Below are 54909 nucleotides of genomic sequence, written 5' to 3' on the forward strand. Positions count from 1 at the left end.
ATGGACTACGATTTGGGATATTTCGACGATGAGACATGCAGGCTCGAACCACTCCAAAACCCGTTCGGGCCAAAAGTGTTACCCATGTCTCCGGTATAAACCGTAACCCATGTGTCCGGAACGGACCATCTGACAATGGTGAGCGTGATGGGATTCGAACCCATGACCTACTGATTAAAAGTTCATTCCCGTCGCTTTTGCCAAGCCTTTGCTTTCGTTCAATATTGCCTGTGTCCGCGCACTAACCTGTTGATTCGTAAGTGTCATGTTTTGACAAATCATGACACTGTGCGACAATGTCTGCATATGAATGCTCGTCGATTGGACGGACACAGTGCGGACACGAACCCCCATGAAGCTCAACGATACCCTGGTCGATAAACTGCCCCTGCCGGCGACCGGCAACAAGATCACCTACGACGACGACGTAAAGGGCTTCGGCATCCGCGTCACCGCCGGTGGCGCGCGCTCGTTCATCCTGAATTACCGCACCCGGAGCGGCCTGGAGCGGCGGTACACGATCGGCGCCCGCCCGGACTGGAAGACTGGTGCTGCGCGGGAAGAAGCGAAGGATCTCAAAAAGCGGATCGACGTGGGCGCCGATCCTATGGGCGATCTCAAGTCATCGCGCGATGCCAAGACCGTTGCCGATCTCTGCGACCGATTTGAGAAAGAGCATTTGACCAAGAAGCGGGACGCAACCGCGCGCGACTACAAGGCCCTGATCAAAAACCGCATCCTCCCTGCTCTGAAGCACAAGAAGGTGGCCGACGTCGAGTTTACAGACATCGACAACCTGCATCGGAAGATTTCCAAGGACGCGCCTTATCTGGCAAACCGGACGGTGGCCGTGCTTTCCAAAATGTTCGGGCTCGCTATCAAATGGAGGTGGCGCACCGACAACCCGGCAAAGGGAATCGAGCGCAACGATGAGCAGAAGCGTCACCGTTACTTATCCCCGGCTGAACTGGCGAAGCTGACCGAGGCGCTGATCGCGCTGGGGGATCAGCAGGCCGCAAACATCTTCCGGCTTCTCCTTCTGACCGGCGCGCGCCGTGGCGAAGTGCAGGCCGCGAAATGGGAACAGTTCGACCTCGCCGCCGGGGTATGGACAAAGCCCGGCGCCACGACAAAGCAGAAGACCATGCACCGAGTCCCCCTCTCTGCCCCGGCCCGTTTGCTGCTCACCGAGCTTCGCGAGAAGGCCAAGGACGATGCCATCTATGTGTTCCCCGGTCGCGGCGCCGATCACCGCGTCGAGATCAAGAACGAGTGGCGTGACGTGTGTGTTGCCGCCGGCATCGTCACAGCCGAAACCGTGGGCGAAAAGGTTGTGGTGAGGCCATCGGCGCGCATCCACGATCTGCGTCACACATACGCCTCTGTGCTGGCCAGCGCTGGCCTTTCCCTGCCGATCATCGGGGCATTGCTTGGACACTCACAGCCGGCCACGACGGCCCGCTACAGCCATCTTATGGATGATCCGCTGCGGCAGGCCACCGAGCGTGCCGGATCGATCGTGATGGCCAAGGACAAGGGCGCCGATGTGGTCAGCATCCATGGTGGCGCAAATGGTTGAATGGATCTCCTTTATCGAAGCCGTGGCGCGCATCGAGATCACACTGAAGGTGTCGAAGCCTGCTCCCTTGCTGCGCAGCGCAATAGACGAAGGTTCCGTCGAGGCTCGCGGCGAGAGGACCGTTGAAGGACCGAAGTTCGCAAAGCCGGTAGCGTGGCACGATGCCGTTAACCGGTATGCCGGCGGGCTGACCTATGTGGATCTCGAAGCGGACCAGAAGATCGCGGCTGCAATGGATGACGTGCCAGAGGAGGTCAATCTGGAAAGCTTAATTGCGTGGATGCACGATCTAAAGGGCGTGACACCGCCGCTGGCCACAAAGGCAAAAGTCCCGCATAGGCCACCCGAGAAGCTTGAGGCTGTCAAAGCGGCTTTGCGAACGCTTCCGCAAAACTCTTTGACGGGTAAGAGAGAGGCACTGCTTTGGGAGGTCGGTCAAATGATCGCTCCCATGACAGTCAGCAAGAAGACCCTCAACCGCGCGCTGAGCGAGATAGGACAAAAGTAGGCCGCACCTTCTGTCTCTCTTATGCGCTGAAAAAATAGGTCAATTGGGTGTCGTTCCAACCAACGGAAGGACACCCGATGACAAAAATTCTAGACGACTACCTCACTCGCGATCAACTCGCAGCTGAGCTCAATATCACCCCTCGCACGGTATGCCGGTGGCAGGAAATGCCAGACGGTATTCCTCACGTCCAAGTCGGCGGACGCATCCTTTACCGGATCGCATCCATTAAAGCCTGGCTCGAATCGCGTGAGCGCACTCCCAACAAGCGGAGGGCGGCATGAGCTTCCATCCCTCCCCCGAAATGCTCGATGCCGTCAACGAATGGCGCCAGCGTCGCCCTGACGAACGGGTGCGGTTGGCTCTCGTACCTCTTTTGCGGCAGCGGTTCCATATTGGTCCGGCCGAAGCCGTTGAAGTGATCCGCCAGTCTCATGCTGGAGGCGCCAATGCAGACGCCTCTTGAAATGCGAAAGCCCGCCGGCCAGGGCGAGCTTCGCGAAGTCGATATCCAAAGCAGCAAGAACCCGACAATAGCCGAAGACCTCCGCCTTAGGCAAGCATCGCGCATCATAAAGCGCTTCCCGATGTCGGTGCCCGTGGCTCTGACTGTCGCGCGCCTCGCTTATGGAGGCCGAGCATGATCAACGAACCTGTTCCGCCTCCCGTTGTCGCCAGGGTGCGCGCTGCCCGTTCTCACCTCATGGACGCGCAGTTCCGCCTCGATGACTTCGGCTACTCCTGCCGCCTCTTAGACCGCCTCCAGGACGCCGCCACCAGCCTCCTTGCCGAGTGGGCAGGTAGGACCAGGCCCGACATTGAGCCGCGAGCTGCAATGCCGCCTCACGTAGCCGAAGCCGCGAAAGAGTACCGGCGCGTTGCAAGGAGGTCTTATTAATGGACATTCTCGACTACGGGCGAATGAGCAATCTGCCGGAGCCAGAATGGCTGGTGGGTGGTCTGATCCAGACGCGCTCCACCGCCCTGATGTTCGGCAAGAGCAACAGCTTCAAAAGCTTCTTGGCGATCGACATTGGCCTAAGCGTCGATATCGGGCAGGACTGGGCCGGCAACGAGGTCAAGCCGGGTGGAGTGCTGTTCGTCGCTACCGAAGGCGCCAACGGGGTCGGCAGGCTGCGTATCCCGGCATGGTACCAGCATCACGCCGTTGCCGAGGAAGATCGCCGGGCATTCCTTTACCCGCAGGAAATCTGCCTCGACACCACGGACGACGTGACGGCGCTTATTGCCGCCATGAACTTGCGCGGAAACTTTGCCCTGGTTGTCATCGACATCTTCGGCGGATCAATGAAGGGCTCCGAGATCGAAGACAAAACCGCAAGGGCGTGGGTTCACGGCATCCAGCGCATTCTCCGAGAAACTGGGGCATCCGTTCTCGTTGTGGCGCACACAGGATGGCAAGACGACACCAGGGCCAGGATGCACACGCATTTCTGGGGCTCGTTCGATACCCGCTTGCGCATGGAAGGAGACAAGGACGCATTGACTGCCACGCTAACCGTCGAGCGCCACAAGGATGCCGACAGCACCGGTTCCTGGGGCTTCAGGATGGTGCAGTCCAACGGGTCACTGATTGCCGAGTTGGACGCATCTGTCAGCACTGGCGGTGGCAAGAAGAGAACGCTGTCCGCCGGCAACAAGTCCGCACTCAATGCTCTCGATGACGCCCTACAGGAGCATGGCGTGAGGAAGTTCGGACAGGACTGGCCGCCCTGCAATGTCGTGCAGATCGATCAATGGCGGCGGCACTGCTACCTCCATTCACCGGAGGACAAACCTAACACCAAGCTGGTCGCCTTCAACCGTGCCAGGAAAGCCCTGCATGATGGCGGCCACATCCAGTTCTATGACGACCATGTGTGGAGATGCTTCGGGTAGCGGCGGAGCGTGACATCAGGACACCCTTATAAGGGGGTGTCATGTCATGTCACGTTCTCCTCCACCGTGACGCACCGTGACATTGTCAGGCTTTGTCACGCTTGTCAGGGGTGAACGGCATGGGTTTCGAATGATGAAAACATCGCCCGAAACGCACCTGCAACGCCTCCAACTTTTTCTGGCGGCATCCGGCTTTCCGGAAGGTGATCGCTCATCCCTGAAAAGATATGAAACTGATTTGTTATCAGTAGACATTTCAGGACATATGCATTGTTTCTGTTTGCTTTTCTGTCGTTCAGAGTTGATCGTGTCCGCACAGTGTCCCTGATTTGGAACCGAAAATGCCCTCAGATACCCAGACGAAAGAGGCACGAAAGCCGCAAGGTCGGAACCGTATCACCAATGGTTCCGCTACCGTCGCCGCTGATGGTCGAACGACTTGGGTCCGCCGCCTTCGTGATTTGATCGAGGCTCACGAGCAGGATCTTGGCGGGACGGACAGTCTGAGCCAGGCACAGCGGTCTCTGGTGCGTCGTGCTGCTACGTTGTCGGTGGAACTGGAGCGGATGGAAGCTACCTTCGCCACCGCCGGCCAGATCACCAGCGATGACCTGGACAGCTACCAGCGGGCAAGCAACACCCTTCGCCGCCATCTGGAGGTGCTGGGGCTGCGTCCACCTCAGGCAGCAAGGCACGATCCTGAATCCGGCGTGTTTGTGAATGGGCGCGTCATCCACGAGGTGCGCGACAACATCGACCTGTACGGCACCTGCGTAGGCAGGAAGGAATCCAAGTACGACGCAGCCCGCCGCATCGCCTACGCCGTCGCACAGGCCAAGGACACGGGCATCCCCATTCCTGAGGCCCTTGCTGATCTTGCCGTGCAGCTTCGCATCGCAGACTTCGCTGATGGGGAGCCGCTGGTTTCCAACGACAACAACACCTCTGACCCGGACAGGAGCGTCCTGTGAGAAACCCCATTGAACTGATCTGCGAGGGCGTTGCTGCCCTGGAATATACCCCGTCGATGGAACCCGGCCCGGCAGGCAAGCCGATGGTCTGGCTATGCCGTGCCAATGGTGAACGCCTCGAACTGATCAGAGGCCGGGAAGAGGCTGAGGCTCGTGCTGTGGCCTTGATTGCCAAGGGCTCGCTGAAATGAGGGACTTCGCCACACGCCGCGCCACCGCTGAGAGCCGCATCGCTGCACTGACACGGGCGCGTGGCGTTGCCATGCTCGATGCCAAGAGCTTCGACAGTCGGGAACTGGCGGCCCTGGAGACCGAGCTACAGGCCATCGACGCTGCCGAGGGTGAAGCCATGCGCCGCGAGCGTGAGGCCGCCACCGCCGCCGAGAAGGCCCGCCGCGACGGTTTGAGGCAGAAGCTTGAGCGTTTCAACGAAGATCGCCTGGAGGCCGCCGAACGGGCCGAGAAAGCCGCCCGGGATCTGTGCGAGGCGGGCAAGCTATGGATCGCCGCCAATGGTGATTGTGCCCGCATCGTCCGGGCCTTGAACGCCACTGGAGGCGGCGCCGGCCTGCTCGATGCCACCGAAACCGAGACTCGCCTGTCTCTGATGCTGACCAACGTGCTGAAGCCGCTTGTCGGCCTTCGCCGCAAGTTCGGAATGATCGCCTTCCCTGATGCCTTGGGCCGCTTTGCCGGCAACTGGCGGGAGATTGAGGCCGCAAGCACCCAGACTGAAATCCTGTCTGTCCTGAAAGGAGCCGATGCATGACCAAGACCTCCCTTGATGTTGCCGATCTGAAGACCGCCGCACGCACGGCACCGGAGATCGATCCGGCCCGCGTGATGTTGCAATCCTCCGGCCAGTGCTGGCGCGAATACATGGTGCGCGTGCCTGCCGATTTTGTCGCTGACGACCTGAAAGAGCCGGGTGTGTGGCGCAAGCTCCAGAACGGCAGCAGGAACGCGCTGCGCAAGTTCGATCGCCTGTTCATCGTCGCGTATGATGAGACTTGGGTGGCTGAGGCCATCGTGGCATCCGCCGACATGAAATCCGTGGTGCTGGCAAAGCCCCGCGTGACGACCATGCCGACCCGTTTCGACAAGCTCTTTGAGGACGACAAGTACCGCGTTGCCTGGAACGGCTTTGGCTACATCGTGGAGCGCAAGAGCGACGGCCACCCGATGACCCAGGCTACGGCCAATGCCGAACTGGCCACCCGCCTCCTGGCCAACCTCTATCCGGCGAGGGTTGCGTGATGTCCAACGATCTTATCACTTCCCAGAACTCCGGCGCGGTTGCAGAGCCTGCGACGAGTGACCTTCCGGGCGGCGTTGAACAGGGGGGATTTGCCTCTCTCCCTGCCAATTCCGCCCGGAAGGCCGAAATCGAGGCCATCATGCGCAGCGACTTCTCCCGGTACGAGGACGAGGGCTTGGACAAGGAATATCGGGCGCTCATCCAGGCCGAGATCGAGGCGGTAAACCCCGATGCCGGAACACCGACCGCTCCGACGCCAGCCGACACCGCCCGAAACTCGCTGTGCAGCTCTGCCGCCGGCCAAAAGCTGGTCTACGAGTGGGAGCGCATGGGCGGCTTTGGCACCCACCTTGCCAACGTCCAGAAGGATATCGGCGCCATTGTGCGTAGCGTGGGCGGCAACCGTGAGCAAAGGGTGTTCATAGAGACCTTCTCCCGCTCTGTACCGCACAGCGTCGAGATTGCCCTGATGGACGAGTTCGCGAGCGGCATTCCCTACGTGCAGCCCGCCGGGCAAGCCGAGATCGACATCTTCAGCAAGACCCCTGCCGGCAAGCTTCTGGTGCAGGAGTGGGGCTCCTACGCTCCTGAGAAGGTGGCGATCATGCGCACCCGCACGCTTCGCCTCGTGCAGGCCATGGATGAGGACGACGCGGCCGATTTCTGGGCTTGGTTCGACGGGCTCGAAACAGCAACGATTATGAAAATCTTTCGTCAACTGGCGGGCTGAACATGGACCCCATCAACAACGTGTTGCAGCAAAACGTCCCCAGCTTCGAGGCGCCCGGCCCTGCCGACGACGTTACCGAGGTGGCGCCTGGCGGGTTCCCGCTGGGCCTCTCGCGGGTGAAGCCTGGCGCCAATGCTTTCACCGGGTACCCGGCACAATATGAGGGCGCTACGCCGGCGATGTTGATCCAGTCCGCCCTCAACGAACCCCTGAGTTTGTTCTCCACACTTGAGCAAAGCGCCAAGACCGGGGTTCTGGAAAGTCTCTTCCTCGGCTCTGCCCTGCGCAAGGCGACAACCGATACCGGCGCGCCGATCGCGGCCAATCGAGGCGAAAGCCCGGAGAGCTTCTTCGCCCGGCGCGATGCGGCAAACCCGATCACCGAAGACCAATACAAAGCTTCCGCCTCCTATCGGCAGGGCATTCCGTGGGATGCGGGGATGACTGAGACGCGCGCTGCCGCGCTGGCCGATTCCTATGACGCGCAGAAGGTTCGGGAATACTTCACCCAGAAACGGCCCATCACGGCCTTTATCGGCGGCTTGGCGGGGCAGGCGTTGGACCCGATCAATTACGTTCCTGTCGTGGGGGAATCCGTCAAAGCAGCCCAGATCGCCCGATATGGCTATGTCGGTGGCCGGCTCCTGACGAGTGCCGCCGATGCGGCGTTGAACACTGGCATCGCCAGTCTGGCCACCTCCGGAGATCGTGCGAAGTTTGGCGATGACGTGTCCTGGCAAGCAACGATTTCCCAGATCGCCACGGCTGCGCTCATCGGCGGCGCCTTCGGAACGATTCATGGCGTTATCGAGGGCCGCACACCTCGCAGCATCGACCCGGCATTGCGCGCTGAGACAGAGGACCGGCTTGCCACCCTGAAGACCACACAGGAAGCCCGTATCGCCCTCAATGAGGGCATTGACGCGATTGTCCGTGGTGAGGATGTTTCCCTCTCCCCCAACGCTACCGAGCCGCTGGCGCGCGTCTCCCAAGAGGTGCAGCGCGTCGAAGCCATCCGCCGCGCGACCGTAGATGCTACCCCGATCGCCAAGCCAGCGACGATGGAAGACGTGGCGGCTTCCTATAGGGCGGTTGCCGCCGCTCACCCTGAAATGGACCCGACTGTCAGCCCCTCGACCTTTGATAGCCTGATGCTCTCGGATCTCCAGGCAAAGGGGTTCGACGGCATTGCCGGCGACGAGAATGCCCGACCCATGCCGCTTTCATTCGATCCCGCCGCGATCGACGTTCCAACGGTTCCTAAAAAACAGCCGGTGATAGATCCCAACCTGAAGGTGGGCAGTCCCGAATTTGCCGCCGCCGTGGCCAAAGAGTCCACCAAGTGGTCAGAATACCGTGCTGCCAAGCTCACCCGACAGCAGCAGATAGGCAACAGGATGCACAACCGGCTGGTGCGCTGGCTGGATGCTACGACCGGAATCGGCCTTGGCTTCGGCAGGTTCGAGAACCACGATCTTCTGCCCGAACTGATCAACTATCACCAGCGGGAGCTTGCGGCGTCAGTCTCCCCGAATACGGCCCGCGCAGCCGTCGAACCCCTGCCAGAGGGCAGGAAGGAAGCCGAGACGCGCATTTCGAAGCCGGAAGACGTTGCACAGCAATTTCATGTGGACGCCAAGACCGGCGCGTTCAAGGAAGAAGCCGACCTGACGCAACTCGCCACCGAAGGCCGCCTGTCCGAGGAAGACATCCAGCACATGGCGGAAGCTCACGTTCAATTCGACCAGGCATCCGCCTACGGCGAAGCCCTGAAATCCCTTGCCACCTGTTTAATCTAGGAACCCCGATGACCAGTGTACAAATCGACATCAAAGATGGGTTGAGCTCATCGACGGCTTTCAAAGGCCCGGTGAAGGCGGCGACAACCGCCAATATTACCCTGAGCGGTCAACAGACCATCGACGGGGTGGCCATCGTTACCGACGACAGGGTTTTGGTGAAGGACCAGACCACGGCTTCCGATAACGGCATCTACGTCGCTGACACTGGCTCTTGGCGCCGGGCAAAAGACTTCAACAACAACCGCGACGTGAAGACCGGGACAATGGTCAACGTGACCGGCGGAACGACAAACAGCGGAATTTGGCAAGTCACGACATCCAACCCGATCACGATAGGCTCAACGAATCTCGCCTTCGCCCGAAATGCGCAGCCATACGATGCCGACCTGGCAAGCTGGGCCGCCGTCAATCGGGCCACTGGCGTCGACGCCTTGGTCACTACACCCTCCAGCGCCAATCTCCGGGCGCTTCTTACTGATGAGACCGGCACCGGTTCCGCTGTCTTCGGCACCCAGCCGACGTTCACCGCCGGCGCGCAATGGAGTTCCGCCAACTATGGCGCCGCCCTCGTTGCGTCCGGCACTCGCAACAATGCCATTGCCATCCTGGATAGTGCAGGGGCCAATCCGTGGGCGATTGCCAACACTTCCGGGGTTCTCCGATTCTCGGCCATGCCGGCGCTGGGCAACACGGCAACAGCGCCAATCGACGGCTTTGTTCTGAGCACAGCCGGAGACGCCGGAACCGGCGACCCGCTCACCCCTCCATATCAGGTCGCCCCAATCAAGACGAAACTGGCGCTCTCCGGCGTTTACAATGACGGCGTGTCCGGCAACATATTCCAGGTTTCGTCCTGGGTCAGGAATTCCGGCACGGCACCGGCTGTTGCGGGTTTCTTTCTTGGCGAGGCGACGGGCGCGGGCTCGAAAGCCTGGGGACTTAACGTCACGGCTTTTGCCAACAACGCAACTGCGGTCGTTGACGCCGTCGAGATCGACTTCGCCTCATTGGTGGCTGGCGGCTTCGCAAACGGTGCGCTCATTGTGTATGGGAGCGCCTTGGCAGACACGGCTGGCGCCTATGTTTGGTGCCAGGCCAGCGATGTAAAATCCGCGCTCTACGGCATCAACTTCAACAAGTTTGGTTCTAACCCGCCCATTCAGGCGACCGGCACCCTCTTCAAGACCACAGGTGCCTATACCGTAGCCTCGGGCATCGACATCTCCAGCGTCACGACGACAACAGCCTTCAAGTCGAATGGCTTCTCTGTCGATGGGACAGGCAACGTCAACGCCGCTGCTGCGTTCACCCCAACCATCGTCGGCGGCACAGGCGTGGCATCAACGCTCTCGCTGCGGGCGACGACTGGGGCAGGCGCCGGATCTGAGGCGATCATTTTCCAGGTTGGAAACGCAGGCGGGACGGAGGCGATCCGCGTCCTTGGTGCCGGCAACATCCAATATACCGGCACTGCCAATTTTGCTGCCAACGGGACTGTTGCGACGGTCCTGGGCAGCCTTGGGCCAACTGGATCGCACACTACCGTTCAGGAATGGCACGCGTTCAAAAACAGCGCAGGCGTCACCCGGTGGGTACCCTGCTTCTAACGATTTTCATAGGAGAAAACCAGTAATGAAAACTTTTGCTCTCAATGATCGTGGCCAGTTGAAGGCGCGGGACTTGCTGAACGAGATCGTCAAGCAACCGATCGGCGGAACCGGTCGTGCCGCCACGACACTGGATCAGATGCGGCTCGATATCCGCCTGATGGACAAGCTCGAAGCGGTTGCCGGCCAATGCATAGAACTCGAAGACGCGGACTGGAATCACCTCTCTGCCAAGGTCAGAAGCTTTCCCTTCGCGTTTGCCGACCGAGACATCCTTGCGTTCTGTGATGACGTTCTAAACGCAGGAGAGCCAACTCCTAAAACCGGCTCATGACAGCAAGCAGCAAGCCGAAATAGGCAAAACCCACAATGACCTCGCCGCCTTCGCCAGCGTATGCATAGACGGTGCTGCCTAGAAAGTAACTGAGCAGCACGGCGCCTATGAGGTAGACGGCGAGGACGGCGACCATCTGCCGTTCTGTCATTGGCTCAGCCGATCAACGCTCTGAAGAATGACCGATAGACCGGCGGCAACAGCGGCAAAGCTGGCCCAGCGGCTTTGCCGGGCGATGTCGGCCATGAAATCATCCATGGAATCGCGGATCGTGATTGTTGCAGCTCTGACGCCAAGACAGGCGGCAAGGATGCTGGTGGCAATCGACAAGTACGGAATCAGCATTTCGCCCCCCCAAGCTTCGCCCCTCGCAGGGCGCGCTTGAATTCTTAACATACTGAGAGCATCATGTCCGTGGGCGTAGCAACCCGGACCAGTGACGACCAAAAATCGTTGGCGCGATTCTTTGTCGTTTCTCCCGCTTAGGGAGTGACGCGCAGCTTGGCGGCTGCCGCGAACGGCCTTTCTATAGGCCGGGGGCGGTGGTGCTGTCCAGACCTCGCGGTTAAAAGCCACCGGCTCGTCTCACTGGCGAGTTGCTAACCCCCGGCTTCGGCGCCGTCCGCCGTTGATGACGTCGCGGAAAACTTTTCCGCCACGTCGCCGGCCGTAGCAAGCCGGTTCGAACCAGTGAGACTTGGAACAATGACCAGACTTCAACGTATCGAAGCGCTGCTAGACACGCTTCCGACCGACGCAGCCGAACGCCTTCGCCGCAAGTTCGATCGAGTTCTTGCGGACGTTTGGCAGTTGCATTCGACCGGCACCGATCCGACCGCAATCAAGGCTTACATTCGCAGCCCGGAGGCGTGGGCATGAACGCGCCAGTCGGAACACTAAAGCCCTTCGGCATTCCTGAGGGCATGGACCCGCGCACATGGCGCAAGGCGATCGAAGCGCAGCTTAACGACCTATTCGACCGCGCCACGTCGCTCATCACGGCTTTGGACTGTATGGAAGCCGATTGCGACCTTGAGGAAACAAACGACGACGAGCCGTCACTGGGTTGGTCCGATCGCGGACCACAGGCCACCAGCAACATGTTCCTGGATGGCCGGGGGAGTGCCTACGACGACCGGGAGCAGGACAACAGCGATGATGAGGACGATGGGACTCTAGAGCCATCCCCGGGCGCGCCAGAGCGTTGTTCACAAGCCCATTGGGCGGACGGCAGTCGCGGCGATCATGAGCGGGAGGAAGACCATGATCGCGAATGGGAGGCCGCCTGCGCGGCATAATTAACCGGAAATCGGTTTACGATAAGGCCCGGTGGCTTCGGCTTCCGGGCCTTCATTTTTGGACATAGTGCGGACACGAAAAAACAGAGACACAGAAACCCGCCCTCACCTCTCGCAAAGTCCTGATTTTCTTGAGTTTTTGGTGAGCGCGATGGGATTCGAACCCATGACCTACTGATTAAAAGTCAGTTGCTCTACCGGCTGAGCTACGCGCTCCCGCGGGCTCGAAAAGGCCGCCCTCGAAATTGCGCGGAACATAGGGAGAGTGCCGCGACCGGTCAACCGGAAAAGATAGGTTCCAAACCCGCTCTTTGCCCTAAATCGCTGGCCCCTGCTTGTTCCCCGTGTTCTGGCGAGCAGCCAGGCAGTTTCGATCTCAGTCCGGCGGGGGCCGCCAGCATGGGGAACAAATCCGACGCGCTATCGTTTTTTGCCAATGGGACGCCCGACAAACGCTTGAGGAGAATACCAATGAATAGAATCACAACGGGCCTGCTTGCCGCCACCCTCTCGGCCACATTCGTCGCGGCGGAGGCGGTGCCGGTCAACGCCCAGCCGGCCTACGTGCCATTATCCCAGGCGGCAACGCCGGATGTGCAGACAGTGCAGTACCGGGAGTGGAGGAGAAACCGCTCCTTCGATCGCAATTTCTCGCGCAATCGCAGCTTTAGCCGCAACGGTGACATGTATTGGAATGGTCATCGCGGCTATCGTGAATATCGCCGCGGCTATCGCCGTCACGGCGACTACTGGTTCCCGCTCGCGGCCTTCGCGACTGGCGCCTTGATCACCGGCGCGATCGCCAACGAGAACAACCGCGTCTATGAAGGCAATGCCCATGTGCAGTGGTGCTACGACCACTATCGGAGCTATCGCGCCTCGGACAACACCTTCCAGCCGAACAATGGTCCTCGTCGGGAGTGCCGTTCGCCTTACTGATCCTGCGTGAGGATGAATACAATGCGTCGAAAGGCCCGCGCCAGCTATGGCGCGGGCCTTGTACCTTTAATTGCCGAACGGCATCAGCCTGCCCAGTTGACGCTCTTGAGGACATAAAAAAGCGCACCACCTTCACCTTGGGGTGAGCGGTACGCTCCTAGTGCATCGCAAATTCGAACCATTACGGCGGTCAATTCCCAACCCAGCACTTCAAGCTCATTCTCCGCATCTATCACGTAAGGCTGAGTCAGTTCGCGGATGTTGTTCTTCTCGCCGAAAGATCGGACCAGCCTTGCGTCTCTGAGAAGACTATCGGGCAAATTTAAATTCGCCCATGCCCACAGCCAGTTCTGTGCCTTTGCGTTTGTGGAACCGGCGAGCTGGATTCCGGTGATCACCTTGGTCGCCCCATCCTGGGAGAACAAGAGGCTTCCGTTCTTCAAGTCATAGCGCGACCAGTGGCCAATGCGGAATTCTTTCTCCAAACGGCTATTCTTGGATTCCAACTGCTCGATAGCCTCTTCGCGCCAAGCAGAATACCAGTTTGGCTCCATTTCCCCCTCGCCCAATCAGACGGCTCTTTATGACACACTGAGCGTTCTTCGCACCGCATCGCGCCAGCCTGCCAGCTTGGTGGATCGGATCGAGCTATTCATATCAGGCTCGAACCGTCGCTCAAGTGCCCAACTTTTCGCAAACTCCCTCGCCGCCGGCCACACGCCCGCCTTCGAGCCGGCGAGCCAGGCGGCCCCCAGCGCGGTCGTCTCGAGAATAGTCGGCCGATCGACCGGTGCATCGAGAATGTCGGCCAGGCGCTGCATGGTCCAGTCCGAAGCCACCATGCCGCCATCGACCCTGAGCACGGTCTTTGCCTTGGCGCCCTTCCAATCCTTGTGCATGGCATCGAGCAGGTCGCGGGTCTGGTAGGCAACGGATTCCAAAGCCGCTCGGGCGAACTCGGCCGGACCGGAATTCCGGGTCAGCCCGAAGATGGCGCCACGGGCCTCGGCATCCCAGTGCGGCGCGCCTAGGCCGACAAAGGCCGGCACCAGATAGACGTTCTGCGTCGGATCGGCCTCCGCCGCGAGCTTGCCGCTCTGCTCGGCCTTGCCGATGACCTTGATGCCGTCGCGCAGCCACTGCACGGCAGCTCCAGCGATGAAGATCGAGCCTTCCAGCGCATAAGTGGTCTTGCCGTTCAACCGGTAGGCGATGGTCGTCAAGAGGCGGTTCTTGGAGCGCACCAGATCGCTGCCGGTGTTGAGCAGCGCAAAACAGCCTGTGCCGTAGGTGGATTTCATCATGCCCGGTTCGAAACAGGCCTGACCGATGGTCGCGGCATGCTGGTCGCCGGCAACGCCGAGGATTCTTATCCCGGCGCCAAACAGGCTTTTTTCTGTGATTCCATAATCATCGGCGCAATCCTTGACCTCCGGCAGCATCACGGCCGGGATCCGCAGGATGGAAAGCAGTTCGTCGTCCCAGCCATTCTTCTCGATATTATAGACCAGCGTGCGCGAGGCGTTGGTGGCGTCGGTGGCGTGCACCTTGCCGCCGGTCAGCCGCCAGGTCAAAAAACTGTCGATGGTACCGGCCAGCAATTCGCCCTTCTCGGCACGTTTCCTCGCGCCCTTCACCTTGTCCAGCATCCAGGCGATCTTGGTGCCCGAGAAATAGGGGTCGAGCAGAAGCCCTGTCTTGAGCGTAAATTTCTTCTCCAGCCCCTGCTTCTTCAGTTTCTGGCACAGCGGTGCCGTGCGGCGGTCCTGCCAGACGATGGCATTGTGGATCGGTTTGCCGGTCGCCTTGTCCCAGATGACGACGGTCTCGCGCTGATTGGTGATGCCGATCGCCGCCACATCGGAAGCCTCGCGGCCAGCGGCCTTCAGTGCAGCCTTCACGGTGGTCATGACGCTTGCCCAGATATCTTCGGGATCGTGCTCGACCCAGCCGGAGGCCGGATAGCGCTGGGCGAATTCCTTCTGCCCGCTGCCCACGACCTTCATCTGGCCGTCGAACAGGATCGCCCGGGTCGACGTCGTTCCCTGGTCGACCGCCAGCACAAAACCGCTCATTCCGCATCCTCCGCCTTGACACAAAGAAGGGAGACGGCAACGCGCCGCCTCCCTCAATTTCACACGGGCGCGAACGCCCGCATAGACCGTCTTACTTCTGCCAGCTCTTGACCAACTCGTCGTAGTTGACGGTGACCGGCTTTTCCTTCTCGTTGTCCAGCTTCAGCTGCGGCGCGAGGTTGCCCTTCTTAACCGCGTCGGCATTCCAGTAAGCAAGGTCATGCTCTTCGGCCATCTTCGGACCGATATCGCCCTGAACACCCGACTTCTCTATACGCTCCAGAACCTTCTCCTGATCGGCGCAGAGGCCATTCATGGCTTCCTGCGGCGACTTGGAGCCCGACGAAGCGTCACCGACGTTCTGCCACCAGAGCTGTGCCAGCTTCGGATAATCGGGAACGTTGGTGCCGGTCGGCGTCCACTGTACGCGCGCCGGCGAACGGTAGAACTCGATCAGGCCGCCGAGCTTGGGAGCGCGTTCGGTGAAGCTCTTGTCGTGGATCGTAGAGTCGCGGATGAAAGTGAGACCGACATGGCTCTTCTTCACATCCACGGTCTTGGAGGTCACGAACTGCGCATAGAGCCAGGCGGCCTTGGCGCGGTCGGTCGGGGTCGACTTCATCAATGTCCACGACCCGACGTCCTGATAGCCGAGCTTCATGCCGTCCTTCCAATAGGAACCGTGCGGTGACGGCGCCATGCGCCATTTCGGGGTGCCGTCGTCGTTCATGACAGGCAGGCCGGGCTTGACCATGTCGGCGGTGAAGGCAGTGTACCAGAAGATCTGCTGGGCGACATTGCCCTGCGCCGGAACTGGACCCGATTCAGAGAAGGTCATGCCTTGCGCCTCAGGCGGCGCGTAGGCCTTCAACCAGTCGAGGTATTTCTGGATCGCATAGACCGACGCCGGGCCGTTGGTGTCGCCGCCGCGCGCCACGCATGAGCCGACCGGACGAGAGTTCTCGTCGACCTTGATGCCCCATTCGTCGACCGGCAGGCCGTTCGGCAGGCCCTTGTCGCCGTTGCCGGCCATCGACAGCCAGGCGTCCGTAAACCGCCAGCCGAGTGACGGATCCTTCTTGCCGTAGTCCATGTGGCCATAGACTTTCTTGCCGCCGACGTCGCGGCCGGTGAAGAACTCGGCAATGTCCTCGTAAGCCGACCAGTTGACGGGCACGCCGAGGTCATAGCCATACTTGGCCTTGAAGTCGGCCTTGTTCTTCTCGTCGTTGAACCAATCGTAACGGAACCAGTAGAGATTCGCGAACTGCTGGTCGGGAAGCTGGTAGAGCTTCTTGTCCGGCGCTGTGGTGAACTTGGTGCCGATGAAGTCGTTGACGTCGAGCATCGGATCGGTGACGTCCTTGCCTTCGCCCGCCATCCAATCAGTCAGGTCGCGCACCTGCTGGTAGCGCCAGTGGGTGCCGATCAGATCGCTGTCGTTGACCCAGCCGTCATAAAGGTTCTGGCCGGTCTGCATCTGGGTCTGGATCTTCTCGACGACGTCGCCTTCCTGGATAACGTCATGCGTGACCTTGATGCCGGTGATGGCGGTGAAGGCAGGCGCCAGCACCTGCGATTCATACTGGTGGGTGGTCAACGTTTCCGAGACGACCTTGATGTCCATGCCGGCAAACGGTTTGGCCGCATCGATGAACCACTGCATTTCCTTTTCCTGATCGGCGCGCGAGAGCGTCGAAAGAGGTCCTATCTCCTTGTCGAGAAAGGTTTTTGCCTCATCCATTCCGGCATAGGCGTGGCCCGCGCCGAGCAAAAGGACAAGGGCTGTCGTTGATGTTAAAAATTGCCGTCGCATTGTGTCTCCTCCGAGTTTTTAAAAGGTTTCAAGTGCGAACTGGAGCGACCACCTACGCGCGGCCGCTCCATCAGTATCCCCCTCTATACGTAGCGGAACACGCCAATTGCGTAGACCACGGAGAGAGCGAGAGCCCACCACAGGTTGGGCCCAATCAGACCCAGCCAAGCGAGATGGATAAAGGCGCTGCCAAGCAGCGAAACGAAGAGGCGATCGCCGCGCGTCGTCTCGAAGCGCAGCACGCCGATACGCGGATTGCCGCCGGGCGAGGCGTATTCCCAGACACCCATGCCAAGCAGAAGCAGCGCGATGACGCTGAAGAACGCGGCCGTCGGCCAGGTCCACGCCATCCAGGAAAAGTCGAGGTTCATGTCAGACCCTCCCCAGGGCAAAGCCCTTGGCGATATAGTTTCGCACGAACCAGATCACGAGCGCGCCGGGGATCAGCGTCAAAACGCCGGCGGCTGCCAGCAGACCCCAGTCCATGCCCGAGGCCGACACCGTACGCGTCATGGTCGCGGCGATCGGCTTGGCATCGGTCGTGGTAAGCGTGCGGGCGATCAGCAGTTCGACCCACGAAAACATGAAGCAGAAAAAGCAGGCGACGCCGATCCCGCTGGCGATCAGCGGCATGAATATCTTGATGAAGAACCGCGGAAAGGAATAACCGTCGATATAGGCTGTCTCGTCGATTTCCTTCGGCACGCCCGACATGAAACCTTCCAGGATCCACACCGCCAGCGGCACGTTGAACAGGCAGTGCGCCAGCGCCACCGCTATGTGCGTGTCGATGAGGCCGAAGGCCGAATAGAGCTGGAAGAAGGGCAGCGCGAACACGGCCGGCGGCGCCATGCGGTTGGTCAGCAGCCAGAAGAACAGATGCTTGTCGCCAAGGAAGCGATAGCGCGAGAAAGCGTAAGCCGCCGGCAGAGCCACCGACACCGAAATCACCATGTTCATGACGACATAGGTGATCGAGTTGATGTAGCCGGAATACCAGGCCTTCTGCGTGAAGATGGTGACGTAGTTGGCGATCGTCGGTGCATGCGGGTAAAGCGTCAGCGAGTTGACGATCTCGGCATTGGTCTTGAAGCTCATGTTGATGAGCCAGTAGATCGGCAGCAGCAGAACGATGATGTAGAGCGTTGGCACGATCCACCACCAACGCGATTCCTCGCCGCGCCGGCGCATCCGCCTGTCGAGTTCGCCCTGTGACAGCGAACTGGCGAGCCCCCCTTCCGCGGCGGCGGTCCGGCTCATTGCATTGCGCTCGGTGCGTTCGTTGGCGCCAGCCATATCAGCGCTCCGCGTCGTAGTTGGTCATCACGGTGTAGAACACCCATGACAACAACAGGATGATGAGGAAGTAGACCAGCGACATTGCCGCCGCCGGACCAAGGTCGAACTGGCCGAGTGCCGTCTTGACGAGGTCGATCGACAGGAACGTCGTCGAGTTGCCCGGACCGCCGCCGGTGACGACGAAGGGTTCGGTGTAGATCATGAAGCTGTCCATGAACCGCAGCAGCACGGCGATCAGAAGCACGCGCTGCATCTTCGGCAACTGAATGTAACGAAAGACCGCCCAGCGCGACGCACCGTCGATCTTGGCCGCCTGGTAGAATGCATCCGGGATCGAGACCAGGCCGGCATAGCAGAGCAGCACGACAAGGCTCGTCCAGTGCCAGACATCCATGATGATGATCGTCACCCAGGCGTCGAATGGATCCTGCACATAATTGTAGTCGATGCCGATCGCGTTGAGGTAATAGCCCATCAGACCGATATCGCTGCGCCCGAACACCTGCCAGATGGTGCCGACCACGTTCCACGGTATCAGCAGCGGCAGCGACATCAGCACCAGGCACACCGGCACGCCCCAGCCCTTTTTCGGCATGTTGAGCGCGATGAAGATACCGAGCGGCACTTCGATGGCTAGGATGATGAAGGAAAAGATCAGGTTGCGAACCATCGCTTCCCAGAAGCGGCTGGACGAGAGCAGGTCCTCGAACCATTCGGTGCCTGCCCAGGTGAAGACATTGTTGCCGAACGTGTCCTGCACCGAATAGTTGACGACCGTCATCAGCGGGATGACCGCGGTGAAGGCCACCAGCACCAGCACCGGCAGCACCAGGAACCAGGCCTTGTTGTTCCAGGTCTTTTCCATCTACGCCCCCATCTCGACGCGCCAGGAATCGGCATAGATGTTGATGCCGGCCGGGTCGAACCGCACCTTTGGTTCGGCGGGTACGGTTTCGTCCTCGCCGATGACCGCCGCGATGTCGCGGCCTTCCAGCTTGGCGCGCACCACCTTGTGGCGGCCGACATCCTCGACCTTGGTGATTGAAACGGCCATTCCATCGCGGCCCAGCCGTACATATTCGGGACGGATACCAAGCTCGATGGCGCCACCGCCGGCCTTGGGCGCACCCGGCAATTCGATCCGCTGCGACCCAAGCGTCGCCGTCCTGCCATCGATTGCCACCGGCATGACGTTCATGCCTGGCGAGCCAATGAAATAGCCGACAAAAGTGTGACGCGGCCGCTCGAACAGTTCCGCCGGCGTGCCGATCTGCACGATGCCGCCGTCATACATGACCACCACCTGGTCGGCGAAGGTCAGCGCCTCGGTCTGGTCGTGCGTGACATAGACCATCGTGTAACCGAAGCGGCGGTGGAGCTGTTTCAACTGCGAGCGCAGCACCCATTTCATGTGCGGATCGATGACGGTCAGCGGTTCGTCGAACAGGATGGCGTTGACGTCCGAGCGCACCAGCCCACGGCCGAGCGAGATCTTCTGCTTCTGATCGGCGGTCAGGCCCCTTGCCTTCTTTTTCGCCCACGAGGCCAGGTCGATCATGTCGAGCGTCTCGCGCACCTTGCGGTCGACATCTGATTCCGGCACGCCGCGATTGCGCAGCGGGAAGGCCAGGTTGTCGTAGACGGTCATGGTGTCGTAGATGACCGGGAACTGGAACACCTGCGCGATGTTGCGCTCCTGCGTCGACAGTGTGGTCACGTCCCTGCCATTGAACAGCAACTGGCCGTGCGAGGGGTGAAGCAGCCCCGATATGATGTTGAGCAGCGTGGTCTTGCCGCAGCCGGACGGCCCAAGCAGCGCATAGGCACCACCATCCTCGAAAATGTGGTGCACTTCGCGTAGCGCGAAATCGGCATCCGTGCGCGGGTTCGGCAGATAGGAATGCCTGACATGGTTGACGTCGATGCGTGCCATATCGCTCCTCCTAAGCCGCCAGCTTCGGCGCGGTCACGGCCTGGCCGTGCTCGTCGAAGACCATGATGTGACGCGGGTCGATGAACACCTCGATCACCGCGTCGGTCTCGAAATCCCTGATGCCGTGGGTCAACATCACCCAGCGGGCATCGGCAAAGTCGAGATGGATGAAGCTCTCGGACCCGGTGATTTCGGTGATGGTGACCTTTGCCCGCACCGGCACCGCGGAGACATTGGGCCGATCGAGCGAAAGATGGTGCGGCTGGAAGCCGATCGTATAGTTCGTATCGGCGATGCCGACGAGTTCCGCCGGCACCGGCAGCTTGACCCCGCCCTCGAGCAGAAAATCCGCCCCCTTTTTGGCCAGCACGATGGTGTTGAGCGGCGGATCGGCGAAGGTCCTGGCCGTCACCAGATCGACCGGTTTGCGGAACACGTCGATGGTCGGCCCAAACTGGGTGATGCGGCCTTCCGACAGCGTTGCCGTGTTGCCGCCGAGCAGCAGTGCCTCATGCGGCTCGGTGGTGGCATAAACGAAGATGGTGCCGGCGGCGGCAAAGATCCTTGGCAGTTCCGCCCGCAATTCCTCGCGCAGCTTGTAGTCGAGATTGGCAAGCGGTTCGTCGAGCAGCACCAGGCTGGCATTCTTGACGATGGCACGCGCCAGCGCTGTGCGCTGCTGCTGGCCGCCCGACAGGCTGAGCGGCGTGCGGTCGAGATAGGCGGTCAGCTTGAGGAGAGCCGCCGCTTCGCGCACCTGACTGTCGATCTTGCGCTGCTCGACGCCCGCCACCCTGAGCGGCGAGGCGATATTGTCATAGACGGTCATCGCCGGATAGTTGATGAACTGCTGGTAGACCATGGCGATTGTGCGCTTCTGCACCGGCGTGCCTGTGACATTCTGACCGTCGAACCAGACCGAGCCGGAAGTCGGCACATCGAGGCCGGCCATCAGCCGCATCAAGCTGGTCTTGCCGGAAAGCGTGGGCCCGAGCAAAACGTTGAGCGAGCCGTGCTGAAGCGTCAGCGACACATCGCGGATGTGCTCGACCGCACCCACCGTCTTGGTGACGTTCCTCAGTTCCAGCATGACGCCTCCTCCCAGGCTTTCCGCATCAGCTCAAAACCTTCTTCATTCAGCAGCCGCGACATGCCGTCGGCTTATGCCGCGCATGAATTCATCGAGCGATGCCACCTGCTCGCGGCCGAGATGCAGGCCGCGCTTGGTCCTGCGCCACAGTACATCTTCAGCCGTGATAGCCCATTCGTTTTCAACGAGGTAACGTATCTCGGCCTCGTAGAGATCGGCACCGAAATTGCGGCCCAGATCGGCATTCGATTTGGCCAGGCCCAGAAGAACCTGTGCTCGCGTGCCGTAAAGCCGGGTCAGCCGGCGGGCCAGGCGTGCGTCGAGGAACGGATAGGCCGATTTCAGCTTCGCCACCTGCGCATCGAAACCGGTGGCGGGAAAATCGCCGCCTGGCAGCGGCGCATCTGATGTCCACGGCTTACCCCGCTTGCCGAGAAACCCTTCGATCTTCTCCAGCATCGATTCCGACAGCCGGCGATAGGTGGTGATCTTGCCGCCAAACGCGTTGACCAGCGGCGCGGCGCCCTCGCCGCCATCGGTCTTCAGCACATAGTCGCGTGTCGCTTCCTGCGCCTTGGAGGCGCCGTCATCATAGAGCGGACGCACGGCCGAATAGGTCCAGACGATGTCCGAGCGTTTGACCGGAACCGCGAAATACTCGCTGGCAGCGGCACAAAGATAATCGGTCTCTGTGTCGCTGATCTTCACATCATGCGGATCGCCGGGATAATCCTGATCGGTGGTGCCGATCAGCGTGAACTCGTCCTCGTAGGGAATGGCGAAGATGATGCGGCCGTCCTTGTTCTGGAAGAAATAGGCGCGCGGATCGTCGAACTTCTTGGCGATGACGATGTGGCTGCCCTGCACGAGGCGAACATTGTGAACGTCATTCTGCCCGACGACGCCCGACAGCACGTGGTCGACCCAAGGACCCGCCGCATTGACCAGCAACCGGGCCTTGACCTCTTCCGTCTCGCCGGTCTGCAGGTTCTCGATCTTTATCGTCCAGATGCCGCCTTCCCGGCGGGCGCCAATCACTTTCGTGCGGGTCCGGATCGTTGCGCCCCGGTCAGCGGCGTCACGTGCGTTCAGCGCCACCAGCCGCGCATCGTTGACCCAGCCGTCGGAATATTCGAAAGCCTTTTTGAACAAGGGTTTCAAAGGCTTGCCGGCCGGGTCGCTCGTCATGTCGAGCGTCCTGGTGGCCGGCAGCAATTTGCGCCCGCCAATGTGGTCGTAAAGGAAAAGGCCAAGCCGGATCAGCCAGGCGGGGCGCAGGCCCTTGGCATAGGGCAGCACGAAGCGCATCGGCCAGATGATGTGCGGCGCGTTCTTCCACAGAACCTCGCGCTCCATGAGTGCCTCGCGCACCAGGCGGAATTCGTAGAATTCGAGATAGCGCAGCCCGCCATGGATCAGCTTGGTCGAGCCGGACGAGGTTCCGCTGGCGAGATCGTTCATCTCGGCGAGAAAGACCGAAAACCCGCGCCCAACGGCATCACGGGCGATGCCGCAACCGTTGATGCCGCCGCCTATGACGAAAATGTCCCGGACTGAAGATGTGTCCACTTAGCTCCTCCACGATTTCGCATTGCACCATTTTGGGTCTTTTGCGAAACCGTTGCGGAATTATTTCGAACTCATAACGAATGTCAAACGAAATATCACACACCTGCGAGAAGACCGGTGAATCATCTCAGCCAAGCGATGTCTCGATCAGCTGAACCTCGGCCTCCTGGCAGATCTTGCGTACCGAAGCGATATCGCAGCGATCGGTTATGAAGGTGTTGACCTGCGACAGGTGACCGATGCGCACCGGCGCCGTACGTTCGAATTTGGTCTGGTCGGATACAAGGATGACATGCCTGGCATTGGCGATAATCGCTTGCGCCACCTTGACCTCGCGAAAATCGAAATCGAGCAAGGCGCCATCATGATCGATGGCCGAGGCGCCGATGACAGCATAGTCGACCTTGAACTGCCTGATGAAATCGACCGCCGCCTCGCCGACGACACCCCCGTCCGAGCCGCGCACCACTCCGCCCGCAATCACCACCTCGATCGACGGGTAGATGCGCATCCTATTGGCAACATTGATGTTATTGGTGATGACCATCAGACCGTCATGATCGAGTAACGCCTTGCTAACCGCCTCCGTCGTGGTGCCGATGTTGATGAACAGCGAGGCGTTGTCGGGGATCAACCTGGCCGCCGCGCGGCCAATCGCTTCCTTCTCGTCGGCCGCGATCTTGCGCCTGGCTTCATACTCCATGTTCTCGATACCAGACGGGAACAAGGCGCCGCCATGGATGCGCGAAAGCAGCCGCTGGTCGCACAAATCGTTGAGGTCCTTGCGTATGGTCTGCGGCGTCACGTTGAAATGCGTGGCCAGATCATCGACCAGCACGCGACCATGATCCTTGGCCATCTGGATGATTTCGGCATGGCGTGGCGATAGATACATGGGCGACCTCCCGCTTTCGTTTTTCTTGCTTATAATGGAAAACGAAACCGATGAAAAGGCGCAAGCCGGCTAACGAAATCCGATGATTGTACGGGTGAACCTCGGCGCGACCTTGATCCAGCCTTTTCAGGGCGTGGCACGCGCGATTTCGGTAATGACGTTGAAAGCGGCGTCGACGTCCTCTGCCGTGGCATCGAACTGACCGACCTGGAAGCGGATCGCCACCCTCCCATCGACCCTCGTCTGCGTCAGGTAGATGCGGCCATCGTCGTTGATCGCATTGACGAGCCGCAGATTGTGCTCGTCGGCATCGGCGCCCGATGCAGCCTGGTGCCGGAACGAAAACAGCGACAGCATCGGCTCGCTGACGATTTCGAAATCCGCCTCCCTTGCCAGACGCAGCGCAAGGCCTTCGCTCCAGGCGACATGGTTGCGGATCATGGTTCGCAGGTTTTCCAGTCCATGGGCGCGCAGCAGAAACCAAAGCTTCAGCGCCCGGAAGCGCCGACCAAGCGGCACCGACCATTCGGAGTAGTTGATGATGCCGTCGCGGCCATGCGTCTTGAGGAATTCGGGCTTGATGGCCAGCGTGCGAACGAGGTCCTCGGGCTGGCTAATGAACTGCATCGAGCAGTCGAATTGCGCGCCCAACCATTTGTGCGGGTTGAAGACGATGGAATCCGCAAGCTCGGCGCCGGCCCAGAAATGTCGAAATTCCGGGCAGATCATCGCCGACCCGGCCCAGGCGGCATCGACATGCAGGTAGAGCCCGTGCCGCCTGGCAATCTCCGCAACCGCTGCAATATCGTCCGTGCCGCCGGTGCTGGTGCCGCCGACGCTGGCGATGATGCCGGCGGGCAGCATGCCGGCCTCGCGATCGGCGACGATTGCCGCTTCGAGTGCGGCCGCTTCCATGGCGCGAAAACGGCCGGCGACCGGAATGCGCACGAGATTGTCCTCGCCTATGCCTGACACCCAGATCGCCCGATCGATCGAAGTGTGCACCTGGTCGGAGGAATAGATGCGCAACCGCCCCTGCCCGGCCAATCCTTTTTTGTTGCCTTGCCAGTCCAGCGCCCGCTCGCGCATGGTCAACACCGCGTTGAGTGTCGCCGACGAGGCCGAATCCTGGATGACGCCGGAGAAACCCTCCGGCAGGCCGAGCGCCTGGCGCATCCAGTCGACGGTCCGCGTTTCAAGCTCGGTCGCCGCCGGCGACGTCTGCCAAAGCATGCATTGCGCGGCCATCGCCGACACCAGGTATTCAGCCACCACCGAGACGGGCGCCGCGTTGGCCGGAAAATAGGCGAAGAAGCGCGGGTGCTGCCAATGCGTCATCCCCGGCACGATCTTCTCTTCGAAGTCGGCGAAAATCCTGTCCATCGGCTCCGCGTCTTCGGGCGGCGACGCCTCGATGCTCCTGAAAATGTCGCCCGGCTCGACCAGCGGCCGCACCGGCCGCTCACGCAGATTGTTGCGATAGTCGGCGCCCCAATCAGCGGCACGTTGCGACCATTGCCGGAAATCATCATTGTTCATCTTGTCCTCCCGACATGATCTTTCGCCGCCGATGATGCGCCGGCTTTTGCGAACGGCGAGATATGCGGACTAGCCAGGAAAATCCGGCAGGCTGGCGAACGCCGTCTTCAGGGCATTCGACCATCCGTCGGAGATCGTGCGGTAATACTGGTCGTCCTGGGCGATCCGCTTTTTCAGACCAACCTGAAAGGCACCCTGTTCCAGGAAAAGCAGGTCGAGCGGCAGGCCGACCGACAGGTTCGACTTCAGCGTCGAATCGAACGACACCAGCAGCAGTTTCACCGTCTCGGCGAGGCTCATCGTCTTTTCGTAAGCGCGGATGATGATCGGCTTGCCGTATTTGGTTTCCCCGATCTGAAAGAACGGCGTGTCGTCAGTCGATTCGATGAAATTGCCTTCGGGATAGATCATGAACAGGCGCGGCGGGCTGCCCTTGATCTGCCCACCGAGGATGAAGGAGGCATTGAAATAGGAATCGGCTTTCTCGCCCGCTGGTGACGATTGCGCGATCACTTCCTTGACCGTGTCGCCGACCAGCCGCACCGTCTGGTACATCGATGGCGTTTCGAGCAGCTTCTCGTGGCGGTCGGTCACCGCCTTGGTGCGTTCGTCGAGCAGGCTGACCACGGCCTGCGTCGTCGCCAGATTGCCGGCCGACATCAAAACGATGACGCGCTCGCCCGGCTGCTCCCAGACGTGCATCTTCTTGAAGGTCGAGATAGAATCCATCCCGGCATTGGTGCGCGTGTCCGACATGAACACGAGCCCGCGATCGATCTTGAGGCCGACGCAATAGGTCATGGAATCTCTTGAGGCAGTAATCCCTGGGGGATTACTGCTCTACCGTGACGGCGACCGCAAGCAGTTCTTCCGCCTGTCCCAGTCGAATTCCCGACACCGGCGAAGCGTCACGGTAATCGCGGCCGGTGGCCACCTTCACATAGCGTTCGTCGGGAGAAATACCATTGGCGGGATCGAAGGCAACCCAGCCGAGGCCCGCGACATGGGCTTCGGCCCAGGCGTGGCTCGCCGCCTGCTTCACCGCCGCATCCATCATCAGATAGCCGCTGACATAGCGGGCCGGAAATCCCATGGCGCGTGCGGCGGCGGCAAAGATGTGGCTATGATCCTGGCAAACCCCGGTCTTCAGCATCAAGGCCTCTTCGGCCGGAGTCGTCGCATTGGTGGTTCCCGGCGTGTAGGCGACGCGCTCGCCGATGGCGGCCATCAGCCGGTGCAGCCTGTCAAGGTCGGTGCCCTTGCCGAGCGCCTCGGCAAGATCACGGATGCCGCCGCCTATGGTGGTCAAAGCGGTCTCCTGCGCGAACAACCAGAGTGGCGCGAAGCCTTGATGCGGCCCGCTGACACCTGATGTATCGCGCGTCACCACCTCGCCCAACGCTTCGACTGTGATGAAGTCGTGATCACCCTCGACGCTCAGCAGCCTGCTATCGTTGCCATAATGGTCGGTAAATCGCACTTCCTCGCGCGCGCCCTCGACCTTCAGCGCCCAGGACAGCACGGTCTGGGTCGGCCCGCTCATGGGAAGCAGCCGTAGCCTCTGGAGCAAATACTGCACCGGTGCGTCGTAGCGGTATTCTGTCCGGTGCGTGATTTTCAGCCGCATGGCCATCTTCCGTTCGAGTGCATGATCCCTGGCGAAAGCCGGTACCCACCTTTCGCTGACGCGGTCCTTCGGTTCGGGATCATGTTTCAATAAAACCTGTAGTCTTGCGCGATCTCGTCGCCGAGCCTGGTGTTGTCGCGGATGAACCCGGCCAGGAACTCATGCAGGCCGGCGTCGAATATATCCTTGATCGACCCTGCCCCCAGCATCGCCTGCGTTTTTTCCGCCGTTGCGTGACACGCATGGCGCTCGCCATAGTCGTCGGAGAGAAACTTCAGATGCTCTGCCAGGAAGCGATAGCAGAAGGTCAGCGATCGCGGCATGCGGACATTGAGGATCAGGTAGTCCGCGATATTGGTCGGCTTGTAGTCGGCGTCATAGACCCAGCGATAGGAGCGATGCGCCGACACCGAGCGCAAGATCGATTCCCACTGATAGTTGTCGAGCGTCGAGCCGACCCAGGAGATCGACGGCAAAAGGACGTAGTATTTCACGTCGAGGATGCGGGCGGTGTTGTCGGCGCGCTCGACATAGGTGCCGAGCTGCGAGAAGTCGAAGATCTCGTTGCGCAGCATGGTGCCGTAGAACGAGCCGCGGATCAGCGCGGTCTCGCGCTTGATCGCATCGAGCACGTTGGGCAGGTCGCGCTCGTCGATTGGCCTCGCCAGCATCCGTTTCAGCGCCATCCAGGCTTCGTTGATGCTCTCCCACGTCTCGCGCGTCAGCGCAGTGCGCACCATGCGGGCATTGTTGCGGGCAGTCTCGATCGACGACATCGTGCTCGATGGGTTCGACGTGTCGCGCAAAAGGAAGTCGGAGACATTGGCCGCCGTATAGTCCGGGTATTTCTGCTTGAAGGCGACGTCGGAGCCGGCGCTGAGCAGCACCGAATTCCACTCCTCCGACGCGCTCTGGGTGCGAGTGAGCGCCATACGCAGCCCGGCGTCGACCAGCCGCGCCATGTTTTCGGCCCGCTCGATATAGCGGTTCATCCAATAAAGTCCGTTCGCGGTGCGGCCGAGAAGCATGGGATGGCCCTTCGGGCTAGTGAGTAGGGAATAGCGAATAGCGAACAGCAAGCGATTGAATTTCAACGGAATATGGCATTTCCCTGTCCCCTCTGCTTCCACTACTCACTACTGACTACTCCCTACTCACCCATTTTAATCATCCAGCACCCAAGTGTCTTTTGTCCCGCCGCCCTGAGAGGAATTCACCACCAGCGAGCCTTCCTTCAGCGCAACGCGCGTCAGCCCGCCGGGCACGATCTGGATGCGATCGGACACCAGCACATAGGGCCTGAGATCGACGTGGCGCGGCGCCAGGCCCTTTTCAGTCAGGATCGGACAGGTCGAGAGCGCGAGCGTCGGCTGGGCGATGTAATTAGACGGTTTGGCTTGCAGCTTCTTGGCAAAATCCTGACATTCCTTCTTGGTCGCGGCCGGTCCGACCAGCATGCCGTAGCCACCCGAACCATGCACTTCCTTGATCACCAGCTCGTGGATATGCTCGAGCACATATTTCAGGCTGTCCGGCTCCGAACAGCGCCAGGTCGGGATGTTGCCGAGGATTGCCTTGCGGCCGGTGTAGAATTCGACGATCTCGGGCATATAGGAATAGATCGCCTTGTCGTCGGCGATGCCGGTTCCCGGTGCGTTGGCGATGGTGATGTTACCGGCGCGGTATACATCCATGATGCCGGGTATGCCGAGAGCTGAATCCGGCCTGAAGGTCAGCGGGTCCAGGAAAGAATCATCCACGCGGCGGTAAAGAACGTCGATCTGCTTGTAGCCTTCGGTCGTGCGCATCGCGACATGGCCATCGACGACGCGCAGATCCTGCCCCTCCACCAGCTGCACACCCATCTGGTCGGCAAGGAAGGCGTGTTCGAAATAGGCGGAATTGAAACTGCCGGGCGTCAGCACCGCGATGGTCGGCGCACCCTTGGTGTTCTGCGGCCGCACCGCCGCCAGCGACTGGCGCAACAACTGCGGATAATTCTCCACTGGCCGCACCTTGATCTTCTGGAACAGCTCGGGGAACAGCTGCATCATCGTTTCGCGGTTCTCCAGCATGTAGGAGACACCGGACGGTGTGCGCGCATTGTCCTCCAGCACATAGAACTCGTCCTCGCTGATACGCACGATGTCGACGCCGATGATGTGGGTATAGACCCCGGCCGGCGGCCGCACGCCGATCATTTCCGGCAGGAATGCCTCGTTCCTGGCGATCAGGTCCCTGGGAACGCGGCCGGCGCGAAGGATTTCCTGGCGATGGTAGATGTCGTCGAGGAAGGCGTTCAGCGCCTGTACGCGCTGCTCGATGCCTTGCGTCAGGCGACGCCACTCATTGCCTGAAATGATGCGGGGAACGATATCGAACGGGATCAGCCGCTCGGATGCTTCCTGCTCGCCATAAACGGCAAAGGTGATGCCGGTCTTGCGGAAGACGCGTTCGGCGTCCTGCATCTTTTCGGTAAGTCTGGCTGGATCCTGCTCCTTCAGCCAGCGATCGTAAGCCGAATACGGTCGTCTAAGTCCGGAAACCTCCGGAAGCATTTCATCGAACGCTGCCAATCGCATACTCCCCTGTGACGCCATTTCACTGGCGTCGTTGGAGAAAATCAAGCGCAATCGGTGATTTGGGAGATCCGGACGATCAGTATGTTGCGGCTGCCTAAAATTGAGGCAGCTGAAATATGAGCTTGATCAGGCTCTGCCTCATGCCCGGGCAAATGCCCCGCACGGCTAGAAGGCGCGGAAGGTGACGACGGTGAAGGTGTCCTTGATGCCGGGAAGAATCTGCACCTTCTCGTTGACGAAATGACCGACATCTTCCTCATCGTCGACATAGAATTTGGCGAGCAGATCGTAATTGCCGGCGGTGGAGTAGATTTCCGAGGCGATCTCGGCGTCGGCAAGCGCGCTGGCAACCTCATAGGATTTGCCCAGCTCGCATTTGATCTGCACGAAAAACGCCTTCATGGCTTCGTCCCGCTAAACTTCCAGGTCCAGCGGCCCTTCTGGCAGACTGGAGGCGGCCTTTCAAGCGTTGGAATGCGCACTTAGCCGGCGCGTGCCTTGGCCGCGGCCTCGCGCAGCATGCTCTCTCCCTCAGGGTCCACCATGAGCGCCCCGCCTTAGACGAAGCTTACGCGTAGGAATTCGCTGCGGCGGGACGAATATTGCCGCCCGCTGAAACCGTGAAGCGCCGCCACCCGTATGTTAGGATGCCTCCCGGAACAGCTTTGCTGGAGACGGCGTTTCGAGAACGGTGGAGGCAGGCCATGCGCCGCGCCATTTTTGCATTCGCGTTCGTTTCGCTCATGCTGGCTTCCCAGGCGTTCGCCGGCGACGCCGAGATCAAGGCTGGCCAGGCCGTCATCGACGGTCAATTGAAGGCCCTCATCGCCAATGACGGCGCCAAGGCCTATAGCTTCGCCGCCCCGAACGTGAAGCAGGTCTTCCCGACCGTCGATGCCTTCATGAATATGGTGACCAACGGCTACCCACCGGTGCGCCAGCCACAGTCCTATTCCTTCGGCAAGGTCGAGGAGACCGGCCCGGGTTCGATCATCCAGCACGTGCTGATCGTCGGCCCCGACGGCAAGGACTACGAGGCGGTCTACACGTTGCAGCAACAGCCCGACGGCACGTTCCAAATCACCGGCTGCAGCCTGCGCGCGTCGAATTCGCTGAGCACCTGAACGCTGCAGCGTCGGTGCGTTACAACGCCGGGATGTCGCCTCTCGCCCAGCCTTCGCTGATCTCGGCGCCGCGTGCCTCGAAGCTGCCCACCTCGATCGCGGCCCGGATATCCTGCATCAACTTCTGGTAGTAGGAAAGATTGTTCCAGGTCAGCAGCATCGCCCCGAGCGCCTCCTGCGAGCGCACCAGATGGTGCAGATAGGCGCGCGAATAGGCGTGCGCCGCGGGACAATCGCTCTCGTCGTCGAGCGGGCGCGGATCGTCGGCGTGGCGGGCGTTGCGCAGATTGACCTTTCCGCGCCTGGTATAGGCAAGACCATGCCGGCCGGCCCTCGTCGGCATCACGCAGTCGAACATGTCGATGCCGCGCGCCACCGATTTCAGGATATCGTCCGGCGTTCCCACGCCCATGAGATAGCGCGGCTTGTCGTCAGGCAGTTCCGGGCACGTGATGTCGAGCATATCGAGCATCACTGCTTGCGGCTCGCCGACAGCCAGGCCGCCGACAGCATAACCCTTCAGGTTCATAGCGCTCAGCGCCTGCGCCGAGCGCACCCTGAGCGCGGCGTTGTCGCCACCCTGCACGATGCCGAACATCGCCTTGCCCGGCTGGTCGCCGAACGCCGTCTTGCAGCGCTCCGCCCAGCGCAGCGACAATTCCATGGCGCGCTCAATCTCTTTCATCTCGGCGGGCAGCGCCGTGCATTCGTCGAGCTGCATCTGGATGTCGGAATCGAGCAATCCTTGAATTTCTATGGAGCGCTCCGGTGACATTTCATAAGCCGCGCCATCGATGTGCGAACGGAAGGTGACGCCTTTCTCGGTCAGCTTCCTCAGCTTCGACAGCGACATCACCTGGAATCCGCCGCTGTCGGTCAGGATCGGGTGCGGCCAGCGGGCGAATTCGTGCAGACCGCCGAGCCGCGCCACGCGCTCGGCCCCGGGCCGCAGCATCAGGTGATAGGTGTTGCCAAGGATGATGTCGGCACCGACGCCGCGCACCTGGTCCATGTACATGGCCTTGACCGTGCCACCGGTGCCGACCGGCATGAAGGCCGGTGTGCGGATTTCGCCGCGCGGCATGCCGATCAGGCCGCGCCGCGCCTTGCCATCGGTCGCCAGCACCTTGAAGGTGAACGTCTCAGCCATTGAATTCCTTGTCGTGGACCGGCGCATCCGGCGCCTGCCTGTCGAGCGATTGACGATATCGGATGCAGCCGCGCATGAATTTGGGCCAGGGGGGCACAGCGATCGACGGCTCGGTCTTCTCAGGCAGCAGGTCCCACAGATCGGGGTGATGCCAGCACAGATCGTGGCCTGTGGTGTCGCGGTGCGCGCGAATACCGGCGCGCAGCTTTTTCACTTCCGCGATCAGGCTTTCGCGATCGAGGGTTTGCAGATCATCGTCCATCGCTCATCTCCGCTCGGTAAAGCAGGCTTGCGTCGCCATAGGAGTAGAACCTGTAGCGATTCGTTATGGCATGCCCATAGGCGGCACGCATCGTGTCGAGGCCGCTGAAGGCCGAAACCAGCATGAACAGCGTCGAGCGCGGCAGATGAAAGTTGGTCATCAGCATGTCGGCGGTGCGAAAGCGGTAGCCGGGCGTGATGAAGATGTCGGTCGGGCCTGACCATGGCGCCAGCGTGCCGTCTTCACGCGCCGCGCTTTCGAGCAGGCGCAGCGAGGTCGTACCCACGGCAATGATGCGCCCGCCCCTTGCCTTCGCGGCATTGAGCGCATCGGCGGTCGCCGGGCTGACCGAGCCGATCTCGGCATGCATCTTGTGGTCGGCGGTGTCGTCCGCCTTCACAGGAAGGAACGTACCGGCGCCCACATGTAAGGTGACGAAGCGGCGCTCGATGCCTTTGGCGTCCAGCGCCGCAAAAAGCTCCGGCGTGAAATGCAAGCCAGCGGTAGGCGCGGCAACGGCACCTTCTTCCCGGGCATAGATGGTCTGGTAGTCGGCACGGTCGCGCTCGTCGTCATCGCGCTTCGAGGCGATGTAGGGCGGCAGCGGAATGTGGCCGACCGCGTGCAGCGCCTCGTCGAGGAAGGGACCGGATAGATCAAAGCCGAGCAGCGCTTCGCCGGCCTCGCCCTTCTCGATCACGGTGGCATCGAGCTGGCCGAGGAAACAGGAATTGCCGTCATGGCCAAAATGGATGCGGTCGCCGGCGGCGACGCGCTTTCCCGGCCGCATGAACGCCAGCCAACGGTCTGGAGCCGTGCGCATGTGCAGCGTGGCCTCGACCTGCGCCACCGCCTCGCCGCGCCGCCTGATCCCTTTCAGCTGCGCTGGAATGACCTTGGTGTCGTTGAAGACCAGCACGTCGCCGGTGCGGAGCAAGGACGGCAGATCGCCAACCGTGCGGTCCTCCAGCCCCTTGCCCGGCTCGATGACGAGCATTTTGGCGCTGTCGCGCGGCTCTGCCGGGCGAAGCGCGATGCGCTCCTCCGGCAGGTCGAAATCAAAGAGGTCGACGCGCATCAGTACAGCCGAACGAGCAGCGCTCCGGCCAGCAGAAGCACGGCGCCGGCGATCCGGCCGAGCGAGATTTCACGCACAGCGACACCAAGGAAGCCGACGCGGTCGATGAGCATGCCGGCGATCAACTGACCGGTCACCAGGAACGCCATCAGGGCGGCCGCACCAATGCGCGGCGTCAGGATAGTTGAAAGCGTGACGTAGAAGCCGCCGAGCATGCCGCCGGCGACGAACAACCAGGGTGCCGGCGCCTTCCAGTCGAGCGAAATCTCTTGCAGCTTCACCACCGTGACGGAGATGATGCCGAGTACGATCGCACCCGACAGGAACGAAAACGCGGCGGCCGCGACCGGGAGACCCAGGCCGCGCGCAAGCTGCGAGTTGATCGGCGCCTGAATGGCAATGAAGGCGCCGGACAGGATGCCGAGAAGCGACCAGACGACGCCCATCATTGTCGTTTCGCCTTACTTGACGTCGGCCGCGACCTTCAGCGACACGATCTTGTCGGGATCCTGCACCGGCTCGCCGCGCTTGATCTTGTCGACATTGTCCATGCCTTCGATGACCTGGCCCCAGACCGTGTACTGGCGGTTGAGGAACGCGGCATCGTCGAAGCAGATGAAGAACTGCGAGTTGGCCGAATTCGGGTTCTGCGAACGGGCCATCGAGCAGGTGCCGCGGCCGTGGTTCGCGTTGGAGAATTCAGCCTTCAGGTCAGGCTTTTCAGAGCCGCCCATGCCGGCGCGCGATGGCGCAAACGAAGGCTTGCTCGAATTGCCGAACTTGACGTCGCCGGTCTGCGCCATGAAGCCTTCGATGACGCGATGGAAGACGACGCCGTCATAGGCGCCTTCGCGGGCCAGTTCCTTGATGCGGGCGACATGGCCGGGGGCCAAATCAGGAAACAGTTCGATGACGACCTTGCCCTTGGTCGTTTCCATGATGAGCGCGTTCTCGCGGTCCTTGATCTCGGCCATGTCAGATATCCTTTTGAAAAATTGAATTATTTATCGGCGACGATGCGCACTTTGATCATGCGGTCGGGATCGGTGACCGTGCCATTGTCCGCCTCGTCGCCCTTCTTGATTTTGTCCACCAGCTCCATGCCGCTGACGACATTGCCGACGATTGTGTACTGGCCATCGAGCGGCGGTGCCGGTGCGAACATGATGAAGAACTGCGAATTGGCGGAATTCGGATCCTGCGAACGGGCCATGCCGACCACGCCACGCTTGTAATGCTCGGTCTGCGAGAATTCGGCCGGCAGGTCGGGCAGGTCCGAGCCGCCGGTGCCGACGGCCTGGGCATTGAAACCCTTGTTCATGTTGCCGAACTTGACGTCGCCGGTCTGCGCCATGAAGCCGTCGATGACACGATGAAAAGCAACATTGTCATAGGCATGATCGCGCACCAGCTTCTTGATCTGTGCGACATGCTTGGGCGCCAGGTCGGGGCGCAGGGCGACAGTCACGTCGCCATCTTTCAGGGTGATGATCATGGTGTTTTCCGGATCGGCGGCATAGGCGGAAACGGACGCGGTCAAGAGACCGGCGAGCACAACAAAGAATGAGGCGAGCCTTTTGAGCTGCATGACGATTTTCTCCGGGCTTATTTCGCGAATTTTGCGGTGAGCGCACCGGCCACGGCCGCCGGCACGAAGGGGCGGATGTCGCCACCCATCGAGGCTATCTGGCGCACAAGTGTGGCGGTAATGGTGCGCACCGATGGGCTGGCGGGCAGGAAAACCGTCTGCAACTCAGGCGCCATGGTTTCGTTCATGCCGGCCATCTGCATTTCGTAGTCGAGATCGGTGCCGTCGCGCAGACCGCGGATCATGATCGAGGCGCCTTCTCTTCTGGCGGCATCGATCACCAGCCCATCGAAAGCAACCACTTTGATGCGGACGCCGTCGCGGCCGAATTCGGCTTTCGTGGCGGCTTCGATCAACCGCACCCGCTCTTCGAAGGAAAACAGCGGCTTCTTGCCCGGATGAATGCCGATCGCGGCATAAACGATGTCGGCAACCGCCAGCGACGCTTTCAGCACATCGAGATGGCCGTTGGTCAGCGGGTCGAAGGAGCCGGCATAAAGGGCGATGCGTTCGGTCATGCGGGAGCTTCTAGCGAGCCTCTCTCACAAAGGCAAATCCGATTGGCAGGTGGCCCGTGAACCTTTTCCGGCACATGAACGACAGATGAATACGCTGATCACGCAGCCTTCACGCAGCGTTCACTAGGTTCCACCCTTAATAAGATGAAACCAAAGTCCCATATATCCGTTTGTAAGGCGCAGGAGAACACGCACATGCTGATCTACATGCTCGCCACCGCGATGACCGTCGCCATGCTGATCGCCACAGTATTCGGGCTGCACCAGGAGGCACAGCGCATCCGCGTCAAGGCAACTACCAAGCGCTTCGAAGGCTTTGGCTCGCGCAAGCCGTATCGTCACTACTAAATCAGCCTCGACTTGCTGCCACGCCGGCCATCAGCCGGCGTATGTCAAGCCTGCTTCAGGGACTATTCGGCGCTATCCGGACCGCTGTCAGTCGTTGAATCCGACTCCGCGCCACCCTCGACGGCCTCTTCCGTTTCCTCGTCCGATTGCGGCTCCGAAATCCGCTCGACCGAAACCACCTTTTCACCTTCAGCCGTGTTGAAGATGGTCACGCCCTTGGTGGCGCGGCTGGCGAAACGGATGCCGTTGACTGGCACCCGAATGACGGTGCCACCGTCCGACACCAGCATGATCTGATCGTCGTTGCCGACCGGGAAGGTTGCCACCAACTGGCCGATTTCGGCTGTTTTCGAGACGTCGGTGGCGCGGATGCCCTTGCCGCCACGACCGGTCAGCCGGAAATCGTAGGACGACGAACGCTTGCCGTAACCATATTCGGTCACCGTCAGCACGTACTGCTCGTGCGCCTTGAGGAATTCGTAGCGATCGTCTGGCAGCTCTGTCTCCTCGCCGATCTCCTCATTGGTGAGCGCGATCTCTTCTTCCTCTCCAGCCGTCTCGGCGGCAAGCCGCCGCTCCGACGCCGCCCGCTTGAGGTAAGCGGCGCGTTCCGCCGGTGAAGCATCGACATGCTCTATCACCGACATGGAGATGATGCGGTCGGTCCCGGCCATGGTTATGCCGCGCACGCCGACGGAGTTCCGGCTCTGGAAGACGCGCACGTCGCCGACCGAGAAGCGAATGCACTGACCCGAATTCGCCGTCAGAAGCACGTCGTCATTGTCGGTGCAGGTCTCGACGCCGAGGATTTCGTCGCCCTCCTCCTCCAGCTTCATGGCGATCTTGCCGTTGCGGTTGACCTGTACGAAGTCGGACAGTTTGTTGCGGCGCACGGTGCCGCGCGTGGTGGCGAACATCACGTCGAGTTCGCCCCAGCTCGTCTCGTCCTCGGGCAGCGGCAAGATCGTGGTGATGCGCTCGCCCTGCTCCAGCGGCAGCATATTGATCAGTGCCTTGCCGCGTGACTGCGGGTTGCCGATCGGCAGGCGCCAGACCTTTTCCTTGTAGACGATGCCGCGCGAGGAGAAGAACAGCACCGGCGTGTGGGTGTTGGCGACGAACAGCCGGGTGACGAAATCCTCTTCCTTGGTCGACATGCCGGAGCGGCCCTTGCCGCCGCGGCGCTGCGCCCGGTACAGCGAAAGCGGCACGCGCTTGATGTAGCCGGAATGGCTCACCGTCACGACCATGTCCTCGCGCTGGATCAGGTCCTCGTCTTCCATGTCCGCGCCGCCGTCGGTGAGTTCGGTGCGGCGCGGCGTGCCGAACTCGTCGCGCACGGCGGCGAGTTCGTCCTTGACGATCTGCTGGATACGCGCGCGAGACGACAGGATGTCGAGGTAGTCCTTGATCTCGTCGCCGATCGTGTTCAACTCATCGGCGATTTCGTCGCGGCCGAGCGCGGTCAGGCGCTGCAGGCGCAGTTCGAGGATGGCGCGCGCCTGTTCCTCGGACAGATTGTAGGTGCCGTCCTCGTTGATGCGGTGGCGCGGATCGTCGATCAGAAGGATCAGCGATTCAACGTCACCCGAAGGCCAGCGCCGCTCCATCAACTGCTCGCGCGCCGTCTGCGGATCCGGCGCGGTGCGGATAAGCTTGATCACTTCATCGATGTTGGCGACGGCGATGGCCAGACCAACCAGCACATGGGCGCGGTCGCGCGCCTTGCGGAGCAGGAACTTTGTCCGCCGGCTGATCACCTCCTCGCGGAAGGTGACGAAGGCCGTCAGCATGTCGGTCAGGTTCAGCAGCTCCGGCTTGCCGCCGTTTAGCGCCACCATGTTGGCGCCGAAGGACGTCTGCAGCGGCGTGAACCGGTAGAGCTGGTTGAGGACAACGTCGGCAACGGCGTCGCGCTTGAGCTCGATGACGACGCGATAACCCTGACGGTCGCTTTCGTCGCGGATGTCCGAAATGCCCTCGACGCGCTTGTCGCGCACCAGTTCGGCCATCTTCTCGATCATCGACGCCTTGTTCACCTGGTAGGGAACCTCGGTGATGATGATCGATTCGCGGTCGTTGCCGCGCTGTTCGATGTTGACCTTGCCGCGCATGACGATGGAGCCGCGGCCGGTGGAATAGGCGCTATAGATGCCGGAGCGGCCAAGCACGATGCCGCCGGTCGGGAAATCGGGGCCTGGAATGATCTCCATCAGCGCCGGCAGATCGATCGCCGGATTGTCGATGACGGCAATGGCGGCGTTGCAGACTTCACCGAGATTGTGCGGTGGGATGTTGGTGGCCATGCCGACGGCAATGCCGCCCGAGCCGTTGACCAGCAGATTGGGAAAGCGCGCCGGCAGAACCTTCGGCTCGGTGTCCGAAGCATCATAAGTGTCCTGGAAATCGACGGTGTCCTTGTCGATATCCTCCAGAAGTTCGTGCGCGACCTTGGTCAGGCGCGATTCGGTATAGCGCATGGCCGCCGGCGGATCGCCATCGATCGAGCCGAAATTGCCTTGCCCGTCGATCAGCGGCACGCGCAGCGACCAATCCTGCGCCATGCGCACCAAGGCGTCATAGATCGAGGCATCGCCATGCGGATGGTATTTACCCATCACGTCGGCTACCGGACGCGCCGATTTCACATATTTGCGATTCCAGTGGTAGCCGCTCTCATGCGCCGCATAGAGAATGCGGCGGTGCACCGGCTTCAGGCCATCGCGCACATCCGGCAACGCACGGCTGACGATCACGCTCATGGCGTAAGAGAGGTAAGAACTCTGCATCTCCTCGATGATGGAGATGGGTTCGATGCCGGTGGGCCCGCCGTCGGCGCCGCGCGGTGTCTTTTGGTCGGTCAAATCGTATCACAATCTAATCAGGAATCACTGCCCGCTTATATAGGAAGCACGGCCGAAACTCCAACGTTCACGGCACTTTTCCAGTGTCATTTTCGGTGGTAATTTCAAAAGGATACCGCTAATTGCGACGATATGGCCATTATGCTTTTCGCCGCCGCCAAGGCAAAAGCCGGCAATGGACCAACTCCCCAAGCAAAAAGCCGCGATCACCATGAATTGGAGCCTATGGCTGCCTTTCCGGCGCTGAGCGGCTGGCAGGCCCGGGATCTCAATGGTGATCTGATCGCGGGCGTGACACTGGCCGCGACCGCTATTCCCGAACAGATGGCGACAGCCAGGCTCGGCGGTTTTGCTCCCGAGCTCGGCTTTTTCGCCTTTGTCGCCGGTTCGGTGGCGTTTGCCCTGTTCGGCGCCAATCGCCACCTTTCGGCGGGCGCGGATTCGACGATCACGCCACTGTTTGCCGTGGGCCTCGCCATGCGGGCCGATCATGGACTGATGCCGCGGGTGTGACGCGATTTTTCAGCCGCGGCCCGCGCGCCTGGCGCGAGAGCGGCCCGGCGTCTCGCCCATGACACGCCGAAACCGGCGATTGAACGTCGACAGATCGTTGAAGCCGGCCTCGAAAGCAATTGCCGAGATGGCATCGTTGGACGTGCGCAATCGCACCGCCGCGCGATGCAACCGGGTCCTGAGCAGGTACTGATAGGGCGTCATGCCGGCGACCTGCCGGAAGGTGCGCAGGAAATGATAGGGACTGGTCGCGGTCTCATCCGCCAACGCCGGAAGCGAGATCGGCCCGTCGGCATCCAGTTCGATCCGCCGCACCGCCTCGGCAACCCTTTTCTGGTCGCGGCGGCTTGGATCGCACCCGGCATGCGTGTCGCCGGAGAGCGTTGCCACGGCGGCACCCGCGACGCGCAGGGCGAGTTCCTCGAATGCGTCCGTGTCGGCCATGTCGCGCGCGGCTTCCGCCTCGGCCAGCAGCGGCGCCAAGGCCTGTAACGGCGGCAGGCGTGGCGCCGCGAAGCTGAGCGTCCTGGCGCCCGGCACGTCGGCCACGATCCGGTCCATATAGGCCGACCCGAAATGGAAGGAGAGGCAACGGTCGCCATTGCCATGCTCGTGCCCGCATTCGTAGCATGTGCCGGAATTGCCGAGCAGGAGGCTGCCTGGCGCGAGCACTGCCGTGCCTTGCTGCGCGCGGTAGCGGAACGAGCCGCTGGTGACGGCCGCAACGCAGAAATCCCGATGCGCTTCCTCGAATGGCCGATCGCCGGCGCTGGCCGTGCAGATTACATCCGCCACGTGCCAACCGGGTCCGGATGCAAGGGTATCCGCGGTCGCCGTCATGGCCGAAATATAGCAATTTTTCCCAAGCCCAGAACCCTGCCAGCACTTATTCTTGGCGGTCTCCTGACAAGAAGAGGCCGCTGCCATGTTCGACCAATCCTCATTTGCCGAAGCCTTGCACAGTCCCGGACCGATGGAAGGGCTTGCCGAAAAACTGAACCTTTACGGCCGCTTCGTCGGTGCCTGGACGTTTGACGCCTCGCGCCATCTCGAGGACGGCACGGTGCTGACCGGACGTGGCGAGGTGCATTTCGGCTGGGTTCTGGAAGGCCGCGCCATCCAGGATGTCTGGATCCTGCCCGCACGTGACGCCGGCCCCTCGCCGTCGCTCGGCAAATGGACCTTTTACGGCACGACGCTGCGGGTCTATGACCCCGGCGTCGACGCCTGGCACATTTTCTGGAGCGACCCGCGCAACCAGTATTTCAGCCGCCAGTTCGGCCGCGCCGAAGGCGACACCATCGTGCAGGTCGGCGCCGATGACACCGGCTCCTCCGTGCGCTGGAGCTTTTCGCGGATCACGGAGAATTCCTTCCGATGGCTTGGCGAGCGCTCGCACGACAAGGGTGCGACATGGCGGTTGGAAGTCGAGTTCCTGGCACGGCGGATGGCGACAAGATGAGGCTGTAATACATTGTAAGAATGGAGGAAAACATGTGCGATCATGTCTCGATAGGTGTCCGCGACGCCCAATGTACCAGATGCGAAAGGGCCTCGTGACCATGGCGATTTCTTCGTTTCTCACTGCTCTCGTATCCGAAGCTCCCACAGCCGACCGAGCGAAAGACATGGACCTCTATGGATGGCTGATCGGAAGCTGGGAAATGGACACGGTCCGCCACCTTGACGACGGCATGATCCAGAAATGGACCGGTGAATGCCATTTCGGCTGGGTGCTCGGAGGCCGTGCGATTCAGGACATCTGGATCAGGCCCAGGCGCCCTGCGCGGCCCACTATGTATGGCACGACTTTGCGCATCTTCGATCCTGGGATCGGTGGCTGGCACATCATCTGGAATGATCCGCTCAACCAAGATTACTCGCGCCAGATCGGGCGGGCCGAGGGTAAGGACATTGTCCAGATCGGCGAGGACTCGCGCGGTCTGCAAACTCGATGGCGTTTCACCGAGATCACAGCCAACAGCTTCCATTGGATCGGCGAGGAAAGACCTTCCGAGAGCGACCCTTGGCAAATCACCTATGAACATTTAGCCCACCGGACGAAGCGCGTCGCCTGAATCCGTTTCGACGTGCGCCATACCGCATCGAAGTCTCCGGCCCTCCGACAGTTCCCACCGACCGGGCTTTGCTCTACCAATGCGGGTACGGGCCTGGCCCGGTGGGAGGGTCAGCGATGCCGAGTTTCGACAGCCTGTTCAATGCCTTCGTCACCATTCTCGTGACCATCGATCCGCCCGGCCTGGCGCCTCTGTTCCTGGCCGTCACACGCGGCATGAATCGCGAGGAGCGCAGCCAAGTTTCCGTCCGCGCCTCGATCATCGGTTTTCTGGTGATGGCGCTGTTTGCGCTGGCCGGCGCCTCTATCCTGTCGGTGTTCGGCATCACCCTGCCGGCGTTCCGCGTCGCCGGCGGGTTCCTGCTGTTCTTCATCGCCTTCGAAATGGTCTTCGAGCGCCGGCAGGACCGTAAGGAGAAGATCGGCGACGTCGCCATCACCAAGGACATGATCCACAACATCGCCGCCTTCCCGCTGGCGATCCCACTGATCGCCGGGCCTGGCGCGATTTCAGCGACGGTGCTGCTCTCCGGCTCGTTTCAGGGCTTTGCCGCGCAGGCGGCCCTGGTCGGCATCATTTTCGTCTGCCTCGTCATAACCTATCTGGTGTTCGTGCTGTCGGAACGCATCGACCGCATCCTCGGCCAGACCGGCCGCTCGATCCTGACCCGCCTGCTCGGCGTCATCCTGGCGGCGCTGGCGGTACAGTTCGTGGCCGATGGCATCAAGGCGTTGATGGCCGGCTGAGCGGTATAACGCTCATCCTACTTCGCCGCCGTATCGACGATCTCGAAATCATGGGTAAGCGTGGCCGTCTTGGCCATCATGGCGGAAGCCGAGCAATATTTGTCGATCGAAAGATCGATCGCGCGCTTGACCTTGTCGCGCGACAGCGCACGGCCCTTGACGATGAAATGCATGTGGATGCGGGTAAACACTTTCGGGTCGGTCTCGGCCCGGTCGGCGTCGAGTTCGACCACGCAGTCCTCGACCGCCTCGCGCCCCTTCTCGAGGATGTGCACGACGTCATAGGCCGAGCAGCCGCCGGTGCCGATCAGCACCAGCTCCATCGGGCTCGGTCCCGGCGTTTTGCCTTCCGGGCTGGACGCCGTGCCCAGCACGACCTTGTGGCCGCTGCCGGATTCGCCGACAAAGGTGCGCTCCTCGACCCATTTGACACGTGCCTTCATCGCTCCGTCCTTTCAGTCGTCGATCGCGCCGACTGTCGGCTCAAAATCAACAATGCAAAACCCCGAAAGTCCGTGCAGGACCCTCGGGGCATCTCAAGCAACAAGCATTCGCCGTTTGGTATGGCTTCCGATCAGAACGGGATCTCGTCGTCCAGCTCGCGCGACGAGCCACCGCCACCGCCCCCTTTGGAACCGCCACCGCCGCCACGGCTAAAACCTTCGTTCGGGCCCGACTGGCCGAAATCCGAGCCACGGCTGCTGCCGCCACCGCTGTAGCCGCCGACCTGACCGCCCTCACCCTGGCCGCGCGCGTCGAGCATCTGCAGTTCGCCACGGAATTTCTGCAGCACGACTTCGGTCGTGTATTTGTCGGCACCGGTCTGGTCCTGCCATTTGCGCGTCTGCAACTGGCCCTCGACATAAACCTTCATGCCCTTCTTCAGATATTGCTCGGCCACCTTGGCAATGCCCTCATTGAAGATGACGACGTTATGCCACTCGGTCTTTTCCTTGCGCTCGCCGGAATTCTTGTCGCGCCAGCTTTCCGATGTGGCGATGCGGATGTTGACGACCGGCTCGCCCGAATTCAGGCGGCGGATTTCAGGGTCCGCGCCGAGATTGCCGACCAGAATGACCTTATTGACGCTACCCGCCATGATATTTCTCCGCGCTCATCCGAAACAAATTTTTGTCGCAGCACCTTACAGGCTACCGACGTCGGCCGCCTGCCAAGGCTGGCTTTTCCCACAAGGTTTTTGTTCCCTTTTCGTTCCTATATGCACCGCCGCTGATTGTCAAGGAATGGCAGCAATGCCCGAACGAAACATATGGGTCTCAAAACAGCGCTTGCCAAATCGATAAGTATCGACTTATGTTTTTGTCATGATCGAAGCAGAGATTTTCCGCGCCCTGGCCGACCCGACGCGCCGCGCCGTCTTCGAGCGTCTCGCGGCGAGCGAGATGAGCGTGTCGGAACTGCGCAGCGGCCTGACGGTATCGCAGCCGGCCGTCTCCCAGCATCTGGCGGTGTTGCGCGGCGCTGGCCTGGTGGTCGAGCGGCGGGCCGGCCGCAACGCCTATTATCGCGCCGATCCGCAGGGACTTGCTCCGCTGCTCTCCTGGATTGAACGCTATCGGACGTTCTGGCCGGAACGCATCGAAAAGCTGAAGGCCGTTTTGAAGGACATGGACCAATGAAAAACGGTGGATCAATGAAAGACGCAAACCAAACCAAGGTCGCTCCAGATGCGCTCGAATTCGAATACGACCTTGCCGAGCCGCCGGAAAAGGTTTGGCGGGCGCTGACGGTGCCGGAATTGCTCGCCGCCTGGATGATGCCCAACGACATCAGGCCGCGGACCGGCAGCCGCTTCGCCTTCGCCGGGCCTGACGCGCCGATCGAATGCGAGATCCTCGACGCCGAGCCCGAGCGCCTGCTGCGCTATTCCTGGCGCGAGCAGTCCGACGATGCGGCGCACCCACTCGACAGCACCGTCACCTTCACACTCGCCCGTACGGTTTCCGGCGGCACGCATCTGCGCATCGTCCATGACGGCTTTGCTCGCAAGGCGATGCCTGCCGTGGCCATGGCGGGCGTCGGCTGCCGGCTTTCGCTGTGCGGGGCCGGAAAGCCTATCGCCGCGAACACACCACGCCTTCTGCTGTCGCGCGCGGCCTGAACACGGAAATTCGGAGAAGAGAAATGAGTGGTGTTGCCAGCCTTGTGCCCGATGGTGATCGAGCAATCGAGCCGCGGCGAACGTGCCTTCGACATTTTTTCGCGACTGCTGCGCGAGCGCATCGTCTTCGTCAACGGCGAGATCAACGACGACGTCTCGGCGCTGGTCTGCGCGCAGCTTTTGTCGCTGGAATCGGACAATCCCGAGAAGGAGATCTCGCTCTACATCAACTCACCTGGTGGCATGGTGACCAGCGGCTTCGCCATCTACGACACGATGCAATATATCAGCTGCCCGGTCTCGACCGTGTGCATGGGCTTTGCCGCATCGATGGGATCGTTCCTGCTGATGGCAGGCACGGCCGGGCGCCGCATCGCGCTGCCGAACGCCACCATCCTGCTGCATCAGCCGCTGGGCGGCTTCCAGGGCCAGGCTTCCGACATCCAGCGGCACGCCGAACGCATCGGCCAGACCAAACGCCATATGACCGAACTCTACGCCCAGCATTGCGGCCGCAGCTATGAAGAGGTCGAGCGCACGCTCGACCGCGACCATTTCATGACGGCCCGCGAGGCCCAGGCATGGGGCATTGTCGACCATGTTTTCGACACCCGCAAAAAGGCGGCGTAGGACCAGGGTCAGATTAGATCCTGCTGCTTGTCGAAGATTTGACGATACCGGTCTGGTTCCGGTGGCGGTAGGTCCCTATAAAAGGGGGATGACCGGCACTCATCGATCCACATCGCACCGCGCCACAGCCGCCATGGCGCTCGCCATCGTCGGCCTTGCGTCCAGTTCGGCACTTGCCGACGACGCTTCGTCGTCAGCGCAAAGCGCCCTGCCCGGCGTAACCGGCGACTATCGCATCGCCAAGCCGGCCCCGGTGCCCGAACCCGACGACGCGCTCCCCAGCAGCGGCAATGGGCAGTTCAAGATCGGCAATACCGATGTCAGGATTTCCGGCAGCATCACCGTCGATGTCGGAGTTGGCGGGATCAAGCCGCCCAGATAGGCAGAGATCGGGGCCCGCGAACTCAAGCCCTCGCCCAAAAAGAACAGCCCCGCCGTGCCTTGGGCAAACGGACGGGGCTTTTTTGGATTTTTAATCCATACTTGCCGGGAGTGTACTGCCGGCGTTTGAGTTCGGATGCTTCGCGGCATTCAGCCGACGATCCGACCAATAGTCTCTGATTTTGAGGGATACGGCAGGTCACGGTTTGTCGGGTGGCGCAAACGCCTGCCTCTGGCACTTATGCCTGCCGCGGCTCCAGTGACAACTGAAGCCCTGGGGGACTATCCGGTGGCGTCATGCTCCGCTCCTGTGTCCGTTGCGACATCGTCGTGGCGAAGCGCAAATCGCAAATGCCTGCGGCGTCTCGCAGGCCACCTTGGGGCGGCGAGGCCATCGAAAGACGGCCGGCTTCGCTGACTTCCGAAGACTGCTCCCGTGAGTTGGCCGCGTCAACCATCAATAGCCGGTTACGGAAAAATGTGATCACCGGGAGGTTACGTCCAGGTCAGTTTCCGCACAGCTTTGTCAGGAGCGTGTTCGGCCTTTGTTCTTTCCGCTTGCCCCTTTGCGCGAAAGACGGTTAAACGACTTCTGTCGGGAGTTGCGGCGTCTCTCGACGTGGCGGCAAAAAGACCTACATAGGGGATGGCTGGGAAAACCCGCCAATCCCACGAATTCCAGATCTGAGGCGGCGACCGGCGATGGCCGACCATAAATTCCTTTCCATTCGCGGGGCGCGCGAACACAATCTGAAGAACGTCGATCTCGACCTGCCGCGTGACAGCCTGATCGTCATGACCGGCCTGTCGGGCTCCGGCAAATCGTCGCTGGCCTTCGACACCATCTATGCCGAAGGCCAGCGTCGCTATGTCGAGAGCCTCTCGGCTTATGCCCGGCAATTCCTCGAAATGATGCAGAAGCCCGACGTCGACCAGATCGACGGCCTGTCGCCGGCTATCTCCATCGAGCAGAAGACCACGTCGAAGAACCCGCGTTCGACGGTCGGCACCGTCACTGAAATCTACGACTATATGCGGCTTCTGTTTGCCCGTGTCGGTGTGCCCTATTCGCCGGCCACCGGCCTGCCGATCGAGAGCCAGACGGTCAGCCAGATGGTCGACCGGGTACTGGCGGTCGAGGAAGGCACGCGCCTGTTCTTGCTGGCGCCCATCGTGCGCGGCCGCAAGGGCGAATACCGCAAGGAACTGCTGGAGTTGCAGAAGAAAGGGTTCCAGCGCGTCAAGGTCGACGGCGTCTTTTACGAAATCGCCGACGTGCCGGCGCTGGACAAGAAATACAAGCACGACATCGACGTCGTCGTCGACCGCATCGTCGTGCGCGGCGACCTTGCCACGCGTCTCGCCGACTCCATCGAGACGGCGCTGAAGCTGGCCGAAGGGCTGGCGGTGGCCGAGTTCGCCGACAAGCCGCTCGACGCTAGCCAGACCGGCGAGGATTCGGTCAACAAGTCGAAGAACGAGACGCATGAGCGCATCCTGTTCTCGGAAAAGTTCGCTTGCCCGGTCTCCGGCTTCACCATTCCGGAAATCGAGCCCAGGCTGTTCTCCTTCAACAACCCGTTCGGCGCCTGCCCGACCTGTGACGGTCTCGGCAGCCAGCGCGCGATCGACCCCAACCTCGTGGTGCCCGACGAGAACGTCTCGCTGCGCGACGGCGCCGTCAGCCCGTGGGCGAAATCGACCTCGCCCTATTACTCGCAGACGCTCGAGGCGTTGGGCAAGGCGTACGACTTCAAGCTCGGCGACAAGTTCAAGGATCTTTCCGCGCAAGCCCAGGAGGCGATCCTGCGCGGCACCGGCGAACGCGAGATCACCTTCCAGTATGATGACGGCCTGCGCTCCTACAAGACCACCAAGACCTTCGAAGGCGTCATCCCCAATCTCGAACGGCGTTGGAAAGAGACCGAATCCGCCTGGATGCGCGAAGAAATCGAGCGCTTCATGTCGGCGACGCCCTGCCCGGTCTGCAAGGGCTACCGGCTGAAGCCCGAAGCGTTGGCGGTGAAGATCGCCGGCAAGCACATTGGCGAGGTGACGGAACAGTCGATCCGCAACGCCGACAAGTGGTTCACCGACCTGCCGGCGCAGCTCAACGACAAGCAGAACGAGATCGCTGTCCGCGTCTTGAAGGAAATCCGCGAACGCCTGCGCTTCCTCAACGATGTCGGGCTCGACTATCTCACTTTGTCGCGCAATTCCGGCACGCTGTCGGGCGGCGAAAGCCAACGCATCCGGCTGGCCTCGCAGATCGGCTCTGGGCTGACCGGCGTGCTCTATGTGCTGGACGAGCCGTCGATCGGCCTGCACCAGCGCGACAACACGCGCCTGCTCGACACGCTCAAGCATCTGCGCGACATCGGCAACACGGTGATCGTCGTCGAGCATGACGAGGACGCCATCCTGCATGCCGACTATGTCGTCGATATGGGCCCGGCCGCCGGCATCCATGGCGGCGAGATCATCGCCCAGGGCACGCCGCAGCAGGTGATGGCCAACCCCAATTCGATCACCGGCAAATATCTGTCGGGCGCGCTCGAAGTGGCAACGCCTGGCGTGCGCCGCGAAGCCAAGAAGAACCGGCGGCTGAAGATCGTCGGCGCGCGCGGCAACAATCTGAAGAATGTCACCGCCGAGATCCCGCTCGGCACCTTCACCGCCGTCACCGGCGTGTCGGGTGGCGGCAAGTCGACCTTCCTGATCGAGACGCTGTTCAAGGCGGCCTCGCGCCGCATCATGGGCTCGCGCGAGCATCCGGCCGAGCATGACCGCATCGAGGGGCTGGAATTCCTCGACAAGGTCATCGACATAGACCAGTCGCCGATTGGGCGGACCCCGCGTTCGAACCCCGCCACCTACACTGGCGCCTTCACGCCGATCCGTGACTGGTTCGCGGGTCTTCCCGAAGCGAAGGCGCGCGGCTATCAGCCGGGCCGTTTCTCCTTCAACGTCAAGGGCGGCCGCTGCGAGGCCTGCCAGGGCGACGGCGTCATCAAAATCGAGATGCATTTTTTGCCCGACGTCTACGTCACCTGCGACGTCTGCCACGGCAAGCGCTACAACAGAGAGACGCTCGACGTCCTGTTCAAGGGCAAGTCGATCGCCGACGTGCTCGACATGACGGTCGAGGAAGGCGTCGACTTCTTCGCCGCCGTGCCTGGCGTGCGCGACAAGCTGGAGACGCTGAAGCAGGTCGGCCTCGGTTACATCCATATCGGCCAGCAGGCGACGACGCTGTCCGGCGGCGAGGCGCAGCGCATCAAGCTGGCAAAGGAACTGTCGCGCAAGGCAACCGGCAAGACGCTCTACATCCTCGATGAGCCGACCACCGGCCTGCACTTCCACGACGTCGCCAAATTGTTGGAAGTGCTGCACGAACTTGTCGACCAGGGCAACACGGTGGTCGTCATCGAGCACAATCTCGAAGTGATAAAAACCGCCGACTGGGTGCTCGACCTCGGGCCCGAAGGCGGTGATGGCGGCGGCGAACTGGTCGCCTCCGGCACTCCGGAAGCCATCGTGCGCGAGAAGCGCAGCTACACCGGCCAGTTCCTCAAGGAGCTTCTGGAGCGGCGCCCTGGAGGCAAGCGCGAAGCGGCGGAGTGATGACAGAGGATGGTCTCATCACGGTCCAGAGCCGCTTTGGCGTGACCGAAACCATCGACCGCCTGGCTGAGGTGGTCAAGCGCGCGGGACTGCTTGTGTTCGCGCGCATCGATCACCAGGCCGGCGCGCGCGATGTCGGCACCACGCTGCGGCCGACGGAGCTTCTGATTTTCGGCAACCCGAAGGGCGGCACACCGCTGATGCAGGACCAACAGCTTGCCGGCATCGACCTGCCGGTGAAGGCGCTGGCCTGGGAGGATGAGCATGGCAAGGTCTGGCTTTGCTACAATGACGCCCATTGGATCGCCGAACGCCACGATCTCCGTGACGCCAGTCGTGATGCCGTCGCCGCAATTGCCGCTGGCATGGAAAAGGTGATAGCGGCCGCTGCTGGAATGGATCAATCATGAGGCTCGCTGGCCCAGAAGATCTCGCCGCGATCGTGGCGCTGACGCAAGCGGCCTATGCTCCCTACAACGCCATGCTCGATGCGCCACCGATCCCCGTTACCGAGGATTATGCGCCGCGTATCGAGCGCGGCGAGGTCTGGCTACTTGAGAGCAGCAATGATCCCGCCGGGCTTATTGTCCTTGAACGACATGAAGGCCACGCCATGATCTTCAGCGTCGCCGTCTCCCCTGCTTTTCAGGGCAAAAAACTCGGCATAGCACTGCTCAATCACGCGGATGAACAGGCGCGTCTGTGGGGTTTGCCGGAGGTGCGGCTCTACACCAACGCCAAGATGGAACGGAACGTCGCGCTCTACGCCGCCTATGGCTACCGTGAAACGGGTCGCCGGCCCAATCCCCATCGGCCAGGGTGGATACTGGTCGACATGGCCAAACCCGTCGACAGGCCCACCGTAGCCTGATCGCTTTTAGAAATCTGGGAGGACGACAATGAGCACATCGGGAACAATCCGCGCCGGCATGGGCGGCTGGACCTTCGAGCCCTGGGACACGTCCTTCTATCCCGAGAAACTGTCGAAGGCGAAGCAACTGCAATATGCCACCCGGCAGGTGCCGAGCATCGAGGTCAACGGCACCTATTATTCGAGCTTCAAGGAGCCGACCTTCGTCAAATGGGCCAACGAGGCGCCGGACGGTTTCGTCTATTCGCTGAAAGGCAACCGCTTCGTCACCAACAGGCGCGTGCTCGGCGAAGCCGGTGAATCGATGATGCGTTTCCTGGGTTCCGGCGTTGCCGCGCTCGGCGACAAGCTCGGGCCGATCCTGTGGCAGTTCGCGCCGACGAAGAAGTTCGATCCGGACGATTTTGAAGCGTTTCTGAAGCTGCTGCCGGAAAAGCAGGACGGCGTCGCGCTGCGCCACGCGCTCGAAGTCCGCAACGACAGCTTCATCGTGCCGGAATTCGCCGCGCTCGCGCGCAAATACAAGGCAGCGATCGTCTATGCCGACCATGCCAAATATCCTGACATCGCCGATATCACGGGCGATTTCGCCTATGCGCGGCTGCAGACCGGCAGCGACGACAATCCCGATTGCTACACGCCAAAGGGTCTCGACGAATGGGCAGCGCGGGCAAAGATTTGGGCGGAAGGCAAGCAGCCGGCCGATCTGCGGCGCGCCGACCCTGCCACCGACGCCCCGGTCCAGCCGCGCGACGTGTTCGTCTACTTTATCACCGAGGGCAAGGTGCGTGCGCCGTTCGGGGCGATGGCGCTGATGAGGCGTGTGGCCGACTAAAATAGCAAGCTTGCACCGCGGCCATGTCTTTTGTCGAGGCTTCGAGGTCGAGTGTTGCTGCGTATTCGGAACCCGCGGGGCATCTTGACCGTTTTGCCTATCTAGCCGAGAGCCTGTTTCCATGGCGCCTGGGGCGTTGGGCAAAAGCGAGGAGAGATGGCTATCATCCTCATCGGAGCGTTGCTGACCATAGCCGGCCTTGTGTACATGGCGGGCGCAGCCATCAGGCGCGGCCAGTTGAGCGGCGGCTCGGCGCCTGCGGGCTCGACAGGTCCGACGCTTGAGCCACCCCGGCGTGGCCTTCGTTTCCTAGGCCTCTCGCAAGATTGGCCGGGCTTGCTGATGATGGGGGTCGGCATCCTCATGCTGTTAGCGGTGGCAATTCTCTGACACGGAGAAATCCTGGCATTCTAGGCCCGTCGTAACCTTATTGACACTTCCTTGCCGCATGAATGCGCCGACGCCAAGCTGCGGAGCTGGAACCGCCACCGGCAGGGAAAGAGGGCATGTCGCTCGACTACACTTCACTCCTGCTGGCCGTCGGGTTCTCCGCCGCTTGCCTCAGCCTGACATTGTTCGGCATGTGGCTGACCGCCCGCTCGGAAAAATTCCTGCTGACATGGGCGATCAGCCTGGTGTTCGTGGTCGGCGATATTTTCATCTATGACGCCTATATCGACATGCCCGGGCGTCTGCTCGGCATCGCCACTTCCGCGTTCCTGCTGATCGGCTTTTCGGCCATGCTGGGTGCCGCCTATCAGTTCCGAACCGGCGGCTCGCCGTTGCCGCGGGCGCTGTGGGGTTGCGTTTCGTTGGCGATTGCGTTGCCTCCCATGGCTTTGGGCTATGATGGCCTCGGCTTCATGTTCGAGAACATGTTCGCCGCCTTGCTGCTGTTCGCCACGGCATTCGAATATTGGCGAGGCCGCGATGAGGCACCCGCCCTGACGATCGGCATCACCGGGCTCTATTCGGCCACGGCCACGTCCTTCGCGCTCTGCGCCATGGTTCTTGCCTGGGAAGGAAAACTGGTTCTGGGACACGCACCAAGCAACTGGGCCGAGGAGCTCAGCCTCATCGTGGTTATCGCCAGCATGACAGGTATCGGCGCGCTTTCGCTTGCCCTTAACCAGGGGCGCTTGGCGAGGTACCACCACCGCAACGCCCTGACGGATCCCTTGACCGGCCTGCTCAACCGGCGCGCTCTGTTCGACATGCACGGCGACGTCCCGGTCGGTGCCTTTACCGCGGTGGTCGTCTTCGACCTCGACAACTTCAAGGCCATCAACGACGAATTCGGCCACGCGGCGGGCGATGAGGTGCTGAGGGTGTTCGCCAGGGAACTCGCCGGTAATCTTCGCCAGACCGACGTCGCCGCGCGCATGGGGGGCGAAGAATTCGCACTGGTGCTGAAGCGCACTCTGCCGGAAACGGTCGAGCAATCGGCAGAGCGAATCCGGGCCGTATTCGCGACGCGGCTGATAGAAACCGAAACCGGCTCGCTGAGCTGCACGGTCAGCGCCGGGTTTGCCTTTGGCAGCAAGGAAGGGCTCAGCTTCGACAAGGTGCTCAACGCCGCCGACAAGGCGCTCTACGATGCCAAGCGCGGAGGCCGCAATCGCGTGACCGCCTCTCCCTTCCGACGCGTGAGCTGATCACGCGTATCATGGCGAGGCTGTGATTGTTGGATAGCGAAGGCTGCCCTTAGGCCGCCATGACGATTTCATTGAAGGCATCGAGGTCGACATAGAAGACCTTGGTGATCTCCTCGATCAGATCGTCGTAATCGCAGCCCTGTGACCTCAGGATGTTGATGGCGGCGATGATGTCGACGCGTTCGGTAAGCCGCCGCTTCTGGTAGTCCTCGACGTAACGTTCCATGGCTGTCCCTTAGCCTGTGTGCCCAAACGCGTTTGAACGACAATCAGATCGGGAAGCTAGGAAGCCTTGCTTGCGTGGAACTTGCAGAACCTTCGCCGCGCCTCGATCTGCGATAACCAGACTGATACGGAAGCGGCCGACTCACAAAGCCTAGAAAAGATTAGCATGCGATATTGCGTGTGCCAGAGACGCAGATGATGGACGGAAGAAATATTGGACTTGCCAAGGACTTCAAATCTTCAAACGAAGTTCAGCGCCGATTCTAGACCGTAAGGAATTTGCGAACATCAGCCCGGTCCAAATCTTCCGCTGGGCCGGTGTGGACGATCTGGCCGCGGTCCATGATGTTGACCTCGTCGGCGAGTTCTCGGCAGAAGTCCAGATACTGTTCGACCAGAAGCACCGCGATGCCGGCCTGGTCGCGCAGGTAGCGTAGGGCGCGGCCGATATCCTTGATAACAGAGGGCTGGATGCCTTCGGTCGGCTCGTCGAGCACTAGCAGCTTCGGCCGCATCACCAGCGCCCTGCCGATGGCCAACTGCTGCTGTTGACCGCCGGAAAGATCGCCGCCACGGCGGCCAAGCATCTGCTTCAGCACCGGAAACAGCTCGAAGACGTGCGCCGGCACGTTGCGGTCGGCGCGCCTCAAGGGCGCGAAACCGGATTCGAGATTTTCCCGCACGCTGAGCAGCGGAAAGATCTCCCTGCCCTGCGGCACGAATGCGATGCCCGACCGGGCGCGGTCATACGCCGCGCTCCGGTCGAGCGCCTTCCCCTCGAAGGCAACGCTTCCGCTCGTCAGCCGGTGATGGCCGACGATCGATCTCATCAAACTTGTCTTGCCGACGCCGTTGCGGCCGAGCACGCAGGTGATCTTGCCCGCACCCGCCTTCAGCGACACGCCGCGCAGCGCCTGGGCGGCGCCGTAGTGGAGCGTGGCATGGGAAACCTCGAGCATGTCAGCGCCTTCTCCAGAACCGAAGAAACGACATGTCGAAGTGATGGAATTGCACCCGCCAGACCATGCTCATCTCCCCAGATAGACTTCGACGACGCGCTCGTCGGCCGAGACGAAATCAAGCGTCCCTTCCGAGAGCACCGAGCCCTCATGCAGGCAGGTGACCTTCACGCCGAGCTCGCGCACGAAATGCATGTCGTGCTCGACGACAATGACCGAGTGGTCGCGGGCGATATCCTTGAGCAGCCGTGCGGTTTCCTCGGTTTCGGCATCGGTCATGCCGGCGACCGGCTCGTCGACCAGAAGCAGTTTCGGGTCTTGCGCCAGCAGCATGCCGATCTCGAGCCACTGCTTCTGGCCGTGGCTGAGATTGGCTGCGAGCTCGCGGCGCTTGTCGCCCAACCGAATAATGCCAAGGATGTCATCGATCTGCCGCGCCTCGGCCGCCGATTGGCGGTGGAACAGCGCCGGGAAGATCGAACGCGGCCCCTTCAGCGCCAGCATCAGGTTTTCTTCGATCGTGTGGCTTTCGAAAACGGTCGGCTTCTGGAATTTGCGGCCGATGCCCATCATGGCGATCTCGGCTTCGTCATGCCTGGTGAGGTCCACCTGGCCGTCGAAGAACACTTCGCCTTCATCCGGCCTCGTCTTGCCGGTGATGATGTCCATCATCGTCGTCTTTCCGGCGCCGTTGGGGCCGATGATGGCGCGCATCTCGCCCTTGTCGAGCACCAGCGACAGATTGTTGATCGCGCGAAAGCCGTCGAAGGAGACCGAGACGCCGTCGAGATAGAGGATGGTGTTGGATTTGCTCATGGTCGCTTACTCCGCCGCCTGCGGTTCGGGGTCGGACCAGGACCATTCGCCCGGATTTCGCGCCGGCGAGCGAGCGGGCTTCGACGTCGCGGACGCGATCCCAACCTCGGTGCCGGCCTCTTCAGCGAGGGAAGCCGCGCGCAACGCCCTAGCATTGCCGCGCCAACTGTCCCACATGCCGATGATGCCCTTGGGCAAGAGCAAGGTGACGGCGACGAACAGGCCGCCGAGCGCGAACAACCAGAATTCCGGCAGCACGCCGGTGAACCAGGATTTCCCGGCATTGACCAGCAGCGCGCCGATGATCGGCCCGACGATTGTGCCGCGCCCGCCGACGGCCGCCCAGATTACGACCTCGATCGAATTGGACGGCTCGAACTCGCCGGGATTGATGATGCCTACCTGCGGCACATAGAGCGCGCCGGCAATGCCGGCCATGACGGCCGAGACGGTGAAGGCAAACAGTTTTACGTTCTCCGCCCGCCAGCCGAGGAAGCGCGTGCGGCTTTCAGCGTCGCGCACGGCCATCAGGAGCTTGCCATATTTGGAGCCGACGATCGCCCAGGTGATGAAGACGGCGAGTGCGAGCATGATGGCGCTGGCCGCGAACAGTGCCGAACGGGTCGCATCGGCTTGCACGTTGAAGCCGAGAATATCCTTGAAATCGGTCAGGCCGTTGTTGCCGCCGAAACCCATATCATTGCGGAAGAAGGCGAGCAGCAGCGCATAGGTCATCGCCTGAGTGATGATCGAGAGGTAGACGCCGGTGACACGGCTTCGGAAGGCGAACCAGCCGAAGATGAAGGCAAGCAGACCGGGCACTGCCAGGACCATGAGGCCGGCGAACCAGAAATGGTCGAAGCCGGTCCAGAACCAGGGCAGCTCCTTGTAGTTCAGGAACACCATGAAATCGGGCAGGATCGGATTGCCGTAGACGCCGCGCGAGCCGATCTGACGCATCAGATACATCCCCATCGCATAGCCGCCGAGCGCGAAGAAGGCGCCGTGGCCGAGCGAAAGGATGCCGCAATAACCCCAGACCAGGTCGAGCGAGAGCGCCAGCAGCGCGTAGCAGAGATATTTGCCGGTCAGCGCTACGATGTACGACGGCATGTAGAAGGCGCTGGTCGGCGAGACAGCCAGATTGAGCAGCGGCACGATGACGGCCATCG

64 protein-coding genes, 1 tRNA gene and 1 pseudogene (1 of these 66 only partly in view) are annotated in these 54909 nt (G+C 61.3%); 32 read left to right on the forward strand and 34 right to left on the reverse strand.

Features of this window, described 5'->3' with window-relative positions:
* Positions 1–352 precede the first annotated feature (352 nt).
* The 13 genes from O7A61_RS07370 (at position 353) to O7A61_RS07425 (ending at position 10688) form a co-directional block, all read left to right on the forward strand.
* Positions 353–1579, forward strand: coding sequence for a tyrosine-type recombinase/integrase (locus O7A61_RS07370; RefSeq protein WP_337129171.1), 1227 nt, complete (start codon positions 353–355; stop codon positions 1577–1579).
* The gene (locus tag O7A61_RS07375) at positions 1572–2087 is read left to right on the forward strand and encodes a hypothetical protein (protein ID WP_337129172.1); all 516 of its coding nucleotides are present in this window, start codon (positions 1572–1574) and stop codon (positions 2085–2087) included. The genes O7A61_RS07370 and O7A61_RS07375 overlap by 8 nt, the downstream gene beginning before the upstream one ends.
* 77 nt (positions 2088–2164) lie before the next feature.
* Positions 2165–2371 carry a helix-turn-helix domain-containing protein gene (locus O7A61_RS32565; RefSeq protein WP_442921055.1) on the forward strand — a complete coding sequence of 69 codons (207 nt, stop codon included), beginning with the start codon at positions 2165–2167 and terminating at the stop codon, positions 2369–2371.
* Complete coding sequence (locus tag O7A61_RS07380) at positions 2368–2553, forward strand: hypothetical protein (RefSeq protein ID WP_337129173.1); 186 nt, start codon at positions 2368–2370, stop codon at positions 2551–2553. The genes O7A61_RS32565 and O7A61_RS07380 overlap by 4 nt, the downstream gene beginning before the upstream one ends.
* 431 nt (positions 2554–2984) lie before the next feature.
* Entirely contained in the window at positions 2985–3986 is a 1002-nt protein-coding gene (locus O7A61_RS07385) for an AAA family ATPase (protein ID WP_337129174.1), read from the forward strand.
* A 341-nt stretch (positions 3987–4327) separates the two neighbouring features.
* Positions 4328–4957, forward strand: a complete 630-nt coding sequence (locus O7A61_RS07390) for a hypothetical protein (protein WP_337129175.1) — start codon at positions 4328–4330, stop codon at positions 4955–4957.
* The gene (locus O7A61_RS07395; protein WP_337129176.1) at positions 4954–5148 is read left to right on the forward strand and encodes a hypothetical protein; all 195 of its coding nucleotides are present in this window, start codon (positions 4954–4956) and stop codon (positions 5146–5148) included. Before O7A61_RS07390 ends, O7A61_RS07395 begins: the two co-directional genes overlap by 4 nt.
* A 71-nt stretch (positions 5149–5219) precedes the next feature.
* A complete protein-coding gene (locus O7A61_RS07400; RefSeq protein ID WP_337129177.1) occupies positions 5220–5726 on the forward strand; it encodes a hypothetical protein in 507 nt (168 codons plus the stop codon).
* A complete protein-coding gene (locus tag O7A61_RS07405; protein ID WP_337129178.1) occupies positions 5723–6214 on the forward strand; it encodes a hypothetical protein in 492 nt (163 codons plus the stop codon). Before O7A61_RS07400 ends, O7A61_RS07405 begins: the two co-directional genes overlap by 4 nt.
* On the forward strand, positions 6214–6945 hold the full coding sequence (locus O7A61_RS07410; protein WP_337129179.1) for a hypothetical protein: 732 nt from the start codon (positions 6214–6216) through the stop codon (positions 6943–6945). Before O7A61_RS07405 ends, O7A61_RS07410 begins: the two co-directional genes overlap by 1 nt.
* A gap of 2 nt (positions 6946–6947) precedes the next feature.
* Positions 6948–8744, forward strand: a complete 1797-nt coding sequence (locus O7A61_RS07415) for a hypothetical protein (RefSeq protein WP_337129180.1) — start codon at positions 6948–6950, stop codon at positions 8742–8744.
* Between the two features lie 8 nt (positions 8745–8752).
* Complete coding sequence (locus O7A61_RS07420) at positions 8753–10354, forward strand: hypothetical protein (protein ID WP_337129181.1); 1602 nt, start codon at positions 8753–8755, stop codon at positions 10352–10354.
* A 25-nt stretch (positions 10355–10379) separates the two neighbouring features.
* Positions 10380–10688 (forward strand): hypothetical protein, encoded by a 309-nt coding sequence (locus tag O7A61_RS07425; RefSeq protein WP_337129182.1) that lies wholly within the window; start codon positions 10380–10382, stop codon positions 10686–10688.
* Here O7A61_RS07425 and O7A61_RS07430 read toward each other — a convergent pair.
* Both O7A61_RS07430 and O7A61_RS07435 read right to left on the reverse strand, forming a co-directional pair.
* Complete coding sequence (locus O7A61_RS07430) at positions 10672–10839, reverse strand: hypothetical protein (RefSeq protein WP_337129183.1); 168 nt, start codon at positions 10837–10839, stop codon at positions 10672–10674. The genes O7A61_RS07425 and O7A61_RS07430 overlap by 17 nt on opposite strands.
* A complete protein-coding gene (locus tag O7A61_RS07435; protein ID WP_337129184.1) occupies positions 10836–11018 on the reverse strand; it encodes a hypothetical protein in 183 nt (60 codons plus the stop codon). Before O7A61_RS07435 ends, O7A61_RS07430 begins: the two co-directional genes overlap by 4 nt.
* A 375-nt stretch (positions 11019–11393) precedes the next feature.
* On the opposite strand from O7A61_RS07435, the gene O7A61_RS07440 reads away from it, so the two are divergent.
* Together O7A61_RS07440 and O7A61_RS07445 are read left to right on the forward strand one after the other, a co-directional pair.
* Positions 11394–11567, forward strand: coding sequence for a hypothetical protein (locus O7A61_RS07440; protein WP_337129185.1), 174 nt, complete (start codon positions 11394–11396; stop codon positions 11565–11567).
* Positions 11564–11986, forward strand: coding sequence for a hypothetical protein (locus tag O7A61_RS07445; RefSeq protein WP_337129186.1), 423 nt, complete (start codon positions 11564–11566; stop codon positions 11984–11986). Before O7A61_RS07440 ends, O7A61_RS07445 begins: the two co-directional genes overlap by 4 nt.
* 140 nt (positions 11987–12126) lie before the next feature.
* On the opposite strand, the gene O7A61_RS07450 is transcribed toward O7A61_RS07445, so the two are convergent.
* A tRNA-Lys gene (locus tag O7A61_RS07450) sits at positions 12127–12202 on the reverse strand.
* A gap of 255 nt (positions 12203–12457) precedes the next feature.
* Between O7A61_RS07450 and O7A61_RS07455 the strand changes: the two genes are divergently transcribed.
* Complete coding sequence (locus O7A61_RS07455; RefSeq protein WP_337129187.1) at positions 12458–12925, forward strand: BA14K family protein; 468 nt, start codon at positions 12458–12460, stop codon at positions 12923–12925.
* 83 nt (positions 12926–13008) lie between these two features.
* Here the strand turns inward: O7A61_RS07455 and O7A61_RS07460 are convergent, their stop codons facing one another.
* The 16 genes from O7A61_RS07460 to O7A61_RS07535 all read right to left on the reverse strand — a co-directional run bounded on the left by O7A61_RS07460 (position 13009) and on the right by O7A61_RS07535 (position 29752).
* Complete coding sequence (locus O7A61_RS07460) at positions 13009–13494, reverse strand: DUF6882 domain-containing protein (protein ID WP_337129188.1); 486 nt, start codon at positions 13492–13494, stop codon at positions 13009–13011.
* Positions 13495–13506: 12 nt separating this feature from the next.
* A complete protein-coding gene (gene glpK / locus O7A61_RS07465) occupies positions 13507–15000 on the reverse strand; it encodes a glycerol kinase GlpK (protein WP_337129189.1) in 1494 nt (497 codons plus the stop codon).
* 91 nt (positions 15001–15091) lie between these two features.
* Positions 15092–16816 (reverse strand): ABC transporter substrate-binding protein, encoded by a 1725-nt coding sequence (locus O7A61_RS07470; protein ID WP_337129190.1) that lies wholly within the window; start codon positions 16814–16816, stop codon positions 15092–15094.
* 83 nt (positions 16817–16899) lie between these two features.
* On the reverse strand, positions 16900–17187 hold the full coding sequence (locus O7A61_RS07475) for a DUF2160 domain-containing protein (protein ID WP_337129191.1): 288 nt from the start codon (positions 17185–17187) through the stop codon (positions 16900–16902).
* Between the two features lies 1 nt (position 17188).
* A complete protein-coding gene (locus tag O7A61_RS07480; RefSeq protein ID WP_027144969.1) occupies positions 17189–18112 on the reverse strand; it encodes a carbohydrate ABC transporter permease in 924 nt (307 codons plus the stop codon).
* Between the two features lies 1 nt (position 18113).
* Positions 18114–18980 (reverse strand): carbohydrate ABC transporter permease, encoded by an 867-nt coding sequence (locus O7A61_RS07485; protein ID WP_027144968.1) that lies wholly within the window; start codon positions 18978–18980, stop codon positions 18114–18116.
* The gene (locus O7A61_RS07490; protein WP_337129192.1) at positions 18981–20048 is read right to left on the reverse strand and encodes an ABC transporter ATP-binding protein; all 1068 of its coding nucleotides are present in this window, start codon (positions 20046–20048) and stop codon (positions 18981–18983) included.
* Between the two features lie 10 nt (positions 20049–20058).
* Positions 20059–21138 carry an ABC transporter ATP-binding protein gene (locus O7A61_RS07495; RefSeq protein WP_337129193.1) on the reverse strand — a complete coding sequence of 360 codons (1080 nt, stop codon included), beginning with the start codon at positions 21136–21138 and terminating at the stop codon, positions 20059–20061.
* Between the two features lie 42 nt (positions 21139–21180).
* On the reverse strand, positions 21181–22707 hold the full coding sequence (gene glpD, locus O7A61_RS07500) for a glycerol-3-phosphate dehydrogenase (RefSeq protein WP_337129194.1): 1527 nt from the start codon (positions 22705–22707) through the stop codon (positions 21181–21183).
* Positions 22708–22834: 127 nt separating this feature from the next.
* A complete protein-coding gene (locus tag O7A61_RS07505; RefSeq protein WP_027144964.1) occupies positions 22835–23602 on the reverse strand; it encodes a DeoR/GlpR family DNA-binding transcription regulator in 768 nt (255 codons plus the stop codon).
* A gap of 126 nt (positions 23603–23728) precedes the next feature.
* The gene (locus O7A61_RS07510; RefSeq protein ID WP_337129195.1) at positions 23729–25141 is read right to left on the reverse strand and encodes a pyridoxal phosphate-dependent decarboxylase family protein; all 1413 of its coding nucleotides are present in this window, start codon (positions 25139–25141) and stop codon (positions 23729–23731) included.
* 69 nt (positions 25142–25210) lie between these two features.
* Positions 25211–25942, reverse strand: a complete 732-nt coding sequence (locus tag O7A61_RS07515) for a peptidase (RefSeq protein WP_027144963.1) — start codon at positions 25940–25942, stop codon at positions 25211–25213.
* Between the two features lie 31 nt (positions 25943–25973).
* Positions 25974–26768 (reverse strand): transglutaminase family protein, encoded by a 795-nt coding sequence (locus O7A61_RS07520; RefSeq protein WP_140711722.1) that lies wholly within the window; start codon positions 26766–26768, stop codon positions 25974–25976.
* Positions 26769–26854: 86 nt separating this feature from the next.
* A complete protein-coding gene (locus tag O7A61_RS07525) occupies positions 26855–27796 on the reverse strand; it encodes an alpha-E domain-containing protein (protein WP_337129196.1) in 942 nt (313 codons plus the stop codon).
* A 135-nt stretch (positions 27797–27931) separates the two neighbouring features.
* Positions 27932–29344: a circularly permuted type 2 ATP-grasp protein gene (locus O7A61_RS07530; protein WP_181166272.1), complete on the reverse strand. Its 1413-nt coding sequence runs from the start codon at positions 29342–29344 to the stop codon at positions 27932–27934.
* 171 nt (positions 29345–29515) lie between these two features.
* Positions 29516–29752 (reverse strand): Lrp/AsnC family transcriptional regulator, encoded by a 237-nt coding sequence (locus O7A61_RS07535; RefSeq protein ID WP_010909609.1) that lies wholly within the window; start codon positions 29750–29752, stop codon positions 29516–29518.
* A gap of 302 nt (positions 29753–30054) precedes the next feature.
* On the opposite strand from O7A61_RS07535, the gene O7A61_RS07540 reads away from it, so the two are divergent.
* Positions 30055–30474 (forward strand): DUF4864 domain-containing protein, encoded by a 420-nt coding sequence (locus O7A61_RS07540; RefSeq protein WP_337129197.1) that lies wholly within the window; start codon positions 30055–30057, stop codon positions 30472–30474.
* A 19-nt stretch (positions 30475–30493) separates the two neighbouring features.
* Here the strand turns inward: O7A61_RS07540 and tgt are convergent, their stop codons facing one another.
* The 7 genes from tgt to coaD are packed head-to-tail and all read right to left on the reverse strand — an operon-like array spanning position 30494 to position 35070.
* Entirely contained in the window at positions 30494–31624 is a 1131-nt protein-coding gene (gene tgt, locus O7A61_RS07545; protein WP_337129198.1) for a tRNA guanosine(34) transglycosylase Tgt, read from the reverse strand.
* Positions 31617–31886, reverse strand: a complete 270-nt coding sequence (locus O7A61_RS07550; RefSeq protein WP_027144957.1) for a hypothetical protein — start codon at positions 31884–31886, stop codon at positions 31617–31619. The genes tgt and O7A61_RS07550 overlap by 8 nt, the downstream gene beginning before the upstream one ends.
* Complete coding sequence (gene queA, locus O7A61_RS07555; RefSeq protein WP_337129199.1) at positions 31876–32964, reverse strand: tRNA preQ1(34) S-adenosylmethionine ribosyltransferase-isomerase QueA; 1089 nt, start codon at positions 32962–32964, stop codon at positions 31876–31878. The genes O7A61_RS07550 and queA overlap by 11 nt, the downstream gene beginning before the upstream one ends.
* Complete coding sequence (locus O7A61_RS07560) at positions 32964–33413, reverse strand: DMT family transporter (RefSeq protein WP_337129200.1); 450 nt, start codon at positions 33411–33413, stop codon at positions 32964–32966. The genes queA and O7A61_RS07560 overlap by 1 nt, the downstream gene beginning before the upstream one ends.
* A 12-nt stretch (positions 33414–33425) precedes the next feature.
* Complete coding sequence (locus tag O7A61_RS07565) at positions 33426–33938, reverse strand: peptidylprolyl isomerase (RefSeq protein ID WP_015317720.1); 513 nt, start codon at positions 33936–33938, stop codon at positions 33426–33428.
* 26 nt (positions 33939–33964) lie between these two features.
* Positions 33965–34552, reverse strand: coding sequence for a peptidylprolyl isomerase (locus O7A61_RS07570; protein WP_337129201.1), 588 nt, complete (start codon positions 34550–34552; stop codon positions 33965–33967).
* Positions 34553–34569: 17 nt separating this feature from the next.
* Entirely contained in the window at positions 34570–35070 is a 501-nt protein-coding gene (coaD, locus tag O7A61_RS07575) for a pantetheine-phosphate adenylyltransferase (RefSeq protein ID WP_337129202.1), read from the reverse strand.
* Between the two features lie 195 nt (positions 35071–35265).
* On the opposite strand from coaD, the gene O7A61_RS07580 reads away from it, so the two are divergent.
* On the forward strand, positions 35266–35418 hold the full coding sequence (locus O7A61_RS07580) for a hypothetical protein (protein ID WP_084636784.1): 153 nt from the start codon (positions 35266–35268) through the stop codon (positions 35416–35418).
* 62 nt (positions 35419–35480) lie between these two features.
* On the opposite strand, the gene gyrA is transcribed toward O7A61_RS07580, so the two are convergent.
* The gene (gyrA, locus tag O7A61_RS07585) at positions 35481–38282 is read right to left on the reverse strand and encodes a DNA gyrase subunit A (RefSeq protein ID WP_337129203.1); all 2802 of its coding nucleotides are present in this window, start codon (positions 38280–38282) and stop codon (positions 35481–35483) included.
* Between the two features lie 225 nt (positions 38283–38507).
* On the opposite strand from gyrA, the gene O7A61_RS07590 reads away from it, so the two are divergent.
* Positions 38508–38795 (forward strand): SulP family inorganic anion transporter, encoded by a 288-nt coding sequence (locus O7A61_RS07590; protein WP_442921056.1) that lies wholly within the window; start codon positions 38508–38510, stop codon positions 38793–38795.
* 9 nt (positions 38796–38804) lie between these two features.
* Here O7A61_RS07590 and O7A61_RS07595 read toward each other — a convergent pair whose 3' ends face one another.
* Positions 38805–39635, reverse strand: a complete 831-nt coding sequence (locus O7A61_RS07595) for a helix-turn-helix transcriptional regulator (protein WP_337129204.1) — start codon at positions 39633–39635, stop codon at positions 38805–38807.
* A gap of 85 nt (positions 39636–39720) precedes the next feature.
* Between O7A61_RS07595 and O7A61_RS07600 the strand changes: the two genes are divergently transcribed.
* From O7A61_RS07600 to O7A61_RS07610, 3 genes are all read left to right on the forward strand, one after another.
* On the forward strand, positions 39721–40257 hold the full coding sequence (locus O7A61_RS07600; protein WP_337129205.1) for a hypothetical protein: 537 nt from the start codon (positions 39721–39723) through the stop codon (positions 40255–40257).
* 166 nt (positions 40258–40423) lie between these two features.
* Complete coding sequence (locus O7A61_RS07605; protein WP_337129206.1) at positions 40424–40873, forward strand: hypothetical protein; 450 nt, start codon at positions 40424–40426, stop codon at positions 40871–40873.
* A gap of 116 nt (positions 40874–40989) precedes the next feature.
* Positions 40990–41619, forward strand: a complete 630-nt coding sequence (locus tag O7A61_RS07610; protein ID WP_140770895.1) for a MarC family protein — start codon at positions 40990–40992, stop codon at positions 41617–41619.
* A gap of 17 nt (positions 41620–41636) precedes the next feature.
* On the opposite strand, the gene O7A61_RS07615 is transcribed toward O7A61_RS07610, so the two are convergent.
* Together O7A61_RS07615 and O7A61_RS07620 are read right to left on the reverse strand one after the other, a co-directional pair.
* Entirely contained in the window at positions 41637–42062 is a 426-nt protein-coding gene (locus O7A61_RS07615; protein WP_337129207.1) for an OsmC family protein, read from the reverse strand.
* Positions 42063–42193: 131 nt separating this feature from the next.
* A complete protein-coding gene (locus O7A61_RS07620; protein ID WP_337129208.1) occupies positions 42194–42718 on the reverse strand; it encodes a single-stranded DNA-binding protein in 525 nt (174 codons plus the stop codon).
* A gap of 226 nt (positions 42719–42944) precedes the next feature.
* Between O7A61_RS07620 and O7A61_RS07625 the strand changes: the two genes are divergently transcribed.
* The 10 genes and pseudogenes from O7A61_RS07625 to O7A61_RS07670 all read left to right on the forward strand — a co-directional run bounded on the left by O7A61_RS07625 (position 42945) and on the right by O7A61_RS07670 (position 51737).
* Positions 42945–43259, forward strand: coding sequence for an ArsR/SmtB family transcription factor (locus O7A61_RS07625; protein ID WP_140503724.1), 315 nt, complete (start codon positions 42945–42947; stop codon positions 43257–43259).
* Positions 43256–43741 carry an SRPBCC family protein gene (locus tag O7A61_RS07630; RefSeq protein WP_442921057.1) on the forward strand — a complete coding sequence of 162 codons (486 nt, stop codon included), beginning with the start codon at positions 43256–43258 and terminating at the stop codon, positions 43739–43741. The genes O7A61_RS07625 and O7A61_RS07630 overlap by 4 nt, the downstream gene beginning before the upstream one ends.
* Positions 43742–43764: 23 nt before the next feature.
* A pseudogene (locus O7A61_RS07635) lies at positions 43765–44371 on the forward strand (ATP-dependent Clp protease proteolytic subunit).
* Positions 44372–44459: 88 nt separating this feature from the next.
* Positions 44460–44753 carry a hypothetical protein gene (locus O7A61_RS07640; RefSeq protein ID WP_337129210.1) on the forward strand — a complete coding sequence of 98 codons (294 nt, stop codon included), beginning with the start codon at positions 44460–44462 and terminating at the stop codon, positions 44751–44753.
* Between the two features lie 701 nt (positions 44754–45454).
* Positions 45455–48376: an excinuclease ABC subunit UvrA gene (gene uvrA, locus O7A61_RS07645; RefSeq protein WP_027144940.1), complete on the forward strand. Its 2922-nt coding sequence runs from the start codon at positions 45455–45457 to the stop codon at positions 48374–48376.
* A complete protein-coding gene (locus tag O7A61_RS07650) occupies positions 48376–48786 on the forward strand; it encodes a DUF302 domain-containing protein (protein ID WP_337129211.1) in 411 nt (136 codons plus the stop codon). The genes uvrA and O7A61_RS07650 overlap by 1 nt, the downstream gene beginning before the upstream one ends.
* The gene (locus O7A61_RS07655) at positions 48783–49247 is read left to right on the forward strand and encodes a GNAT family N-acetyltransferase (protein WP_337129212.1); all 465 of its coding nucleotides are present in this window, start codon (positions 48783–48785) and stop codon (positions 49245–49247) included. Before O7A61_RS07650 ends, O7A61_RS07655 begins: the two co-directional genes overlap by 4 nt.
* Positions 49248–49275: 28 nt before the next feature.
* Complete coding sequence (locus O7A61_RS07660; RefSeq protein ID WP_337129213.1) at positions 49276–50082, forward strand: DUF72 domain-containing protein; 807 nt, start codon at positions 49276–49278, stop codon at positions 50080–50082.
* A gap of 156 nt (positions 50083–50238) precedes the next feature.
* Positions 50239–50472 (forward strand): hypothetical protein, encoded by a 234-nt coding sequence (locus O7A61_RS07665; protein ID WP_140503709.1) that lies wholly within the window; start codon positions 50239–50241, stop codon positions 50470–50472.
* Between the two features lie 116 nt (positions 50473–50588).
* Entirely contained in the window at positions 50589–51737 is a 1149-nt protein-coding gene (locus O7A61_RS07670) for a GGDEF domain-containing protein (RefSeq protein WP_337129214.1), read from the forward strand.
* Positions 51738–51786: 49 nt separating this feature from the next.
* On the opposite strand, the gene O7A61_RS07675 is transcribed toward O7A61_RS07670, so the two are convergent.
* The 4 genes from O7A61_RS07675 to urtC all read right to left on the reverse strand — a co-directional run.
* A complete protein-coding gene (locus tag O7A61_RS07675; protein WP_084636783.1) occupies positions 51787–51963 on the reverse strand; it encodes a hypothetical protein in 177 nt (58 codons plus the stop codon).
* A 262-nt stretch (positions 51964–52225) separates the two neighbouring features.
* The gene (gene urtE / locus O7A61_RS07680; RefSeq protein WP_337129215.1) at positions 52226–52921 is read right to left on the reverse strand and encodes an urea ABC transporter ATP-binding subunit UrtE; all 696 of its coding nucleotides are present in this window, start codon (positions 52919–52921) and stop codon (positions 52226–52228) included.
* 69 nt (positions 52922–52990) lie between these two features.
* On the reverse strand, positions 52991–53737 hold the full coding sequence (gene urtD, locus O7A61_RS07685) for an urea ABC transporter ATP-binding protein UrtD (RefSeq protein WP_337129216.1): 747 nt from the start codon (positions 53735–53737) through the stop codon (positions 52991–52993).
* Positions 53738–53743: 6 nt separating this feature from the next.
* Positions 53744–54909 carry the 3' portion of an urea ABC transporter permease subunit UrtC gene (urtC, locus tag O7A61_RS07690; protein ID WP_337129217.1) on the reverse strand. Its footprint extends 70 nt past the window's final position, so 1166 of the gene's 1236 nt are visible here — the last part of the coding sequence; the start codon falls outside the window, past its right edge; it ends in the stop codon at positions 53744–53746.

This window comes from Mesorhizobium sp. Cs1321R2N1 (assembly GCF_037179725.1).
Taxonomy (GTDB): Bacteria; Pseudomonadota; Alphaproteobacteria; order Rhizobiales; family Rhizobiaceae; genus Mesorhizobium; species Mesorhizobium salmacidum.

Bases quoted from the DNA above. Each gene is read 5' to 3' on its own strand.
- O7A61_RS07675 (WP_084636783.1), bottom strand. From the start codon at position 51,963: ATGGAACGTTACGTCGAGGACTACCAGAAGCGGCGGCTTACCGAACGC.
- urtD (WP_337129216.1), bottom strand. From the start codon at position 53,737: ATGAGCAAATCCAACACCATCCTCTATCTCGACGGCGTCTCGGTCTCC.
- urtE (WP_337129215.1), bottom strand. From the start codon at position 52,921: ATGCTCGAGGTTTCCCATGCCACGCTCCACTACGGCGCCGCCCAGGCG.
- O7A61_RS07625 (WP_140503724.1), top strand. From the start codon at position 42,945: ATGATCGAAGCAGAGATTTTCCGCGCCCTGGCCGACCCGACGCGCCGC.
- O7A61_RS07615 (WP_337129207.1), bottom strand. From the start codon at position 42,062: ATGAAGGCACGTGTCAAATGGGTCGAGGAGCGCACCTTTGTCGGCGAA.
- O7A61_RS07510 (WP_337129195.1), bottom strand. From the start codon at position 25,141: ATGAACAATGATGATTTCCGGCAATGGTCGCAACGTGCCGCTGATTGG.
- O7A61_RS07480 (WP_027144969.1), bottom strand. From the start codon at position 18,112: ATGGCTGGCGCCAACGAACGCACCGAGCGCAATGCAATGAGCCGGACC.
- O7A61_RS07590 (WP_442921056.1), top strand. From the start codon at position 38,508: ATGGCTGCCTTTCCGGCGCTGAGCGGCTGGCAGGCCCGGGATCTCAAT.
- O7A61_RS07430 (WP_337129183.1), bottom strand. From the start codon at position 10,839: ATGACAGAACGGCAGATGGTCGCCGTCCTCGCCGTCTACCTCATAGGC.
- O7A61_RS07410 (WP_337129179.1), top strand. From the start codon at position 6,214: ATGTCCAACGATCTTATCACTTCCCAGAACTCCGGCGCGGTTGCAGAG.
- O7A61_RS07650 (WP_337129211.1), top strand. From the start codon at position 48,376: ATGACAGAGGATGGTCTCATCACGGTCCAGAGCCGCTTTGGCGTGACC.
- O7A61_RS07440 (WP_337129185.1), top strand. From the start codon at position 11,394: ATGACCAGACTTCAACGTATCGAAGCGCTGCTAGACACGCTTCCGACC.
- O7A61_RS07400 (WP_337129177.1), top strand. From the start codon at position 5,220: ATGCTCGATGCCAAGAGCTTCGACAGTCGGGAACTGGCGGCCCTGGAG.
- O7A61_RS07475 (WP_337129191.1), bottom strand. From the start codon at position 17,187: ATGAACCTCGACTTTTCCTGGATGGCGTGGACCTGGCCGACGGCCGCG.
- O7A61_RS07560 (WP_337129200.1), bottom strand. From the start codon at position 33,413: ATGATGGGCGTCGTCTGGTCGCTTCTCGGCATCCTGTCCGGCGCCTTC.
- O7A61_RS07495 (WP_337129193.1), bottom strand. From the start codon at position 21,138: ATGCTGGAACTGAGGAACGTCACCAAGACGGTGGGTGCGGTCGAGCAC.
- O7A61_RS07385 (WP_337129174.1), top strand. From the start codon at position 2,985: ATGGACATTCTCGACTACGGGCGAATGAGCAATCTGCCGGAGCCAGAA.
- O7A61_RS07370 (WP_337129171.1), top strand. From the start codon at position 353: ATGAAGCTCAACGATACCCTGGTCGATAAACTGCCCCTGCCGGCGACC.
- O7A61_RS07565 (WP_015317720.1), bottom strand. From the start codon at position 33,938: ATGGCCGAGATCAAGGACCGCGAGAACGCGCTCATCATGGAAACGACC.
- O7A61_RS07420 (WP_337129181.1), top strand. From the start codon at position 8,753: ATGACCAGTGTACAAATCGACATCAAAGATGGGTTGAGCTCATCGACG.
- O7A61_RS07525 (WP_337129196.1), bottom strand. From the start codon at position 27,796: ATGCTTCTCGGCCGCACCGCGAACGGACTTTATTGGATGAACCGCTAT.
- O7A61_RS07520 (WP_140711722.1), bottom strand. From the start codon at position 26,768: ATGCGGCTGAAAATCACGCACCGGACAGAATACCGCTACGACGCACCG.
- O7A61_RS07620 (WP_337129208.1), bottom strand. From the start codon at position 42,718: ATGGCGGGTAGCGTCAATAAGGTCATTCTGGTCGGCAATCTCGGCGCG.
- O7A61_RS07415 (WP_337129180.1), top strand. From the start codon at position 6,948: ATGGACCCCATCAACAACGTGTTGCAGCAAAACGTCCCCAGCTTCGAG.
- O7A61_RS07665 (WP_140503709.1), top strand. From the start codon at position 50,239: ATGGCTATCATCCTCATCGGAGCGTTGCTGACCATAGCCGGCCTTGTG.
- O7A61_RS07470 (WP_337129190.1), bottom strand. From the start codon at position 16,816: ATGCGACGGCAATTTTTAACATCAACGACAGCCCTTGTCCTTTTGCTC.
- O7A61_RS07605 (WP_337129206.1), top strand. From the start codon at position 40,424: ATGGACCTCTATGGATGGCTGATCGGAAGCTGGGAAATGGACACGGTC.
- glpK (WP_337129189.1), bottom strand. From the start codon at position 15,000: ATGAGCGGTTTTGTGCTGGCGGTCGACCAGGGAACGACGTCGACCCGG.
- O7A61_RS07535 (WP_010909609.1), bottom strand. From the start codon at position 29,752: ATGAAGGCGTTTTTCGTGCAGATCAAATGCGAGCTGGGCAAATCCTAT.
- O7A61_RS07580 (WP_084636784.1), top strand. From the start codon at position 35,266: ATGCTGATCTACATGCTCGCCACCGCGATGACCGTCGCCATGCTGATC.
- O7A61_RS07445 (WP_337129186.1), top strand. From the start codon at position 11,564: ATGAACGCGCCAGTCGGAACACTAAAGCCCTTCGGCATTCCTGAGGGC.
- O7A61_RS07405 (WP_337129178.1), top strand. From the start codon at position 5,723: ATGACCAAGACCTCCCTTGATGTTGCCGATCTGAAGACCGCCGCACGC.
- O7A61_RS07505 (WP_027144964.1), bottom strand. From the start codon at position 23,602: ATGTATCTATCGCCACGCCATGCCGAAATCATCCAGATGGCCAAGGAT.
- uvrA (WP_027144940.1), top strand. From the start codon at position 45,455: ATGGCCGACCATAAATTCCTTTCCATTCGCGGGGCGCGCGAACACAAT.
- O7A61_RS07595 (WP_337129204.1), bottom strand. From the start codon at position 39,635: ATGACGGCGACCGCGGATACCCTTGCATCCGGACCCGGTTGGCACGTG.
- queA (WP_337129199.1), bottom strand. From the start codon at position 32,964: ATGCGCGTCGACCTCTTTGATTTCGACCTGCCGGAGGAGCGCATCGCG.
- O7A61_RS07600 (WP_337129205.1), top strand. From the start codon at position 39,721: ATGTTCGACCAATCCTCATTTGCCGAAGCCTTGCACAGTCCCGGACCG.
- O7A61_RS07455 (WP_337129187.1), top strand. From the start codon at position 12,458: ATGAATAGAATCACAACGGGCCTGCTTGCCGCCACCCTCTCGGCCACA.
- O7A61_RS07655 (WP_337129212.1), top strand. From the start codon at position 48,783: ATGAGGCTCGCTGGCCCAGAAGATCTCGCCGCGATCGTGGCGCTGACG.
- coaD (WP_337129202.1), bottom strand. From the start codon at position 35,070: ATGACCGAACGCATCGCCCTTTATGCCGGCTCCTTCGACCCGCTGACC.
- O7A61_RS07485 (WP_027144968.1), bottom strand. From the start codon at position 18,980: ATGGAAAAGACCTGGAACAACAAGGCCTGGTTCCTGGTGCTGCCGGTG.
- O7A61_RS07515 (WP_027144963.1), bottom strand. From the start codon at position 25,942: ATGACCTATTGCGTCGGCCTCAAGATCGATCGCGGGCTCGTGTTCATG.
- O7A61_RS07375 (WP_337129172.1), top strand. From the start codon at position 1,572: ATGGTTGAATGGATCTCCTTTATCGAAGCCGTGGCGCGCATCGAGATC.
- O7A61_RS07550 (WP_027144957.1), bottom strand. From the start codon at position 31,886: ATGGACGATGATCTGCAAACCCTCGATCGCGAAAGCCTGATCGCGGAA.
- tgt (WP_337129198.1), bottom strand. From the start codon at position 31,624: ATGGCTGAGACGTTCACCTTCAAGGTGCTGGCGACCGATGGCAAGGCG.
- O7A61_RS07425 (WP_337129182.1), top strand. From the start codon at position 10,380: ATGAAAACTTTTGCTCTCAATGATCGTGGCCAGTTGAAGGCGCGGGAC.
- O7A61_RS07670 (WP_337129214.1), top strand. From the start codon at position 50,589: ATGTCGCTCGACTACACTTCACTCCTGCTGGCCGTCGGGTTCTCCGCC.
- O7A61_RS07390 (WP_337129175.1), top strand. From the start codon at position 4,328: ATGCCCTCAGATACCCAGACGAAAGAGGCACGAAAGCCGCAAGGTCGG.
- O7A61_RS07610 (WP_140770895.1), top strand. From the start codon at position 40,990: ATGCCGAGTTTCGACAGCCTGTTCAATGCCTTCGTCACCATTCTCGTG.
- O7A61_RS07660 (WP_337129213.1), top strand. From the start codon at position 49,276: ATGAGCACATCGGGAACAATCCGCGCCGGCATGGGCGGCTGGACCTTC.
- O7A61_RS07540 (WP_337129197.1), top strand. From the start codon at position 30,055: ATGCGCCGCGCCATTTTTGCATTCGCGTTCGTTTCGCTCATGCTGGCT.
- O7A61_RS07380 (WP_337129173.1), top strand. From the start codon at position 2,368: ATGAGCTTCCATCCCTCCCCCGAAATGCTCGATGCCGTCAACGAATGG.
- O7A61_RS07640 (WP_337129210.1), top strand. From the start codon at position 44,460: ATGACCGGCACTCATCGATCCACATCGCACCGCGCCACAGCCGCCATG.
- O7A61_RS07630 (WP_442921057.1), top strand. From the start codon at position 43,256: ATGAAAAACGGTGGATCAATGAAAGACGCAAACCAAACCAAGGTCGCT.
- O7A61_RS07490 (WP_337129192.1), bottom strand. From the start codon at position 20,048: ATGGCACGCATCGACGTCAACCATGTCAGGCATTCCTATCTGCCGAAC.
- O7A61_RS07570 (WP_337129201.1), bottom strand. From the start codon at position 34,552: ATGCAGCTCAAAAGGCTCGCCTCATTCTTTGTTGTGCTCGCCGGTCTC.
- O7A61_RS32565 (WP_442921055.1), top strand. From the start codon at position 2,165: ATGACAAAAATTCTAGACGACTACCTCACTCGCGATCAACTCGCAGCT.